Source organism: Priestia sp. USM5, from assembly GCF_058323215.1.
In genome coordinates, this window is sequence record NZ_JBSGKN010000001.1 from 865072 (window position 1) to 920206 (window position 55135).

The window sequence follows — 55135 nt, forward strand, 5'->3', positions numbered from 1 at the left end:
GGAAATGAGGTGAAATAAGTGACAAAGGTCGAAAACTCATTTCAAAAGATTACAACTGTGGAACAAGCAATTGAATACGTGGATCATGCTGCTACGCTGATGATAGGAGGGTTTGGAGGCGTAGGCAGTCCGCCTTCTCTCATTGACGGCCTTATTGAAAGCGAAAAATCAAATTTCACACTGATATGTAATGATTCAGGCTTTCCTCATATTGGTGCGGGAAAATTAGTAAGTCAAGGAAGAATTCAAAAACTGATCGCTTCTCACATTGGATCGAATCCCGTGGCTGGAACGCTGATGACAGAAGAAAAGCTGAAAGTTGAGTTTTCTCCTCAAGGAACGCTTGCTGAACGGATTCGAGCGGGGGGAGTTGGACTTGGAGGAGTACTGATTGATGTAGGAATAGAAAATGACATTATTCAATTTGGAAAAGAAAAAGTGGAAGTAGACGGCAAGACATTTTTAGTTGAAAAACCGCTCACAGCCGACGTGGCTTTTGTATATGCAAAAAAAGCAGATCCATTCGGCAACTTGCTCTATGATAAAAGCGCTCGAAACACTAATCCATTAATGGCTATGGCAGGTCGTATAACTATTGCTGAAGTGGAGGAAATCGTTCCTCTTGGCGACATTGACCCAGAGAATGTGATGACGTCAGGCGTATTTGTGGATTATATTGTGCCTTCAAAAGGAGTGAATTGGAAATGGGTTTGGGAATAGATATTCGTCATCGTATTGCAAGACGTGCTGCGGCTGAAATCAAAAACGGCATGATTGTTAACTTAGGGATTGGCATTCCTTCTCTTATTCCTAATTATGTACCAAGCGCTGTTCATGTGATGTTTCATGCTGAAAACGGAATTTTAGGGTTAGGATCTTCGCCTCCTTTAGGTGAAGAAGATGAGAATGTCTGCAATGCAGCAGGCTATCCAACAACTACTGTTCAAGGGGCTTCATACTGTGATAGTGCTACAGCCTTCGCGATGATTCGAAAAGGATACGTCGATATGACCATTCTTGGTGCGTTAGAAGTGAGTGAAAAAGGGGATTTAGCTAATTGGATTGTGCCAGGTAAGCGAGTTCCTGGGATGGGAGGAGCGATGGAATTAGCTCAAAAAGCGAAAAAAGTCATTGTGCTAATGAATCATACGAGCAAGACAGGAGAACCAAAACTGGTCAAGACATGCTCTTTACCTCTTACTGCTTCGGGCTGCGTGGGATTAGTTATTACGGATCGGGCGGTTTTTAAAGTAGAAAAAGATGCGCTTCTTCTAACCGAGTTAATGTCTCCTTATACCGTAGAGGATATTTTGAGTTCAACAGAAGCGACAGTTCGCCTGAGTGATCAATTGATTACGATACGATAAGGAGGACCATTACATGAACATACAGCAATCTATTCATAACTGGATGACAGAGCATCGTCAAAGTGCAGTGCGTTTACTCAAGCGTTTCGTAGAAGAAGCAAGCGTACAGGGTTCTGAAAAGCATGCGCAGGCAATTGTCATTGAACGCCTTCGACAGCTGCAGTTAGATATTGATATATGGGAACCAGACGAAAAAACACTTCGTACCCATGAAGCTTTTGCCTCCAACCGTTCTAGTTTCCGAGATAGCCCGAATGTGGTAGGCGTGTTAAAAGGAAAAGGTGGGGGAAAATCCATCATTTTAAACGGACATATTGATGTTGTGCCTCCCGGCGATCTTTCACAGTGGAAGGAAGACCCTTATACGGCCGTTGTAAAAGATGGAAACTTATATGGGCGCGGTGCAACGGATATGAAAGGAGGAAATGTGTCGTTACTTTTAGCGATTCAAGCATTAAAAGAGCTAGGTATTTCATTAAAAGGAGATGTTATTTTTCAAAGCGTAGTAGAAGAGGAAAGCGGAGGGGCAGGAACACTTTCCTGCGTGCTTAGAGGGTATAAAGCAGATGGTGCCATTATTCCAGAACCAACCAACATGAAGATCTTTCCTAAACAACAAGGCTCGATGTGGTTTCGCGTGACCGTACATGGAGTAGCAGCACATGGAGGGACTCGGTATGAAGGCGTGAGTGCCATTGAAAAAGCAGCTGTTGTGCTTAAACATATTGAGGGTCTTGAAAAAGAGAGAAACAGCCGAATTACAGACCCGCTCTATAATAAAATTCCCATTCCCGTGCCCATTAATATCGGAAATATACAAGGAGGAACGTGGCCTTCTTCAGTTGCTGATCAAGTAGTATTAGAAGGCAGGATAGGAGTTGCTCCGCATGAAAAAATGAAAAATGTCAGAGCGGAAATGAAATCGTGGCTTGAACTTTTGCCTCAGTGTGATGAGTGGTTTGCTGAGCATCCTGTCGACTTGGAATGGTTTGGGGCCCACTGGCTTCCTGGTGAAATTGAATTAGAGCATCCGCTTATGACCTCTCTTTCGTCCTCTTTTTATCATGTGAAACAGAAACAGCCGATCATTGAAGCATCTCCTTGGGGAACGGACGGAGGGATATTGTCACAAGTTGGAGATATTCCAACAGTTGTGTTTGGACCAGGAGTAACAGAAGTAGCCCACTTTCCAAATGAGTATATTTGTATTCAAACGATGCTTGATGCAGCAGAAATTATTGCGCTCACCGTAGCAGACTGGTGCAGTATTGCGGACTAAGCTAAAAAGGGAGAGGATACAAACAAATGGCGAAACAAGAAACTATTTGTCAACCAACCTTTGCTATGACTCTTTTTTTAGATGAATGTAACAAGCGTCTGAGAATGGATGATTACCGGGGAAATGTGAACGATATTTACAGCTATATATATAAAGAAATGGATAAGGCAACGTACGAAAAGTGGATTATAAAAGCACGTGCCGAACATCTGTTGGACTGGATGAGCTTGGGATTTTCTTTAGAAGCAACTGTTCCCTACTATTTTAACGGAAGCGACGCGTATCTTTTATGCTACTATACGTCTCAATCCCGCCGAGACAGCGGGGAGACGTTAAAAGAAACAGAGCTGCTTCAAGATGTTTTGAATTTGCCGACATCTGATTATTCTCCTTTATCGAATCAACTGATCATGCGCCGAGCCATTTCATCTGACGCCAAACAACTTTCTCAGCTCTACCGTCAAATCTTCACAGTGTATCCGACTCCCCTCTATGAAGAAGAGTATCTCTTTAGTTTGCTTCAAGAAGATAATTTGTTTTATATCATCGTTGACAAGAACGATATCGTTAGCGCTGCTTCTGCTGAAATTGACTATGTCTATCACAATGCTGAACTAACGGATTGTGCGACTCTCCCTGCTTACCGAAAGTATGGATTCATGAAGCATTTATTAAGCGCACTAGAGGCGGAGCTAAAACAGAGGCATATTTTTTGTGCATACACAATAGCGAGAGCGCTTTCATTTGGGATGAATGCCGCTTTTCATCAGCTTGGGTATACCTATACGGGACGGTTAACGAATAATTGTTACATTTATAAATCGTTAGAAGATATGAACGTATGGGTGAAGGATCTATCAAAAAGTAAAGGATGAGAAATAATTAACCAATTTATGGGCTGTAACATATAACAATAGTAAATCTTCATAAAGGAGCGATTGTATGTTATATGATTTATATAAGCCGTCCCGACATTGGAAAGATATCGAATTATGGAAAGATGTGCCCGAGGAAAAGTGGAACGATTGGATTTGGCAATTAACAAACACAATTCGAACGCTAGATGATTTAAAAAAAGTCATTAATTTAACTCCTGAAGAAGAAGAAGGAGTGCGCATTTCAACCAAAACCATTCCGCTTAATATTACGCCTTACTATGCATCTTTAATGAATCCAGATGATCCTCGCTGCCCCGTCCGTATGCAGTCTGTTCCGGTTGGCCAAGAACTTCATAAAACAAAATACGATCTAGAAGATCCGCTAGATGAAGACGAAGATTCTCCAGTGCCAGGATTGACTCATCGCTATCCGGATCGCGTTTTGTTCTTAGTTACCAATCAATGCTCCATGTACTGCAGATACTGCACTCGAAGAAGGTTTTCAGGACAAATTGGAATGGGCGTTCCAAAAAAGCAGTTAGATGCTGCGATTGCTTATATCGCCAAAACACCTGAAGTGCGAGATGTACTCATTTCAGGCGGTGATGGCTTGCTGATTAATGACAACATTTTAGAATATATTTTGAAAAATTTAAGAGCTATTCCCCACGTGGAAATTATTCGAATTGGCACCAGAGCACCCGTTGTGTTTCCCCAGCGAATAACGGAAAATTTATGTGCCATTTTAAGAAAATATCATCCAGTGTGGTTAAATACTCACTTTAATACATCCATTGAAATTACGGAAGAGACAAAAAAAGCATGTGAAATGCTTGTCGATGCAGGCGTTCCAGTTGGCAATCAAGCGGTTATTTTAGCTGGGATTAATGACAGCGTAGCTATCATGAAAAAGCTTATGCACGATTTAGTAAAAATACGCGTTCGTCCTTACTATATTTATCAATGTGATTTATCAGAAGGAATTGGGCATTTCCGCGCACCTGTTTCCAAAGGGCTTGAAATTATGGAAGGGCTGCGAGGTCATACGTCTGGCTATGCTGTTCCAACGTTTGTTATTGATGCGCCAGGAGGTGGAGGAAAGATTGCCGTTCAACCAAACTATATTATTAGTCAAAGCGCAAGTAAAGTTGTTCTGCGAAACTTTGAAGGCGTGATTACGACGTATCCGGAGCCAGAAAGCTATGTGCCTGGGCGTGCAGATGATTATTTTCGAGCTGTTTATCCAGAATCGGATGCTAAAGATTCTTCCATCGGCATCTCGGGTCTTATGAATGATGCTCAATTCAACCTTGTACCGGAAGGGTTAGGGAGAGTAAAAAGACGTAAAACATATGAAAGTGACAGTGCTCACGAAAGCCTAAAAGACAAACGTGAAAAAAGAGATGAATTAAAAGATAAAAAGTTTAAAGCTCAATTGAAAAAAGACGGTAAAAGCGACGATGCTCCATCATCTTAAGGAGGTCCTGTAATATGACTGTTCAATGCGCATGGTGCGAAGAAGAAAAAGCGGTAGAAACAACCAATACCGCATACTGGGAATTGCCAGATGGAACGAGAAGTATCGAAATTACTCATATGCCATGTATCAGCTGTTCAGGTTGCGGGATGTCATATCAAGAAGAAGAGATCATAGAAGAAGTGGAAACACAGCTGCTTCTTGTCGATACAAAAAAACTTGATGAATCCATTCGGTATGATGAGCTATTAAAAGTGCCAAGATTATTAAAGCGCGACTACTTTAAATTCTAAAAATCCGCCCCTTATTTTGTAAGGGGCGGATTTTCTTATTGATAAGCCTTTGTTCCAGCAGTACGTAGGCTGTATGCGTGCTTTAAAGCTACTGTAACAGGACGAACAGTTGGAAGTTCGACTTCGTCTATTTTCGAAACGGGCAAAAGACCAACGGACGTGCTCGTAATAAAAACTTCATCAGCGTCTTTTAAAAAGGAAGGAGTCATATTTTGTTCTCGGATTTGAATGGCTTGTTCCTGCGCACATTCCAGTACGTTAGCGCGCGTAATACCGGATAGAATTTTTCTTGTGGCAGGAGTCGTGAACAAGACGTTGTCTTTTATCGCAAATACATTGCTGCTCGACCCTTCGGTTATGTATCCGTCTTTTACTAAAATAGCTTCTTTGCACCCTTTAGAAGCCGCAGCTTGTTTGGCCAGAAGGTTAGGAAGTAGGTTCAATGATTTGATATAGCAATTAGCCCATCGTTCGTCTTCCAATAGAAGAGTGGAAATGCCTTTTTCATAGGCTTCTTCAGGTGTTTGGCGAGGATGGCGTATTGTGAGTGCTAATTGTGCAGGTACATCAGGAAATAAATGATTTCGAGGAGCAATCCCGCGCGTAACTTGAATATAAATATCAGCGTCTTTTAACGTTGATTTTTCCATTCCTTGACGAATGATGTCCTTTAGTTCCTGTCTTGAAACCGGCAGTTCAATAAAGATTGCCTTTGCACTTCTTTCTAAGCGGTCTAAGTGACGTTCAATCGAAAACGGAACTCCTTTGTATACACGAATAAATTCATAAACACCGTCTCCAAACTGGTGACCGCGTTCATCAATTGGAATAACAGCCTCGTTAATATCTCTAAACTCTCCAGCATAATATGCTAATTCCATCTTGAAAAACTCCCTTCCTTTAGATATTAAAACGTTAACATAAAATTCAGCAAAATGAAATTATTTACTTGGTTTCTCTAAAGAAAATGAAAAAAGTCATACTCCTTTAGGAGTATGACTTTTATGAAAACGTACGTTTGAATGCTAATGAAAATTTCTGAATGGCTTTTTTAGGTGTAACAAACTGAACGATGAGCTTGGTACCGGTGATGAACCAATCGACAATACGGCTGCCAAGAAGCATCGTTACTAAAATGGACAGTGCGATTAAGACGATAATACCCCATGACGTTGGCTCTAAACTTTTTGAGAAGTCAGTTGTAAAGAACCATTTTAAAATGAAGCCGTGCAATAAATACACGTATAGTGATCGCTGTCCAATGCTTGTTAAAGCAAAACCGCGCGTTGGAATTAAAGCCATAAAGGCAAAAGATACAAGAAAAGCAATTCCATAGTGAGAAACGCGCATTAAAAATTCGGCCACATTGTCGTACGTGTTCGTTCCATACAGCATATCTGTGTAAGCCGTGTCGTCTAAGAAAGAATAGCTTCCAATTAATGTAACTAGTAATACGATGGATGCAATGATTCGATTTCGCGCTGTCAAAAGATTTGTAAAAGGCTCTTGTCGCTGTGACAAATAGTAGCCTAAAAGGAAAAACGGGAAGAAGACAAACATTCTGCTAATGCTTAGAATTTTATCAAATCCGTCAATATCAATGAAGCCCATTGCAAGTCCAAGCGAAATAGAGACAGTTAAGCTAATCCACATTGGGAATTTTGCAAAGAAAGGAAGCATTAATTTCCAAAAAATTAAGCTCAGTAGAAACCACATTGCCCATCTAGGAACCAAATATTGAAGCGTGTACGTTTCATCTGTATAAAGCACACTATAATAAAGAGTATAGATCGTTTGGAAAGCTAAGTATGGAAGAGCCACCTTTGTAAATATTTTTTTGTAATATCCTTTTTTATGGAAATTTTTCGAGAAATAACCTGCTAGTAAAATAAAGACAGGCATATGGAAAATAAAGATAAAGTGATAAATGGACAGCATTCCGCTGCTATCTGTTCGGTACGGAGAAATCATGTGCCCAAATACAACTAAAAAAATTAATACGAATTTAGCATTATCAAAGTAAGCATTTCGAGTATTCATAGTATTATTTTTCCTCAACATATGCTGATGTAAACCTCCCACCAACAAGATTTATTTAAATGGCGATTATTGTTAGAATAACCTTTCACTACGGAATTAAAACATGAATTCTTCTTTTTTGCAATTACATAAAGGCTTGAGAAACCTGTCGAATCAACGCTTTTGTTATAAAAACGATGTGTTTTTGTTACAAATGTCTTTTTGAAAAAAGAAAAATATTGATATAACAATATTTATTCGTTACGCTAATAGTGAAATTTGTTTTGCAACTGTAACATGAATTTAATATTTTTTGTCCAGTAAAACACTCATATTGCAGTGTTCGACATCTACATATCACAGAAGAAAGTTGTAGATTTCTTGAAAAAATGATAGAAAAGATACACATACCGCTGGAGGGGGAGTACGATGAAATCCTTTTATCACTATATAATGAAATTCCGATCAAATAAAAAACATGATCGAATGGGAGAGTTTGCGCGAAGTGCTTATGATGATCACAGCTTCCCGAAATCTTCAACAGACTATGACGAACTGAGTTCTTATTTAGAGCTCAACGGACATTATTTATCAAGTATGACCGTATTTGATGAAGCATGGGAGCTTTATCAAAATAATGCGTGAGAAAATAAAAAGATCCGAACGATGAATCGTTCGGATCTTTTTATTTTCCTTAGCCTGTACAATAAGCAGAAAAAAATGATAGAGGGCAATAGATAATAAAGGCTTGGTTCTAAAGATGTTATACTTCCCCTTTTTTAGTTACTGCATATAATATTGTAACTTTTCAGTAGGTGTATGTTTACTAAGGAGGTGCGACGATGGCAGGGAAGAAAAAACCTAAATACGGAATTGGTGAAACAGTCGTTGTAACAATATACGGGACCGTTGGCACTATTACCGATATAAAAGTGATGGATGGGATTTTTGTATACGAAATCAACCATAGTGAAGGTCTTTTTTTAGAAGATACAATTGAGCTTCTAGAAGAATATGAAGGTCAAATATTAGTACAGGAAAGAGTAGAGCTTGAATATAAATTTTTCTTCGGCGATATCGTCCAGGTTTTTAATTATGGAAAAGAGTTATTTAAAATCATTGGTATTCGAACAGAAATATGGCGTTATAAAGAGGATTCATGGGAAGATATTGTCTATGAATTGTCACGTGTAACAGATGGAGAATGGCTTGAGGCTAGTGAAGAAGAACTCATTCTCGTAACTCCTCATGAGGAAACAGAAAATTACGCTCAAAGTGTTGATATGTTGTATTTAGGTAAAGAAATTAAAAAGACGGAGTTGCTACCAAAGATGAAAAAACAAAACGGTTCTGAAAAAGAAGAAGTGAGGTTAACTAAAGAAAAGCATGAGATTATAAACGGTCTTTTAGATGTGTACAATGATTATAAATTTTTGTATGAGCTTTTTGAAGATGAAGAATACGCTGAAGTCATGAACTTAGTGCTGAAACATTTAAAAAAGATAGCAAAATCCGAACAAGGAAAATAGCAGGTAGATGCCTAATAAATAAAAGATAGCCGAGATAGATCATCACATCTCTCTTAGCTATCTTTTATTGTGTATACGGCGATGGTAATGAAAAAAGAATGGGTATAATTACCTTTCTATTTAAACTGCTGAAATTTTAGACATACTATTGCCAAATTGTTCATAAATGTGTATAAGGTAAAACTTCAAGCAGAAGATGGAGTGAACCTATTTTTAAGAAAAATAAGGTACGCTAATCCGTTCAAACGGGATAAGGAGTGATATTGTGAAAGAAATCGAAGTGGTCATTGATACGGAAGAAATTGCGGAGTTCTTTTACAATGAACTAGTCAAGCGAGGCTATGTTCCCGCTGAAGAAGAGCTAGGCGAATTAGCGGATATAACTTTTGATTATCTCATTGATAAATGTATTATTGATGAGCAAGATGAAGAATAAAAAGATAGATACATCTGTAACGACGGGGAAACTCGTCGTTTTGTTTATGAGACAGCGGTTATGAAAAAGGATTAGCAGCTTTTATAGCGGATTGCACTTTTATATGATGCTGAAGGGGAATTTTTTTAACTGAAGAAGCGGGAATAGAGTCAAGAAGAGAAAATATGCTTTCGTCTTCAAACCAATCTTCTTTTCTTAAAAAAAGATGTACGCGGTCTCCCCAGCTCATAGTTAAAGTCGGGCTATAGAGCTTTTTGGAATGAGTTCTGTCATTTGTAAATATATCTGAATTATAATCGCTTCGAGACCCTGTATGAGGGTGTTTAAGGCTAAAGGTATAAATAGCATCATGCAAGTTTGAATAAAAAAGAAGAACGTATAGGGTTTTTCCCACTTCAATCCGTCTTATCACAGACTCAAAATGGTAGACTTTCGTTCCACATAAATCAATTTTATTACCTGAATAATAGGGAAAGACGATTTGAGTCATACCGAGAAAATTTTGAGTGTGAAACTGCCAAGAGTTAAGAACATCACGCTGAAACTCTTTTTTAAAGAGAACATTTTTTTCGATATGATACTGTTCGTTCACAATCAGGGCTATTGATAAGAGCGTTTTGTTTCTGTGCTGCCAAAAGTCATTCCAAACAGCTTTCATAAAAGAAGATATGTGAAAGGCGGGGAGTAAATGAAACAGATTGCTGTTTTGCTCTTTGCTTTTTTCATAGAGTAACAGCTGAGCGTAAGCATCATGAAATATCGCTGAGTTGGAATGTTCTAAAAACAAGAAGTATGCGTGCTGTTTCTCTGATGAAAGCAGGGATTTTATTAAGGTAGTGGAGAGATCTGTCATATAATAGCCGCCGTTTCGTGAAACTAAGTGTGCTAAAAGAGCCCAGTGAATTTCAGGGTGTTTTTGATAATAGTCCAAATAAGCTTGTGTACGTGTAACATTGTTTTGATTAGCTTTTTTTACTTTTCTTCGAATTTCTTTAATCCATTTTACATCTTCTCCAATAAAAGAGAGCGGGAGAATAGCAGGAGGTTTGTGCTGCATCATCTGCTGCAGACGAAGAACATCCTCCAATCTAATGAGGGGATTTGTGTCAGTAGAAGTCATGTTAAGCCTCCTTTGAAACGTTTAACTATTTTAAAAAAGGGTAAGGGACTTTTTGAAACCTTTATAACATTTCGTACGTATAAAGGGTAACAAATGTTAAGAAAAGAGGTTTTCTTTATGTTCAGAAAAATATTTGAATCATTAACTGGATCTAAACATCGCCGCTACAGCAGCAGTGATCGACACTACCGAGGTCCACGCCACTACAGCAGCAGTGATCATCATCACAGACGTCCGCGTCACCATAGCAGCAGTAGCGATTATAAACGAAGCAAATATTATGACAGCCACAGTCATTCAAAATATGGTCATCACCATTACAAGCGTAAACGCAAAAGCGGAAGCTTCTTCTCAAGCTTTTTCTCAAGTTGATTTGGAATGAAAAATCGAATGTTCAAACACTTTCATCGCTGGCTAGTTGACCGTCCTTTTAAAAAAGGAACAGTCATTTGTGAGCGCTATGAAATCATAAATGTACTGGGAATGGGGAGCTATGGTATAACATATGTTGCTAGTGACATTGTGCAACAAAAAGAGGTAGTAATAAAGCAGCTCCGCAAAACGAAGCAGCGCACGCCTCAGGGGCTGAAGTCTTTTCATTATGAAGCAAAACTGCTGTCTCAACTAGATCATCCTCAAATTCCTTCGCTGTATGAAGCTGTTGAAATAGATGAAGGGTGTTTTCTAGTGATGGAGTTGATTCAAGGAAAAACGTTTGAAGATTTAATTTTTGAAGAGAAGCGCGTATATACAGAAGAAAAAGCGCTTGACATTTTACTTGATATTCTAAAAGTAGTTTCCGTTATTCATGAGCAAGGAATCGTTCACCGTGATCTTCGTATTCCAAACATTATTGATGTTAACGGGACCATCTATGTTATTGACTTTGGTCTTGCAAGATTTTTGGGAGCTCATGAAGAAACAAGCAGCCTTATAGAAGAACAGCAGTTTATGAGACAAACATCGGTTGCAAGCGATATCTATGCGCTTGGTCATTTTCTTTTATTTTTATTGTATTCTGGTTATGAGCCGACGGATAAACAAGAAAAAAGCTGGGAACAAGAGCTAAGCTTGTCGGCGCCCATTAAAACCATCATTCAAAAAATGCTGAGAGCAGATGAAGCGTATGAAAGTATTAAAAGTTTACAAAAAGACATTTATGACTATATAAATAGTAAGAACTCGGGGAGGGAAAAGCATGGCGCTATTTAATAAAGCGTTAGCCCGCATTGGAATTGGTGCAGCGCGAGTGGATGCTAAGCTTGTCAATGATGAATTTCGTGCTGGTGAAACGATTGAAGGGATTGTTGAAGTGTACGGCGGAAATGTTGAGCAGAAAATTGACAGCATCTATCTGCGTCTATTCACAACCTATGTAAAAGAAAGAGACGATAAAAAATACAAGCAGGACATTGAACTTAATACGTTTAAGATTAACGACCCGTTTACGATCCAACCATCTGAAACCAAGTCTATTCCTTTTACCTTTCAGCTGCCTGATGATACGCCTGTTACATTAGGGAGAACCCGAGTGTGGGTGGCGACGAGCCTCGATATTAAAGATGCGGTTGATCCGTCGGATATTGATCATGTAAAAGTGCTCCCTAACCTTATGGTAACAAGCACAATTGAAGCGATGGAACAGCTTGGCTTTCGCTTGCGCCAAGTCGAGTGCGAAGAAGCTCCTCGCAGGATGAGAAAAAGACTTCCTTTTGTTCAAGAATTTGAATTTGTTCCAAGCGGTGGAGTGTACGCTGGGAAAGTAGATGAAATTGAAATCATCGTGCAGCCGAGCGGCTTACATGACTACGATTTATTTATAGAAGTAGATCGACGAGCCAGAGGGTTTGGGGGGTTTTTATCTGAAATGCTGGATGCAGATGAGTCGCTCGTTCATGTTCATGTTTCTGAAAAAGAAATTCCTCAGTTAAAAAATAGATTAACCAATATTATTTCACGCTATAGCTAACGTGCATAGCTCTCCTTTATTTTTCGTATATTAAAGACAGTAAAAAGAAAGGAGAGAGGTATATGCCGCAATCAAAACAAACGAAAAAAATAAATGCAAAAGAGGAATTTTCGGCTGAATTTGTCGTTCATCAAGCTCCCAAGCCGGAAGACTATATTCAGCCAAAACGTGTGAATAAGTAAAGCATGTAGCACGCTACATGCTTTTTCTTTTAATAGGTTGGAGGAAATAAAAAATGGTAAATCGCACTACAAAATATTCTCTATTTATTGTATCGCTTTTAGCTTTCTTTTTACTCATTTTATTTACGTTTAATACACCTTGGGTGAAACAGCTTGACTTTAATGTACTTCATACCATTGAAGGATGGAGGACGGATACGTTAACACCCATCATCATATTTATAACAACTGTAGGATCTTGGTATGTCACTGCGCCAATATGGTTTGCCATTATAGTATTTCTTCTTTATAAACGAAAAGGATTGCTCGCTTTATATATCACGCTTGTTTTTTGGGGAGTTCGCGCTTTAAATTGGGGATTGAAGGAGATTTTTGCAAGACCAAGACCTGATTGGAGTCAAGTCGTTCCCGCCTCTCACTATAGTTTTCCGAGCGGACATGCCATGAACTCAATGGCGTTTTACAGCGGAGTGCTTTTGTTAATATGGATGTATACAAGAAGCAGGGCTATTAAAACGGCAGCTGCATGCGTAATTGCTATTATTATTTTATTAATTGGATTTAGCCGTTTGTATTTAGGCGTACACTTTTTAACGGATATACTAGCAGGATATTGTGTAGGACTTGCTTGGTCATTAGGAGTCTACCTCCTTTCTAAGCGCCTATATAACCAAAAATAGGAGCAATGGTTACATTTTTTTCGTTAATATTTCATTTTGTTTAAGTAGGTCTATTGATTCATCCATTCAAAAACAACTAATGATAAAATGGGAAACAAATATTTTATGTACATGTTTAATAAGGAGAAACTAGTAATTTCGACAAAAAACGTTTTGATTCGATAAAGGATTTTCGGATTTTATCACTAATTATATAAGAATACATGACGTAAAAGAGTAAATACTTGCTTTTGGGTGGAGGGAAGAATGTTGAGTGTGTGGACCACAATAAAAAAACAATTTAATATTAGCACAGAATATGATGTAACCATTATGCAAACAGAAGAAAAAGGCGAAAAGCGCGGATATAAGCCTGTCCATCGTCTAACGATTACAGCATTCGATCATCAAGACGCTGCAACACAAGTATTTCAGATGTTTAATATTGCTGATAATTTGCCAAAAGATTGTGATGCGAGATTTATTAGCACAGGCGATATTTTGTTAATTGATGAAGGTACTCGAGGGAAGTATTACTACAAGCTATGGACAGACGGATGGCAAAAAGTGAATCGCCTGCATGTACGTTAAACATAAGGTAAAAGCGACCTATCTGGCCGCTTTTTATTTATATGTTGACTCTTAGTAATCACGAGTATGATGACCAGGGCCATTTTTTCGGTTTGTTGCTGAATATTCATCTCCATGGGCTTCATGTTCTGCTATAATTGCTTCTTTTGGAATGTGATTATTCTTTTTAGGCGAATTAATTCGGTTGCGATGTTTTTTCCCCATACATATCACCTCAGCTAAAGTTAGTAAATCCCTTGCGCTATTAGCGTACCCTTATATAAAAAGACATACTACGCCATTTTTTGGGCAGTATGTCTTTTTATTTTTGACGCATAATGTTAGAAGTAAATAGACATGCAAGGGATACAATATGGTATAGTGAAAGCGTAAGATTTTTTACATATAGGAGGTACGAAATGAGCGTACATATTGGGGCAAAACAAGGTGATATTGCAGAAACAATTTTACTTCCAGGTGATCCACTTCGTGCAAAATACATTGCAGAAACGTTTTTAGAAGATGTAACTTGCTATAACGAAGTGCGCGGTATGCTTGGATTTACAGGAACATATAAAGGAAAGCGCGTTTCTGTTCAAGGAACGGGAATGGGTGTACCATCGATTGCTATTTATGTAAATGAACTAATGAATGAATATGGTGTTCAAAACCTAATTCGCGTGGGTACATGCGGAGCAATCCAAAAAGATGTAAAAGTACGTGACGTTATTTTAGCCATGTCTTCGTCAAGTGATTCACAAATGAACCGCGTTAAATTTGGTCCTATTGACTACGCACCGACAGCTAACTTTGATTTATTAAAGCGCGCTTACGATGCAGGTGTTGAAAAAGGCCTTCAGTTAAAAGTAGGAAGTGTATTTACATCTGATCAATTTTACAATGAAGACGGCCAGCTAGAAAAATTAGCAGCTCACGGCGTATTGGCAGTTGAAATGGAAACGACGGCTCTGTATACGCTAGCCGCTAAATACGGCCGTAATGCTTTGTCGGTTTTAACAGTAAGTGATCACATCTTCACTGGTGAAGAAACAACGTCAGAAGAACGTCAAACGACGTTCAACGATATGATTGTTGTTGCGCTTGAAGCAGCAATTAATGAATGAACATAATTTCATTTATTTGCTGAATGGAAGCGAAATGCTGCCGCGTAACAAATAAAAAGACGAGAAGCAATCAAGCTTCTCGTCTTTTTATTTGTGAAAATTAATTGTTTCCAAATAGGAAATTGTATGGTACGATTTGATACGTTAAAAACGGCCTTGATTTTCGTGAAAGTCGAAAATCGTATAAAAAATTCATAAGAGGTGATAAACCATCATGATGGCAAGTATTAAACAGCAGTGGTTTTCAAATGTTCGAGCAGACATTTTGTCAGGGATGACAGTTGCTCTTGCGCTTATTCCAGAAGCCCTTGCTTTTTCCATTATCGCCGGTGTCAATCCTATGGTGGGTCTGTATGCATCTTTTTGTATGGCAATTGTGATTGCTTTTACAGGTGGAAGACCAGCTATGATTTCAGCTGCAACAGGAGCAATGTCTTTATTGATGATTAACTTAGTCAAAGATCACGGCATTGAGTATTTATTTGCAGCTACTGTTTTAACCGGAATTATTCAAATTTTACTTGGTGTTTTGAAAGTAGGAAGGTTTTTATCATTTCTTCCTCAAACAGTGATGATTGGCTTTGTAAATGCGCTCGGTATTTTGATTTTTACCGCACAGCTTCCGCATTTTGAAGGAGCAAATTGGATGATGTACGCAATGGTAGCCGGAACGCTGCTCATCGTCTACTTATTTCCGCTCATGACCAAGGCAATACCATCTCCGCTTGTTGCCATTGTCTTGATGACGATTGTAGCGATTGTCTTTCATTTAGATTTAAAAACGGTAGGAGATATGGGGAATATTACGCGTTCGCTGCCGGTTCTTCACTTTCCAAAGGTTGATTTATCAGTGGAGACACTGGTCATCATTTTACCTTATTCGCTTCCTTTAGCGATTGTAGGTCTACTTGAATCTATGCTAACGGCAACGGTGCTGGACGAAATTACAGATACGCCTTCGAATAAAAATAAAGAAGCGCGCGGTCAAGGCATCGCTAATATTGTAACAGGTTTCTTTGGAGGAATGGCTGGCTGTGCCATGATTGGACAATCTATGATTAATGTAAAATCAGGGGGACGTGGAAGGTTATCTACCTTAGTCGCCGGAGTCTTTTTATTGTTCTTAATTATGGTGCTTGGCGATGTTGTTAAACAAATTCCAATGGCTGCTCTTGTAGGCGTTATGTTTATGGTAGCTGCCGGTACATTTGATTGGCAGTCCCTTAAAGACTTAACGAAATATCCGCTATCGGATGCCATTGTAATGGTTGTTACGGTGGTTATCGTATTGTTTACACATAACTTAGCATTAGGAGTAATGGTAGGTATTGTTTTAAGTACGATTGTATTTGGCTGGAAGATGGCTAAAATCAAAACAACTTCACAAACAGAAGGTAATACGAAGCAATACAGAGTTTCAGGACAATTATTTTTTGCTACCATCAGTTTCTTTATGGATGAATTTCAGTATGAAACAGACCCAGATACCATCATTATTGATTTTAGTTCTTCTCATATATGGGATCAATCGGCCGTGATTGGCATCTCGAAAATTATCGATAAGTACGAGCGATTGAATAAAAAGGTTATTGTAAAAGGATTAAATGAAGAGAGTAAAAAAATCGTTAGGCAGATTGGCTTAACGTCGCTGTCGAACAAGTAAAAAAGGTGTGCAGTAGCACACCTTTTTTACTTGTTTCGTTTTAGTAGCTGTATGAGCCAGGTGGAAAAAGAAGTTGTAGATGAGGGTGCGGATGTCTGTTTTAACAAAATAGCATAGGCTTTGCGCCGATATTGGTAATCAAGCATGCATATCTACTCCTTTCAAAACAGTTTTTGAAAGCGTTTTCTTTATTGTAGCATGCTTAATAGGGAGATAAAAGAAAAAAGAGAGACCATTGTCTCTCTTTAATCATTTCCAAACATATAGCGTTTGTGATGCCATGAGATTCCAAACATCAGACCCATTGCAAACATGTTCCCCATCAGTGAACTACCTCCATATGAAATAAAAGGAAGTGGAATTCCGGTAATAGGCAAGACTTGAATGGTCATACCGATATTTTGAAATACGTGGAACGTAAGCATTGAAATAACGCCTACACATAAGTAAGAATTGAATTCATTTTTTGTTTCAAGCCCTAGCTTGATCAAGTAATAAACGAGTACGAAGAAAAGACTAATAACAATGCTGGCGCCTATAAAGCCAAACTCTTCTCCAATAACCGCAAAAATAAAGTCGGTCTGTCCTTCTGGCAAATAGACAACTCCATTTCCGATCCCTTTACCGTTTACCATTCCTGACCCAATCGCATCTAACGATTTCTTTAAATGATAGCCCTCTCCCGAACTATACGACTCAGGATCAAGCCAAGAATAAATACGTCCAAATTGGTATTGCTTAACCCCTAGATACTTTTCTAATAAGTTAGGTGCATAAACAACAAGTCCCAAAATAACAGAACCAACCGCTGTAATACCTAAAAACGCAGGCGCGATGATTTTCCAGCTTACGCCTGAAACAAATACAAGTCCAACTGTGATTGCTAAGAACACAAGAGCGGTACCTAAGTCAGGCTGCTGCATGATTAACAATAAAGGTAAAGCAAGTACAGCGCCTAGTTTACCAAGCAGTAAAAAGTCTTCTCTTACTGTTCGGATACGATATTTTTCATTGTGTTTAACAATGACCGTACTCAGTGTGATAATCAAAAACACTTTCATAAACTCTGATGGCTGCAACGAGAAGCCGGGAAGTGTGAACCAACTTTTTGCCCCGTTAATTTCTCTGGCAATACTTGAAGGAGCCACTAGTAAAAGAAGCAATAAAAAGTTCCCAAATCCATAAAAAACCCACGTTAGCTTTTGAAGCTGATCGGAGTCAAAACGCATGACAAATCCTATAATCACCATTCCAATAATATAAAAAACAACTTGTTGCGCTACGAAGTTCTTATCATACTGCCCAATTTTTTCAGCACTATGGATTGCCACAACGCTTACGCAAAACAATAGGAAGATTAGGAAAGCCAAGTTCCAGTCAAATCTACTAACATTTCTTTGATTTTCACCCATATTATTCACCTGTCACTATTAAATCTCATTCTTTCTTTATGATAAAAGAAAAATGCTGGTTTTTAATGCAAAGTCGATTAATGAAGAGTCGCACTAACCCCGCTTTGCAGTTTTTGCTTTGAATATAGACTTGCTAAAAGTAAGAAAAGATATGTCGCAAGCTGCGTTACCATACAGCCTTTTATTATACATGAATTATTCTATAACATAAATAGGAGAAATGATAACAATTTCTTTTTTCTAAAAACTCTATTTGTAAGGATTTATTCAATTCATCTTCTTTATCTCCTTAAAGGTTAATATGAAAACATATTATAGGAATTTATCTTTTTTTGCACGTGAAAAGATAAAGAAACATGTATATATATAACGAAAGAAAGGGGCAAATAGTTTCATATGAACGACTGAAAAATTCTAAACTGCAAGGACTAAATCTAGCAAGCTATACATATGAATAATAGTAAAGGTAAGAGAAAGTGTTCTACACTATCTTTTTCTACATGCAGACATTCAACTTCTTAGCTCCCTACAAGTAAACAGTCATAGTCTACTTTCTTACTGATGAACGTATGGAAGGCATAGGGTAGATTACCGAATAAGAGACACAGGATATTAGGAAAATAATAGATAGAGATTAATAGAATCATAACGTAGAGAGGTGTGTTTATGATTATAGGGGCAAGTTTGACAGCATTTTTATTATTATGGTGGACAATTTTTTATAGCGGGCGCTACCATCATTATGTTTCAGAGCCTGTTGGCAAAAGAATTTCCCTTCACGTAGGAATACATGTTACCTTAGTGGTTGGAGTGAATGCATGTCTCTGGCTTGAGCAGCCGCTGCTTTTTTCTAGCATTTTAGCAGGGTGTGCAGGACTAGGAGCCGGATGGTTTGTGGGGATTCCTTTTTCGGTAAAAAGTATTTTAAGCGGAATAATGGGGGGCATAGGAACCGGTGTTAGTTTTTATATCTCTATGAGTATGTGGATAGATCAATTTAACTCGCTGTCTTTTTTATTGATAGGAACGAGCGTTATTTTTAGCGGAAGCTCGTTATTTCAAGTGTTAAAATCGATTCCGTCATTTGAAAAGGTACTGGTGAAAAGGTGGGTTCAACATCCTTTTCTGATAGCGCCTATTTTGATTACCGTATTTTGGCTGTATAATTTTATTGAAAAATATTTTCCGCAAGCAGATCCAACACGCAAGTAGTTTCCGTGTTGGATTTATTATTTCTTCGGGTAAGCCTCCTTTAAGCTCACCAAGTTTGACATCGTTCCATTAGTCTATAGAAGGTAAAAGTAGACATTCACCTATCTTCATTATGATGCATATTGTAACGTAGCAAGCATTATAAAGGGGGAGTGCGTATGTATCCATATCAATACGATCCACGTTTTCAAAATTTGTTTCCACCTGGAGGAGGCCAAGGCTTTCCACCGCCACCACCTGAAGGAGGGGGCCAAGGGTTTCCGCCGCAGGGAGGGGCGCAGCCACCTTCAAGTCCGCCGCCAGCTTTTACACCTACACCAAAGCTAGGTTCAGGAGGTCCATCGCTTTATGCTGTTGATCCAGGCGCTATTTCAGGATGCTTATACCGATACACCTATATATGGCCGAGAAATGGTCGACCTTACTGGTTTTACCCAACCTTTGTAGGCAGACGCTCAGTTGCAGGATATCGCTGGACAGGATCTTTCTGGGTGTATGCAGGGGTAGATGTAAATCAAATTCGAGAATTTCAATGTATATAAAACTCCGCTTGCGGAGTTTTTTTGTGCGAAAAGGTTGACGCATAAAAAATGGCGTTATATAATAAATCTCGAATTAAAGATAATTTGTTTAGTAATATCTCGAACTGATGATAATAGACACTTTTTAGGAGATGACATTTATGGCAAATGTATTATATGTAAAAGTAAATCCGCAGGTTGATGAAGCATCATTTTCAACTCGTTTAGCACAGGTTTTCTTAGATGAGTATAAAACAGCAAACCCGACTGATACAGTGACAACGCTTGATCTGTATAAAGAAACAGTTCCATTCATCGATGGAGATGTTTTAGCAGCATGGGGAAAAGCTGGAGCTGGTGAAGAATTATCAGCTGTTGAGTTAGAAAAAGTAACGCGTATGGGTGAATTAGTAGAGCAGTTTTTACAAGCTGACAAAGTTATTTTCTCAGCTCCAATGTGGAACTTAAGTTTCCCTCCACTAATGAAAGCATATATTGATAACATTTTAATTGCAGGAAAAACGTTTAAATATACTGAAAATGGTCCAGTAGGATTAGCTTCAGATAAAAAGGTAGTATTACTAGAAGCTCGTGGAGGCGTGTATTCAGAAGGCCCTGCGGCAGAGCTAGAATTTACTCAAAGCTATTTACGTACAGTAATGGGATTCATTGGTGTTCAAGATTTCCAACTGGTTGTTGCAGAAGGCATGGCTTACACGCCAGCAGAAGCAGACAATATTCTAGCAAAAGCATCTGAAAAAGCAAAAGAAGTTGCGTCAACGTTCTAATCTCAAGAGGCTGGGACAAAAGGATTTTAGACGAAGTGAAAAACGAACCACTGATCAAGATGTTTGATTAGTGGTTCGTTTTTTTTTGTTACGGTGAACGTAGGTTTCATGTTTGTAAGTCTTTCTAGCAGTTGATGGGAGGGCAAGCCGAAGACTCCTGCGGGAAAAGCGGAATAGGTGAGACCCCACAGGAGCGTATGCGACGAGGAGGCTCAGCATCCGCCCGCGGAAAGCGAAGTCTTGCACGGAAATCAACTGCGGTGTCAAAAGCGGTTCGGCTCATGTATACGAGTTATTCGTCTTTAGATTGGATTCATTTGTTTATGTCTTAACCTCTTTTTTAGGGTTAAAATTCAATATCCACCCTTCAGAAGATGTAGAAAGGGTTACATAAAGTGCAGCATAGGGAACGTGCTTCTTATAAAAGCGCTTATACATTTTTATTTACAAGATAAAAAAAGCATGGTTAAATAATGACCATGTTAATGTACCATCAGGATAGGGGAAGTTTTTCTGCAGAATCATTGGGGTATGCTACAAGTACAATCTAAAAAAGGGTGATTGAGATGTTTAAAAAATTATTTGGTAATAAGACAAAATCAAAAGAAACAACCGTTCTAGCTCCGCTTTCAGGTAATATCCTGCCAATCAGCGAAGTGCCAGATCCAGTGTTCGCACAGAAGATGATGGGAGACGGTTTTGCAATCGAACCTTCAGAAGGACAAGTTGTTTCACCCGTTGCTGGGGAAGTCGTTCAGCTTTTTCATACAAAACATGCGGTAGGCTTAAAAACAGAAGCCGGTACAGAAGTATTAATACATATCGGCCTTGAAACAGTGGCAATGGAAGGCGAAGGATTCGAAGCTCACGTAACACAAGGTGACAAAGTAAGTGTAGGAACACCTCTTATTACATTTGATTTAGCGCTTATTCAAGAAAAAGCGAAAAGCATTATCACACCAATTGTTGTTACAAATAGTGATGCAAGTGAAAGTTTCGAAATTTTGGCTCAAGGGACGGTTCAAAAAGGCGAAACTGCTTGTGCAAAAGTAACGATGAAGTAATAAGCAAGGCCTTTTCCTTTAAGAAAGGAGAGCGCATTTGAAGATTTTAAAAGTGTTAAATAACAACGCCGTTGTCTTTAAGGAAGGCGGAGTTGAAAAGATTGCGATGGGTCCCGGCATCGCTTTTCAAAAAGGTAAAAATGATCTTATTAATGCTGCAAAAGTGGAGAAAGTCTTTGTCATGAAAGAAGAACAGGAAAAGTTTCAAGAACTATTAAAAAATCTTCCTGAAGAGCATATTCAAGTGGCGGAAGAAATCATTTCGTATGCTGAGCAGCAGCTTTCTGCTACGCTAAGTCATCATGTGCATATTGCTTTGAGCGATCATTTATCCTTTGCTGTCGAAAGAATAGCCCGCGGAATTTCCATCCAAAATAAATTGCTTAATGAAATTAAATCACTCTATCAGCCTGAGTATGCAATAGGAGTGTGGGCTCTTCAGCATATCAAAAAGAGGTTAGACATCACGATGCCGATTGATGAAGCGGGATATATTGCGCTTCATATTCATACGGCGAAACTGAATTCACCAGGAATGCAGCAGCTCATGATGAATACAACGATTATTAATGAAATGGTTACGATTATAAAAAAAGAGCTGAATATGGAGATTGATGAAAACAGCATGTCCTATCAGCGTCTGCTGACTCACTTGCGCTTTGCGTTAAATCGTTTAGCGCAAAATGAACCTTTTCATGAGATGGATGAAGAGATGCTCGACGTATTAAAAGTCAAATATAAAAAATCGTATCAGTGTGCTGAAACGATAAAGCAATTTGTCAAAGAGGAGTACGACATTAATTTTCCAGAAGCGGAGTTAGGCTACATCACGCTTCACATTTGCCGAATAGAGCAAAGAATATAGAAAAAAGCATTGACGAATATTGTTGCATTGAGTACAATGAAAGCGTATTAATTGAATAATCGGGATTGTGACTGGTAAAGCAGGCAAGACCTAGAATGCGCATAAAGGACAAGTGTGTCTTTTATAAGCGTGTTTTAGGTCTTGCTTTTTTTATGACATACAACAAGGAGGAAGTAAGATGGACGTAAAAGAAATTGCTAAAAAGCTTGTTCCGCTTTTGGGAGGAAAAGAAAATATTGCTAGTGCCCAGCACTGTGCTACGCGTTTGCGCCTCGTTATTCGAGATGAAAGCAAAATCGATCAAAAAGGTTTGGATGAAATAGAGGATGTAAAAGGGGCTTTTTCAAATTCAGGACAGTTTCAAATCATTTTTGGAACCGGTCTCGTTAATAAAATCCACGCTGCTTTTGTTAAAGAATTAGGCGCTGAAGAGGCTGCTGCCCCAGTAGATCACCAAGAAGAAATGAAGAAGAAGATGAACCCATTTGCCCGTTTTGCCCGCATGCTTTCCAATATTTTTGTTCCGATTATTCCAGCCATTGTAGCAAGCGGTTTATTAATGGGATTGCTCGGTATGATGAAAGCGTTCCACTGGGTCTCAGAAGATAGTGCGTTATTTGTTTTATTGGACATGTTCTCAGGCGCAGCATTTATCATTTTACCGATTTTAATCGGGTTTTCAGCTGCAAAAGAATTTGGTTCAAACCCTTATCTTGGAGCGGTTATCGGAGGGATTTTGACGCATCCGATGTTATTAAATCCATGGACATTAGCAGATGCTAAGCCAGAATATATGGATTTGTTTGGCTTAAGTATTCCGCTGATTGGCTATCAAGGTACGGTCGTTCCAATTTTATTAGCTATTTACGTGATGAGTAAAATTGAAAAGGGCCTGCGGAAAATTGTGCCGAATTCGGTTGATTTACTTGTTACGCCTTTTTTAACTGTTATTATCACGGGCTTTGTGTCACTTGTGTTTATTGGTCCTTTCGGCCGCTATATTGGAGATTTAATTTCCATTAGCCTTCAGTCTCTATACGATGTAGCCGGAGTGTTTGCAGGAATTTTGTTTGGTGGCTTATATTCAACCATTGTATTAACAGGCCTGCAGCATAGTTTTCATGCTATTGAAGCAGGGCTGCTTGCTAACCCGAAGATTGGTGTTAACTTCTTACTTCCTATTTGGGCCTGCGCGAATGTAGCGCAGGGAGGAGCAGGGCTGGCTGTTTACTTTAAGACGAAAAATGCCAAAACGAAAAAAATTGCGATTCCGGCGGCTATTTCTTCTTTCTTAGGAATTACAGAACCGATTATCTTTGGCGTCAATTTACGGCTTCGCAAGCCATTTATTGCTGCGGCTATAGGCGGGGCAGCCGGGGGAGGCTACGTTGTACTTATGCACGTAGTAGCCAATGCATACGGACTCACAGGTATTCCAATGATGGCAATCGCCGCACCGCTTGGTATGAGCAATTTAATTCACTATATCATCGGTATGATTATTTCTGTGGGTGTAGCATTCGGCGTTACGTGGTTCATGAAACTAAAAGAAGACTGAGAACCAGCGCTAAGCATACGAGAATAGAGAATGGTATTAGATTTGCTCATCATATTTTATGGTGAGCAAATTTTGTGTCGTAAATATGAAACTTTTTAAAAAGTAATACGTAGAACAGTCAAAGAGATAAGTTGATGTTGTGTAACAGGAACGTAAATGCTACACTACATATATTGGATTGTACTATTATAGTCAGAAAGAGAGCTGGCACATGGAATTTTATCACGATCTTTTTCTATATGCGCCGTATTTATCTGCTTTCGTTTTATACATCCTTTGTTATTATATGCTTCGTGAAGCTAGGTTTACGGCTTTTCATGCGGAACCTGTCACTGACCATGTGAATGCAGGGATCGATCCTTCAGTATTAACGATATGGAAAAGACGAAATGTATTTATACATGTGTATAGAAAAACACCAGTTAAAGAGAAGAATAATGATGAAGAAGATCCTTTCCTTCTGAAAAACACTTCATACATTTAGTCATTATTAGGAGGAAAGAATATGAAAAGAAATAAAAAATTATTATTGCTTGGTTTAATGGGAGCGCTTCTTTTAGCTCTAGCCGGCTGTAGCAGTACAAAAACACCGGTTACGGCTACAAGTGGCGGATTCTGGGATCATTATTTTGTTTACCCTTTATCTATGGCATTAACGAAAATTGCTGAGTGGGCAGGCGGAAGCTATGGTCTGTCTATTATTATTGCGACGGTTATCATTCGTTTAGTTCTATTGCCACTTATTTTAAAACAGCAAAAGAGCACGATGGCTATGCAAGCACTTCGTCCAGAGATGGAAAAGATTCAAAAGAAATATGCTGGTAAAAAAGATCCGGAAACACAGCAAAAGCAGCAAAAAGAAATGATGCAGCTTTACCAAACGCATAAAATTAATCCGGTTGGCGGATGTTTGCCAATCTTTATTCAAATGCCTATTATTATCGCATTTTATAATGCCATTGCACGAACGCATGAAATTGCGCAGCATTCATTCTTATGGGTAAGTTTAGGAAAGCCAGATCCTTACTTCATTTTACCGGTAGTTGCAGCGATTACGACATTCTTACAAATTCGTGTAAGTATGACGGATGAAATTCAACCTCCAATGAAAATGATGATGAACATTATGCCAATCTTCATCTTAGTAGCGGGAATTTCACTTCCATCTGCTCTTGCACTATATTGGGTAATTGGTAACTTATTCGGAATTGGACAAGGTTACTACTTGAAAAAACGTATGAGTTTATTAAAAGAAAAAGATGCGGCCAATAATGCAGCACAAGCTAAAACAAAGCCATCACCAAAATCTAAGTCAAAATCATAATATACAAAAAGCGCAGCTATCCGCTGCGCTTTTTTATTTTTTCAAAAATGTGATGAGATGAGGAGATTTGTGTAACGCTATAAAAAAAGACAGGAGTGAACATGGTGAAAAAAATAGCGTTATGTCTGCTTTTTCTTATGTTGTTCCCTATGCAAATAAATGCTGCCAATACAGTGAAGGTCAGTTTTATACGGCAAGGAAACCTATGGGTATATGATAACGGTACCGAAAGGCAGTTATCCTATGCCCGTCATGCCTCTATGCCTCAATGGTCATCACATGGAGATATAGTTGCGTATGCAGAAAATGATTCTTTAATGATTGCACCGTTAAAAGGAAAACCGCTGCTTGTTGAACATGATGTGACTCATTATCAATGGTCACCGGTTGCCGAGGAGCTTGCGTATATTTCGAATGGAATCTTAGTATATTACAACGTTAAAACGCATGAAAAGAAGCGTGTAGCCATAGGAGTTGATCAGTTTTCATGGTTTCCGGAAGGAGATCGATTTTTAATTACGTCAGCTGCTGCGCTGGCGCCCACGGGATGGGGACCGGTAAAGCTATATACAGTGAGCAAATATGCAGGGTTAGATGTGAAAAAAGTAGAGGCTTTTACGACGCTGCCAGCAGAAAATGATTCATTTTTTGCGTATACAACAAGCAGCTTTAAATGGTCTCCTAACGGTCAATGGATTAGTTTTATCGCTATTCCAACGGCTTCGATGTCTGCAGATGCAAATAAGCTGTGCATCATTACAAAAGAAGGAAAAGCTTTTCAAGTGGTGGGAGATATGCTTAATGTACCCAATTGGTTTAAGTGGAGTAATGAAGAGCAAGTACTGGCATTTATTAATGGAGAAGGAAGATTTGCCACCGAAAATAAAAAGTTCACTTTAAAAGAGATGCCCGTTTTTAAAGAACATGTGTTTACGCCAAAAGGCTTCGCAGATTGGGATTTCACTTGGACAGAAAAAGATAACATCATCATTTCACGTGTGCCCGAAGCAGGGTGGTCGAATGATGAAAAAAAGAGGCCGCTGCCTTTTTTATATAGCATGAATGTAAAGACAAATAAGCAAAGTCAGTTCACATTTCCGCAAAAAGGCTTAGGCGATTACGCGCCTGTTTATCATAAAGCAACGAATCAAACGATGTGGATTCGTACAAATCGAAAACAAGCAAATCTTTTAACGCGCATAAAAGATACGAAAAATGACAAGGTACTTATTTCAGATTTAGACCTGCCGGGAAATTATTATGAGCTGTATCGGTGGAATGAAGTATTTAGCGTGTACAGTCCTTAATAGCTAATTAAAACATAAGAAACTAAGGTGAAAAGATGAATATACGATTGTTGGCAAAAGAAGACGCTGACGTGTACTTTGAACTCCGTCTTCGTGCTTTAAAAGATCATCCCGAAAGTTTTATTTTAAGTTATGAAGAAGAATATGAAAAAGAAATTGCTGATATCAGAAATTATTTCCCAAGCAGCCAATCAGAATTTGTAGTAGGAGCTTTTATGGAAAGCCAGCTTGTAGGGATTGTAGGGTTTCAGCAGCAAAAGCCTTTAAAAGTTCAGCATAAAGGAGATATTTGGGGCATGTACGTAGCCCCTGAAGCAAGGGGGAAAGGTCTTGGGAAGAAGCTGTTAAAAGCCGCTGTTGAACAAGCTTTTTCCAAAGCGAATGTTTTGCAAATCTACCTAGCTGTCGCTGCTAAAAATGAAGGGGCAAAAGCCCTATACAAAAGCCTCGGTTTTACTTCTTATGCGTATGAAAAAAGAGCTCTTCAAGTAGATGGTGAATTTATTGATGAAGAGCATATGGTATTGTCTATAAAAAGCCTTTGATCATATCAAAGGCTTTTTTGTACGGGAAAAATTTAGCTGAAACGTATAGAGATGGAAGCACATTCCCCATAAATATGCTATGATTTAACATATAGGATTATGGAGAGGCGAGGCAGCGGATGGAAAAACTGATTGAATTAAAAAATGTTGCAAAAGTATACAAAAAACATACCGTATTAGAAAACATTCATACGACCCTTTATAAAGGAGAGACTGTTGCGATTGTTGGAAAAAATGGGGCGGGAAAAAGTACGTTTTTAAAGCTAATTGGCGGATTATCTAAACCGACTAAAGGAACAATTCACCTTGATAAAGAAACCGGTACGCCTGGATTTGTGGTAGAGCAATTTCCTCAGGAGCTGCGTTTTACCCTAGCAGGTTATTTGCAGCACATGGGACGAATTCAAGGATTGTCTAAGAAAAAGCGCAGCTCTAGAATTGAAGAGCTGCTCGAAACTTTCGAAATGGTAGAGTTTAGACATGAAGAAATCGTTTCTTTTTCAAAAGGAATGAAGCAAAAAGTCAACATGATGCAAGCACTGCTGAGTTCTTCTAAGCTGCTATTGCTTGATGAACCTCTATCAGGATTAGATGCGCGTGCTCAGCTAGAAGTAGAACGAATTTTTACAAAGCTAAAAGAACGAGGGATGACCATTGTATTTACGTGTCATGAAGAAAGGCTCATACATGCTGTAGCGGATCGTGTTATCACCATTGGGTCACAGCGCATTTTAAAAAATGAGCGCGTTCAACTCATTGAGCATTTAACGGTTATTGAGGCAAATGTGATTCTTAATAAGCCACTTCGTTTATTAAAAGAAAAGTGCACGAAAATTGAACAGCACGGAAACTACTGGATTTTTTATATAGATAAAAAATATGTAAACGAGTTTCTTGCAGAATTACTTGCTGTTCAAGGTGAAGTTGTAAAGCTATATCATATGGAAAGGGAAGAAATTTAAGATGGGTGCATTGATTCGCTATCATTTTATTACATATATTAAATCGTATCGATATATTCCGCCGCTTGCACTTTATATTATTTCGCTGTGTATGAACTATACATATAGACCGAACCCGGTGCTTGATAGCTTTTTTAATACGGCGCTTTTCCTCTTTTTTCTAACCACTTGGTTTACAATGTCGCTGTTTCACGCGGAAGATTCCAGTCAAGAAGTTATTACAAAACTTCACGTAGGGAAAAAGAATAAGTACTTTACGAGCAAACTTATTAGCTGTGTTCTGCTGTTTACATTTTTATCAGCGGTTTCAATTGCCTATCCCGTGCTGCTTGATATGTTTGAAGTGGATATATCCACTAAGCAAATGGTGTTTGGGTTTATTATTCACTGGACGTTTAGTTTGCTTGGTATGAGCATAGGTCTTGTTTTTACAAGAGATGTTGTAAGAGAAGGCAGCTTATCGTGGTTTGGACCTCTGTTTATTTTAATCATTACGCTTGCAGCGGCAGGCGTTTCATTTCCGTATCAAGGAGGCGGACTGCTGCTGTATGTACTGCCGCCCGTATCTGCAATCATTCAATTTATTAACGAAGGATTAAATAAATTTTTGGTGTTTGGCTGGGCTTTGCTTTATGCCATAGCATTAATTAGCCTGTACTTGTGGCGAGCGAATAGAAGAGATGTATAAAGAATAAACACTTGCCGCGGCAAGTGTTTATTTTTTATGAAGCACGTTATAAAGACGATCCGGGTAATTAGTAAACATGCCGGTTACGCCCCACTCGATAAGTGTTCTCATTTGTTTTTCATCATTTACTGTATACGGGTGGACGTCTAAATCATACGAGCGAGCTTTTTGTACATATGGTTTTGTCAGCGTGCTTGCGTTAGGACCGATGCCGTTCGCGTATGTTTTAATTTGTCTGAACTGCTGATCTGTTAACATATTGGTTTGCTTGGAACGAATCAGTTGAATTAGTTTCATAGTAGGTCGGTATCGATGGACGGTTTTTAAGCTTTCAGGACTAAATGATTGTACAATGACGTGATTGGTATGAATGTTGTACTTAGCCATCAGCGTTAACAATTCTTTTTCCATACCTGGATATTCATGAGGAGATTTTGTTTCAATATAATAGTTTGTTCGATTGCCAAACTTACGGAATATTTCTTCTAAAGTTGGAATGACGGCTTTTTTAGGACCTTTTCCTGCGTTCAAACGCTGAAGCTGCTTCACTGTATACTGTTTTACATATCCTGTTCCATTTGTCGTGCGGTCAACTTTGTAGTCATGAATGGCTACAAGCTGCTGATCTTTAGACATGTGAAGATCAAGTTCAATGTAATCCGCTTTTTGCTGGACGGCCGTGAGATAAGATTGCATCGTATGCTCTGGCTCATATCCTGATGCGCCTCGATGAGCAATAATGGCTACTTTTTCTGCTTGAGTAGAAGCTGCCTGCGTATGTATAAACATAAAAATACCGCATAAACAAAAAGTGAGTGAGCTTACAAACCACCATTTTCGTCTCATATCAAAACTCCTTTTTATTGAGGGGTCGTGCATTAGTTTACCAGCGAGATGTTGTGTTCATATTAAGGCTGTGTAAATATTTAAATAAAACGAACCAGTGTGTAATTAAAAGTAATAAAGGCCGATGTTTAGTGAGAAACATCGGCTGTTTTTTCCGGGCGGAGGCTTGTATAAATAACGAGTCTGCGCTCATGAGTTTTCTGTTTATGATCAAATGTTCCCGTACAGGTGATTAAATTAAGCTGGTGTTGAAAAGTTGGACCGAAAATCTCTCTGATAGGAGCAGACTCTCGGGGGTAAGAAGCTTTATTGGTAACAACAAAGGCCAGCTGCTGACCTTGCTGATCGGTTACAAAAATTTCATCTCCTTTTGTGAGCTTGTCGAGATGATAGAAGATAGCGGGTCCTTTTTGGTCATCAACATGTCCTGCAATGACCGCATTTCCTTCCTCTCCGGGTCTTGCTCCAAGCTTAAACCATGCTACATCATGACCATTATCAGGAACGCTCATTTCACCTTGATTAGTAAGGCCCATTCCTTTTATAAAAGCCTTGATATGAAGCTTCGGAATAATAAGCTGAGATGGAAGAGGTGTAGAAGCGGTCCCTGAAGATTTCAAGGATTGAGCCGATTTTGTTTCAGCCATCTTCACAACAAAATCCGTCGAGCTATTTGCAAATGCTGATTGGGCAAACCAGCTGCTCATGAATAGTATAAAAGAAAAGGTGAAAACCCCTCCTATCCATTTCATTCGCTTTCGTATCCTCTGTGACGACGAACAACAAATATAGCGACCGCTCCAATTCCCAATAAAGTAAGAACAGGCACAATTGAATTATAATTATCCTCTGAAGCACCGCCCATACCGGTTTTTGGCATTTCGGAAGGCATAGCGGTATTATCTTTTAATAACAGCGTTTCAAGGCTGTCGGCTTTGTTAATAGCGAGCACCGTGTAGACCGTGTTGGCTTCTAAATTAAGATTTGGAATTTCCAGTATTTTTTTATTGTCTTGACTAGTTGCGATGGTTAAATCATAAGTTCCGGCATCTACTTCAGAATAATTTGTCATTTGTTTAAAAGCAGTGTCTTTAAACAAAGTAGGGCCGTGATTAATACCTACATTAACAGCGGGAGCATCTGGAGAAAAGTGAGCAATTCGGATTTTACTCTTTCCTTTAGCTACGTTCATATCATCTTGAGCTACTTTTAATTCTAAGTGTGCAACTTGGTTAATAGCAGCAAGGGTATAGGCTTTGTTTGCTTCGACGGTTACATTAGTTGAAATGACAGGTTTTTCTTTTCCTTTTGTACCTATAGCATATACCTCTACTTTATGAGACCCCGCAGGTACCTTAAGGTAATCTGTCACATCTTTAAACGATGCGCCGACTACGATGCTTTGATTGTCCACATATATATCTACTTCAGGTGCATCAGGTGATGCATGCACAACTCGTATCATTGCCTCCTGCACAGCTGCAGAAGTGAAATTATCTGAAAAAGCTAGCAATAAAACTGCGAGTAAAGAAGCAGCAATAATCTTTACACGGTTCATAACGTTTTACTCTCCTTTTAATCTAAGTTTGTCCTGTTAATCCCGTATGAAAAGTGGTCGGGGTGCATTCACTTTTGAACGTACTCGGGCATTTATTCACTTGTTATCATCTACAATTTTATCCAATATATGCATAATTTATTTCATTAGATGAAATTTTTGTAAAAGAGCAGATAAATAGTTTGAATTTTGTGATAATATTAAAATAGAGCGTTTAGTTAGTAATTGATGTCTCTATCACAAAAAGGAGGGGAAGTTATGTGCTGCAAACGAATCATGAAATAAAAAAGGTTGTTCATCGTTCGCTATCAGCTAAAATGATTGTAAAGCGTATGCTATTTATTTTAGTGGGGGCCCTTTTAATGGCCGTCGGGCTAGAATTTTTTCTTGTCCCTAATGAGGTTATTGACGGTGGAATTGTAGGTATATCTATTATTTTATCCCACTTAACGGATGTTCAAATCGGCTTTTATATCTTCGTATTAAATCTTCCATTCTTTTTTATTGGATACAAGCAAATTGGAAAAACATTTGCGCTATCTACGCTATTAGGTGTTATCATTCTATCCATTGCTACCTCTATTTTTCACGACTTGCCGGTCTTAACAGGCGACCCTCTTTTAGCAACTGTGTTTGGCGGAATTGTTCTCGGTGTGGGAGTAGGAATTGTTATTCGATACGGAGGTTCTTTAGACGGCACCGAGATATTAGCTATTTTATTTAATAAGCGTACGCCGTTCTCCGTAGGTGAGACGATTATGTTTTTTAATTTATTTATTTTGGGAAGTGCCGGTTTTGTATTTGGCTGGGACCGCGCTATGTATTCTTTAATGGCTTACTTCATTGCTTTTAAAACGATTGACATTGTGATTCAAGGTTTAGATGAGTCCAAGTCAGCTTGGATTATTAGCGAACAATATGAACAAATTGGTGAAGCAATCCTTGCTCGTTTAGGGAGAGGCGTCACGTATTTAAACGGGGAAGGTGCGTATACGGGAGATGATAAAAAAGTGATTTTTTGTGTTATTACCAGGCTTGAAGAAGCAAAGTTAAAAGCGATTATCGATGAGATAGATCCATCTGCTTTTTTTGCTGTAGCAGCTATTGCTGAAGTCAGGGGAGGAAGGTTTAAGAAACGAGATATTCATTAATGAAGGTTGTCTGCTAATGAGACTGCCCCTTATTATAGCTTACAGCCGAATTTTTAGCTTTCTCTGCTTGATTGTTTGTAATGGTTTACGTTACTTTTGCTGCTTCATGCATATTGAGCCCCTCTTTTTTCTTGTATGTCTTTGAAACAAACATGTAAAATGTCTAAAAGATATAAAAAGAGTACATAGTAAAAAAACAGAAAGAGGGAGTGACATGAAAAAAACGTTAAAAATACTAGGAGTCAGTCTTGCCGTTCTTGTTGCAGTAACCGCGGCTTTTTTTGTTATATGGTCGGGTTTTGATTATGAACCTTCAAAACAGCTTCACTCACTGGTAGATGAGAAAAAAGTAGTGAAAAAAGACGATTATTACGTATTTAAGCCTCAAACGAACAAAGAGATAAAGGCCGGCTATATTATTTATCAAGGTGCTAAAGTAGAGCCGTTAGCATATGGCTATTATGCTCAGCAAATTGCAAATGAAGGATATCTTGTTGCTGTTGTAGATTCTCCGTTTAATATGAGCTTCTTTAGTCAAAATAAAGCGACGGATATTGTGAAGAGCTACCCGAAGATTGCCGCATGGTTTATCGGAGGGCATTCCCTTGGAGGAGTGAGTGCAGCGTCTTATGCGTATGATCATCAAAACTCAATAAAAGGCTTAGTTCTTTTAGCATCGTATCCGATGAATAAAAATGATTTTTCAACCTCCACTTACCCTATTTTGTCTTTAACCGGTGAGAAAGATGGTTTGTCGACGCCTGAAAAAATTAAAGAAACCAAGCATTTACTTTCAAAAAATACGGAGCTGGTCCAAGTAAAAGGAGCTAATCACGCACAGTTTGGAATGTACGGGAAACAAAAAGGCGACAACAAAGCCAGTATTTCTCCTAAAGAGCAGCAGGATGAGCTAGTAAAAAGAACGGTAAAGTGGTTCAACAGTCAAATGAAAAAGTCCGTCAGTAACTAACTGACGGACTTTTTTTCTTTTTTTGGAAATAACACTTGAAAAAATAACCAGTTAGTTATATAGTTAGTTACATGAGTAATGAACCACTTAAGTGAGGTAGTCAAAATGAAACAATCATTAGATCATCAGCGACCAATTTTTCAACAAATCAAAGAAACCATCGAAGAGAATATTTTAAATGATGCTTTTCCAGAAGAAGAAAGAGTACCGTCTACGAATGAATTTGCCAAAATGTATCGCATTAACCCTGCAACGGCAGCTAAAGGAATTAATCAGCTAGTTGACCACGGAATATTGTATAAAAAGAGAGGGATCGGGATGTTTGTATGTGCGGGTGCCAAAGAAGTGTTGCTTACACAAAGAAAAGAAGAATTTTATAACCGTTTTATCGTTCCGCTGAAAAAAGAAGCACAGCATTTAGGAATTACGGTAACCGAGTTAAAAGAGCTGTTAGACAAGGGGGAAATAGAATGAATATAGAAGCGCAGCTGTTAAATAAATGCTACGGATCTAAGCAAGTGTTAAAGGATATTTCACTTACGCTAGCACAAAATAAAATATACGGACTGCTAGGTAGAAACGGAGCAGGTAAAACGACTCTGATGCAAATTGTAGCCGGACATATTCCAGTTACAACAGGAGAGGTAAAAGTGGGAAATCAATCTCCGTTTGAAAACCGCTCTGTTCTACAAAACATCTGCTTAATTAACGAAAGCGGAAATTTCAAAAAAACATTAAAAGTCAAAGACGTGCTAAAAATTGCCTCCTTTTTTTATCCTTATTGGAGCCAGGAAGCTGCTGAGAGGCTTATGGAAGAGTTCGATTTAGATTGTAATAGGAAAGTGAAGGCATTGTCTAAAGGTATGGAATCAGCGTTAGGAATTATTGTTGGGTTATCTTCTCGCACAAGCATCACAATTTTTGATGAACCTTATATTGGACTTGATGCTGCGATGCGAGCGCGCTTTTATGAGCTTTTATTGGATGAATATGAAGAATATCCACGCACGTTCATTATTTCAACGCACTTAATTGATGAAGTAAGTAATTTGTTTGAAGAAGTACTTATTATGCAAAAAGGAAAGCTGATTCTTCAGGATACAGCAGAAAATTTGCAGCAGCGCTGTGTAAGTGTGAAAGGACCTAAAAGTCAAATTGAAGAGTATGAAAAAGGAAAGCAAGTCATCCATGAACAAGTATTCGGGGGAGAGAAAAAAATAGTGCTGTTTAATGAAGATATTTATGCTGAAGAACTTGTCGACAGTTCGTTTCATGTAGAAGCCGTTCACATACAGGATATTATGATTTATCTTACAGCCAATCGTGGAGGTGTAGCGTAATGAAAGGACAGTTTGCAGCCATTAGTTATTCGCTCTACGTTGAACTAAAGTATTTAATGATTCGCTTTTGGACGATTCTGCTAGCTTTTGTTGCAGTAGATATTTTAGTGTTCAGTCAGGTGAATGAGCATCTTCTGTTAGTAACAAGTATGCCGCAGTATATCTTTTCAGGTATTGTAAGTTTTATTATCATTCGAAAAAGTTTTTCCTTTTGCTTAAAGTTAGGAGCTACTCGTAAAGCATATCTTTCAACGATGACCTGTGTTTTTGCTCTATTTGCAATTGTAATGTCTTTTATCAATGTTGTCATCATGAGCATTTCAATGAAGGTGATTAATAGTTTGAATTTAATGAATGTTCAGCTTTATTATGCAAGTGATTTTATCTTCCATGATCCTACTCTCGCTGTTCACTTTTTAACGGACGCTGTCTTTATCTTTTTTATTACAGCAGCCGCGTGTTTGCTTGGTAGCATTGTTTACAAATTCGGGCAAACAGGAGGGATGATCAGCGGTGCTGTTCTGGTGTTACTGTTCACAATTCCAGTAACAAAAGAACCGATTATTCATTTTATAAAAAGCTTTTCGAGCGGGTCGTTATTGCTTACATTCGGAACAATGGTTATCGTAAGCTTCCTACTCTTTCTTATCAACTGGCTGTTTTTAAAAAAAGCGTCTCCTGTCCATCAAGCCTAATAAAAAAGCAATCATTCCTTTACTGAATGATTGCTTTTTTACTGTACTTTTTTTGAACAAGCTGCATCAATATCTAGAATCCAGTCGTGAAACTTTTGCTGAAGCAGTTGAAGAGAAGACTGATTGTTTGATACGATGTCCAGGCCGCGCTCGTCGTATAGGTGGAAGATGGTTTCTTTATTCAAATTCACAATGTAACACTCTTCTTCAATAGCCGGATGAATATGAAGATCACGGTTGGCAATTGATTGCAAAAGAAGCTTTTCTTTCACATCATTTGTTTTACAGGCAATAATATACTCAGCGTTATTTAATAATGCTACGGATTGAACTTCTTGTTTCTTCAGGCGAGAGCGGATGAATTTTTTAATAGCTGTTTCTTTTTTCTTTTTTAAAAGTAAATCATCCTGTGCAGCATTCGCTTTGAAAACAAGCAGCAGCTCATCATTTTTTTCATGGAGTGTTTCAAAAATTTCGTAAGCGCGTGCGTACACATTTTTCATGTATTCTCGTTCCCATACGCCTTTTTGATTGGTAAGCGTAAAGCGAATACCCGCAGGCGCGTTATAAAAAAGAGGTCTTTTCATTTGAACATTTGGAAACATTGTTGTTAAGTATGATTGAAGCCGCATTGTGGTCATACGCAACACCTCATTTAGTTTAGTCCTGACTTAATATGTTGAATTTAGTCTATCACGTGATTAGCTAAATTTGTAAAGAAGTAATGTTATTTAATCAAAAGGTAACCAAACTGTTATATTTTGTTGATTTTGCATTATTTCTTTACACAACCTTTGCGGATGAACAGGTTTTTTCATACGCCTGTCGTATTACTTAACGTAGTAACGACGTGAAGAAAGGGTGATAGACGGTGAAAAAACAGCTTGTTCTTATTTCAATTGTTACAGCTGCTTTCTTTGTGCTTATTTTTCACAAAACGATCTTTCAAGAAGGTAATCCTCTTCCCATTGCATGGAGTATTGTAAAATTAAAGTCTTCAGGTGAAGATGTTGTTCAAATATCTGATAAGCCTAAGAGGTACCTCATTCATTCAAATGACTATTTAACGTTTATTAAACAAATGAAAAAGAAAAAAGTGAATTTTCAATATCAGGACGATAAAAAGTTTTATTTTAATAACGATGATGAACGCCAGCTGTTCATCAGCAAAAACTATACCGATAAGTTCACGATTATGGAACTAAAGAAAAAAGAGCTGACTGAAGCTGGCGTTGAGTAATAAGACTAATCTCTGCCCTGTGTACCAAAATCTTTAATTTGAACATCGACATGATAGTCGATGGTCGACTGGCTAAATATTTCATCCCATTCATGCTGATGTTTTTTCCAAAAATGAGGATGATGAATTCGTACGTAATTATGCAGGTCAAGCACATCAGCTTTGTAATTATTTTGTAATAAGCGAAGTGTTTTTTCTGCGTCTTTTCGAATAATTTTTTCTATTTTTTTCTCGGTGTTCTTTACATTAGAGGCGGCAAGAGCCTGTTTTGAAGTCTCCCAATCTTCTGATAGCCTGCCGCTTGTTTGAACGTCGATGTCAAAATGAAGGGAGTGATTTGAATCAATGCGGGCCTTCACATCTTGCTGAACATCTCCAATTTCATAGGAAAAGGGGTATGGACCGTGTTTGCCGTAAATAATTCCGCCTTTAATATTCCCCGTTAACCACGTTAAAGCCTCCACTTGGTGCTGAGTTAAGGTGAATTTTGCTTTTTTATCTTTTATGATTGCCGCGCCGTCTATTTCAACGCTGTTTTTTATTTTAGAAAGCCGCTGTATTAAAAAGCTTTGATCTGTTTTTAACTTAGCCGATAGCTCTCCCATGGTTAAGGGATTTAGAATTTTATTCGTTTTGAATTTATTGTAAACAAGCTCGTAAATTAAGTTGACTGGAGGCACAGACATTCCTTGAATCGTTAAAACGTTTTTAGCGTCTCCTTTTGTAACAAACGCAAGGCTGCTGCGCCGTATTTCATTATCACGTACAAACTGATTGATAAGCGCATCAAGAGGGATTGTCTTGCTCGCTTTTTCTCCTATTAAAAGTGCTCGCTGATGCTGGCTGTATATAGGGTCAGATTTCAGCGAAATATTTCGTGTGATTTCATGAATGGTAGGGCCGGCTGTTGTAATGTTTTTGTATGGAATGGAAGAAGACATATTTCCGGATTCCGTTTCGGTTAACGTTTGATGAGTCAGCACAAGCTGATTTTTTCCTGTTTTTGGTTCGATTTTTGGTGTAATATCCATTGCCACTCCTATAACAAGAGCAAGTTGTTCAATATTCCGATGGCTCATACAGCCGCATAATAAAAAAACGGTCATCATGACAGGAAGACATTTTTTCGTCATTTGAACACAACCTTTTTTATTTTCATTAACGTGCTGAAAAAAAGAGGGATAACTAAAAATGTCACTAAAAATGCCCAGCCTAATACCGTTGAAAAATGGGACACGTCGCTTGCTGTTTTGGGGGCTAACGAGCTCATAAATAAAATGGGCACAAGAAAGATAATATTGGTAGTTGACCGGTTTTTGAAAATCTTTTTAAATCCTGAAACAGCCAAAAAGAAATACATTACAAAAGTTAAAAAAAACTGAAGAAGCCAGACAATAAGTAAAAATAATTCAAGCCTCTCAAAGAAAATTCCTTTTACTTCATGCGTCTGAACAAATTCAATCGTAGGCCAAACGGTTGTTTTTACCTCCGGAACGGATAAAGCGCCTACAACTAATACGTAAGTGATAATATACAAAAGTAAAGGAATAGAAAATCCGATGATCGAAACTTTTCGTAAGTGATTTTTATTTTTCATATGCTTCGGAAGAAAGACAATGGTTTCAATCCCTAAAAAAGAAACAGAGACGGTTGTAAAGGCAGCAAGAAGCGGGCTGAATCCGTCAGCTAATACAGGCTGCAAGTTTTTTAAATCCACCATACCGATGCTAAGAGCGTATAAGGTAAGAAGAATGATGACCGTTACAGGAAAACATAGTGCCATTACTTTTCCAATAGAATCAATACCTCCCGTGATTAAATAAACGCCTGTCAAAATAAACGAAAGAATAATTAATTCAATGGGCATCGTTTCCAGTAAATAAAAATGAATCATTTCTGCCATAGCTCTTACTTCAAAGCTTGCTACAGATGTAAAATAAACGACCATAGCAAAGTTGAAGATATTTCCAATTATCTTGCCGGTTACTTCCTGTGTAAAATCAAACATACAGCTAATTGTAAAATACTTAACCATCCAGACTAAAAAAAGAACAATTCCAATAAACAAAAGACCGTCCATAATCAGTACAATCCATCCGTCTGCATTATTTGTCTGGTTTGTAATACTGCTTGGCAGTGTTAATAAACCGACGCCAAGCATAGTTGAAGAAATAATTGAAATGGCGTAAAAATCTGAAAGAAGCTTGCTTGATTGTGATTGTTGCATATGGTCCTCCTTTTGTTAGTTTTGTTTTGATTTATTTTTAGACTGTTTTAGGCTTTTGTTTGGAAGACGAACATAAGAGTCTTTCCACGCTTTTTTATTTAACGCAAAAAACGGTTTAAAGTAGGCTATACCAAAACTTTCGAGCTTAGTTAGATGAATGACAAGAACAAGGAAAAACATGGTAACTCCGTATAATCCAAAGATTGCTGCAATCATCATAGATACGAAACGCAAAATTCGAAACGAAAGGCCAATTCCATACTGAGGAACGGTAAAGGACGCAATTGCCGATACGGATACAACAATAATCATAACGGAGCTAACGATATGGGCTTCCACCGCTGCTTGACCAATCACAACCCCTCCTACAAGTCCAACTGTTTGTCCGACAGGAGTAGGGAGACGCAGCCCGGCTTCGCGCAATAATTCAAGCGTCACTTCCATGACCACTGCTTCGATAAAAGGAGAAAAAGGAACGTTTTCTCGTGTAGCCGCAATAGTGATAGCTAGCTCCGTCGGAAGCAGACCTTGGTTAAACGAAACGAGTGAAATATAAATAGCTGAAAAGAATAGGGTAATAAAAATAGACAAGTACCTTAGTAATCTCAGCAACGAACCCGCTATCCATCTTTCGTAATAATCATCGGGTGATTTCATAATCATATCGAAAGTTGTAGGTACTAAAAGAGCAAAAGGAGAGCCATCTACTAAAATGGCTACTCGCCCTTCATTCACCGCAGCGAGAACGCGATCCGGTCTTTCTGTATTTTGCACTTGAGGGAACGGTGAGTAGGGTGCTTCTTCTAAAAATTCTTCAATCATTCCTGAGTCTTGAATGTTATCTAAAGGAATGTCTAATAATTTCTCTCGGACTTGATTCACGATGTGAGTTTGACAGTGTTTATTATGAAAAACGATACTTGTTCGATGTTCCTTTGTATTTCCAATGTAAATGTCTTCAATAACCATTTCTTCTTCGGTAGAACGCTGCCTTAAAAGACCAAGGTTTTCATCTAAGTTTTCGATAAGCGCAATTTTAGGGCCACGCACTACTTTTTCTGTTGTAGGTTCACTTAAAGAGCGCTGTTTGGTCATAGACATATTCAGCGAATATGCCGTGGTGCTTTCGCTAATGAACAGCAAGGGCTGACCTTTAAAAAAACACGAGATCGCTTGCTTGTATGTATAAACTTCTTTGTCTTTAATGACAGAAATAAACGAATCGATGTCATCGAGTGTTTGCGTTTCACTTTTTGCTTTGGTCTCAACAATATGCTGAGTGAGATTATCAAGTTTTTCTCCGTCGACTAATCCTTGGAGATAAATAATGCATATATATTTTGTGGGGGACAGCCATAATTTTTTGGAACCAACATCTGTATTTTGACCCACCAAATCTAGAAACGTTTGAACGGTGTAGTCTGCATTGGGCTGAAATTTTGAATCAAGCATAAATAAACTCACCGCCTGTTGTATTAATGAGCTTAGTGTTTACGATGTAAAAACGAGTTATGCGAAAAATGTGGAAGAATAGAAAAGATATGTTATGGTAAAGAAAAGAGGTGATGGTATGCTACATTCATTTACGTTAAAAACGAATAAGCGTGACGAAATGATCGACGTTACGAGTCATGTACAAGCAGTAATAAGAACAGAAGGATTAAAAGAAGGGGCTGTAGTTGTTTACTGTCCTCATACAACCGCTGGTATAACAATTAATGAAAATGCGGATCCCGATGTAAAAACGGATATGATCCGACGCTTCGATGAAGTATATCCTTGGGAACATAAGTTAGATCTTCATATGGAAGGAAATACGGCGGCACATCTCAAAGCGAGCACGGTCGGCCCCTCTCAGCATATAATCATTCACGATGGGCAGCTGCTGCTAGGAACGTGGCAAGGAATTTATTTTTGTGAGTTTGATGGACCGAGGAACCGTACGTATTATGTGAAAATTTTATCCCTGCAATAACTTTTTTTCATACTCATTGTCCAACTTTCTTTTTAAAGTTGTTATAAAACAAAGTTTAGTTAATATAAATGTTATATAACAGTTAAAGGGAGAGATTGAATAATGGAAAAGATCGGTGCAGAACAAGAAACAGTAAAAAAAGAAAACGAAAAAACAAACTTTACATGGGTGGAAGAATACCCAACTATTTTAGACATTGTTAATGAGTATTACAGTACGTGTCGATAATGTGAAGAATCTGGGGCAAAATTATTTTAGTTGAAGGAAGATCCGAACGCGTTTGATTCTTGCTGGAGAATCCAACGCATTCGGATTTTTTCATTGATATAGTGAACGTAGATTTTATGTATGTAGACGAGGAGGCTCATCAGCCGCCTGGGGAAAGCGAAGTCTTACAAGGAAATCAACAGCAACGTAACAAGCAGTTGAGATTATTTATCTCGTTTGTTCGTCTTTGGATTGGAATAATTTAGTTAGGTCTTAATATCTTTTTTATAAAAAAGATATTATAGTAGCAATTTTTCTAAAAGGTTTAATATAATAAATATTAGGGTACTGAATTGTATGAAGTAAAGATAAAACGCATCGTTTCATACTATTTCCTTTTTTACCGCTAGTATAGCCTTGAAGAAAAAGTTTCATTTGATATACTAACTATACGCTTAGTCTTTAAGAGAAAGATGAAGATTCATTGTCATTGTTACACGCAGTGAATGAGCTGCCTTTGCTTGGCGAAAACGTCGTACAAACAAAGACAGATAGCGAATTGTTTTGGGTGCGTTCATTTAGTTCAAAACAGGGAGGCGATTAGTCTATGTTACTTGTACGTATGGCCATGATTGGTTTCTTTTCATTAACAGCCATATCATTGTTTTCTTTTCAGTCCGTTGAAATTATCCATGCCATTATGGACTTTTTTTCATCAGCTGATAAGTACTAAAAACGATATCTTTTTTAAATAAAAAGCGGATAACCCTTAGGGGGCTATCCGTCAAAAACCGCCCAAAAGGCGGTTTTTTTATGCTTATAGCTGTGCTCACAAACGCACTGCATTCATTCTCTGATGACAAAGTCTACGTGTTTTTTTGATTAACATTCGTTGAAATAAGTATTTACGTACTGTTCAAACTGAAGCCAATCGTCCACGCGAGGGACATTTACTTCTTCGTTGTATGGGTAGCTCATGGCAACAGCATGGCGACCTGTAGCTTGAAAAGCCTTCAAATTATGCGGTGCATCATCAAATAGCAAGTCTCCGTATATTTTATCTTTTTGGTGTGTAAACACGATATTGTACTTTCCGATAAACGGAAGGTGTTTTTCAACCCACTGCTCTTTTTCTGTATAAGCATAGGTACGGCTGCTTGTGACAATTAAAATGGAAAACCTTTCATAAAGTCGTTTAAGAACCTCAACAGCATGAGGCAGAGGTTGTAAATGTAAAAAAAGCCCCGGCTGATCGAGGTAGTCATAAATCTTTGTGCCGCATTCCGGCTTTACATACTTTTCTGATTCCCAGCATTTTAACTTTTCAACCGATAAGCTGTCGCAATAATCTTTGTTATATTGGTTATGCCAATCCGTCATAAGATCACAAATGACAGAATCCATGTCAATTAAAAGGGTGTGCATTTATTCAACTTCCTTTACAGTATTCATCTACACGCTTGGTTTTGTAATGCGCTGCTTCTACTATACCAAATCTTTTACATGCAGAAAAAGAGCAAGCCGCATCAAAATCGCACAGCTTGCCCTTTTTATCGAAACTACATTCTTTTAGCACCTAAATAGCGTTTGCTCCAATAGCTCTCTTTTAGAGAAGAGATGCTCACACCTTTAGATGAAGAACAGTGAAGAAACTGGTTGTTTCCTAAATAAATTCCTGCATGGGAAGGCCCTTTTGTATAGGTTTGGAAGAACACAATATCTCCAGCTTTTGGACTTGAGACGCGCGTTCCTTTTTGGTAAATTTGAGCTACTGTTCGAGGAAGCTGAACCCCGCCGCCATGTTTGAACGCATAGCCAATAAAACCGCTGCAGTCAAAGCCGCTTGGCGTTGTTCCGCCCCAGCGATAGCGAACGCCCATGTACTGTTTTCCTTTGTTAATCACTGCGTTAGGGTTATAGCGCGCTGAGCTAGAAGACGATTTGCCCTTTGCTGAAACGCCTAGTTTAGCGTACGTTCCTTTTCCGACAATACCATCTGCTGCTAGTCCATTTTTGCGCTGAAATGATTTTACAGCAGAAGTTGTAACAGTCCCAAAGTATGTAGTCGTATTCCCTTTAAAATAACCTTTATTTTTCAACGTTTGTTGTAGTTGTTTAACATCTTGGTGATTCATGCCTTGGCGAAGCGTTTGGTCGCCTAGAGCCGCTTGGCTGACAATCGGGCTAGTAGAAACAATAACGCCAGCAAGCGTAAGAGCTGCTATTACTTTTTTCATAAAACTAGTACCCCCTGAAAATTTTTCCTGATTTGAGTAAATTCATCATATCATCTTTCGACAGTGTTCTACGTTACAATTTCATTACATATATGAAAAAAATGAAATATAAAGGTGAATATAGTCTTATAAAAGCTGTAATTAAAAGGGTTCTTTAGATGTGTAATATTGCTAGAAAAACTTTGAATATTTGACGGTAAATAACTAAAAGATATGAAAAAGTATGTACATTTAAAATTTAACAAAGAAATATGTTGTGAATTACTACACAAAAAGTTCGAACTCGGGTAAAATGTAGAACTATAATATAGTAGTCATATATGTGACTTTGATGAGGTGAAAGTAATGAAAAGAATAGGTGTATTAACAAGCGGCGGAGATTCTCCAGGTATGAATCCTGCGGTTCGTGCTGTTGTGCGTAAAGCAATTCATGAAGGTATGGAAGTTTATGGTATCTTCCAAGGATATCAAGGATTAATAGAAGGAAATATTAAAAAGCTAGAAGTTGGAGATGTTGGTGACATCATTCAACGCGGCGGAACGATGCTTTATTCTGCAAGATGTCCAGAATTCAAAACAGAAGAAGGGCGTTTAAAAGGTATTGAAAACCTTAAGAAGCACGGTATTGAAGGCTTAGTAGTTATCGGTGGAGACGGATCATATATGGGAGCTGTAAAACTAACAGAGCTTGGTTTCCCTTGTATCGGTATTCCAGGAACAATTGATAACGACATTCCAGGAACAGATTTTACACTAGGATTTGATACGGCTCTTCATACGGTTATCGATGCAATTGATAAAATCCGTGATACGGCGACTTCTCATGAGCGTACGTTTATTATTGAAGTTATGGGTCGTAATGCAGGAGACATTGCTCTTTGGTCAGGTCTTGCTGGCGGTGCGGAAACAATCCTTATCCCAGAAGCAAAAGATGAGTTCCAAGAAATGGTTGATCGTTTGAGAAAAGGACAAGAGCGCGGTAAAAAGCACAGCATTATCGTGGTAGCTGAAGGTGTAGCTAATGGTAATGAAGTAGCGAAACAGCTTCATGAAGCTGCAGGTATTGAAACGCGTGTAACAGTATTAGGACACATTCAGCGCGGTGGTTCCCCAACTGCTCAAGATCGTGTGCTAGGAAGCCGTTTCGGCGGTCGTGCAGTCGAACTTTTACTAGAAGGTAAAGGCGGCCGTGCAATCGGTATCCGTAAAAATGAAATTGTAGATTATGATATTATGGAAATTTTAGGTGAACCTCACCATATCAATGCTGATATGTACCGTTTATCTAAAGAGCTTTCAATCTAATCACAGTGTTGCTGAGGCGAAACTTCTTATATTGAAGGAGTTTCGTCTTTTTTTGACTGCATCCCTGTCCCTTCACAGTGTTTGCATGTTTTCATGTAACCGATACCAGGAATAACAGCTAGCTTTCCGAGCCCTTTGCAAAAAGTGCAAATTAATTCAAAACCAAACATTGGTTCATCCCCTCTGTACACGTTTTCTTTCAGTTTATCATAAAAGTAGACAAATAATTTTAAAAATTATAGAAATAATCAAAAAAATGATTACATTTGAACAGCGAGTGATATAGTAAAGAGAGAAGACCATTTTATAAAAGAGGAGAGGAAGCGTGATGTTTAAACGAATTTTACTTGCCTCAGATGGCTCAGAGCATGCAGCTAAAGCAACAGAAAAAGCCGTTCAGCTGGCTCAGCTTACGGAAAACAGTTTTATTCAAGTTATTTATGCAGTAGAAGGTGATTCAAGATTAAAATCACTTAGCCGCGACGAGGAACGGGAAAGTCGGATACATACAACGGATGAAATTTTAAAGCAAGGAAACGTGGAGTATGAGATCACCTTTATGCACGGAGACGCGGCTAAAACAGTGATTCAATTTGCTAATCAAAATTCATTTGACCTTGTAGTAATAGGAAGCAGAGGGTTAAATCCTGTAAAAGGCATGCTGCTTGGAAGCGTTAGTTCTAAGATAGCACAGCAAGTAACAATTCCTGTGCTAATTGTTAAATAGGAGAGAAATGCAATGTCAAACCAGTACAAAGAATTAAAACAGCTCATTGATGATGCTAAACACATTTGTTTTTTTACGGGAGCAGGAATGAGCACAGAGTCGGGCATACCTGACTTTCGCTCTCAAAATGGCTTATATCGCCAAAACAAAAGCTTTGTGGACATAGTAGCTGCTGACTTCTATGAACAGTATCCTCATGAATTTTGGCCGCTGTTTAAAGAAATTTTTCATATTAAAATGCTGCATCATTATAAAGCAAATACGGGCCATCGCTTTATTGCTGAACTAGAAGACGCCAAAACCGTGCATGTGATTACGCAAAATATCGATGGGCTGCACCAAGATGCAGGAAGCACGAACGTTTTTGAAATTCATGGGTCCATTAAGAGAGCTCATTGTCCGAGGTGTAAAAAAGAGTATGACTTAGCGTATTTAAATCAGTCAGCTCTCCCACAATGTACAGCGTGTGAGCGCCTTTTAAAGCCAAATGTTGTTCTCTTTGGAGATGCCATTCATCAGTTCGATGAAGCAGTTACAGCAGCGCTGTCATCTGATTTATTCATCGTGCTTGGTTCATCGCTTGAAGTAGCACCGATTAATCAGATTCCGCTGCTTGTGAGCCGGTACAATCGTACAAATATGGTGATCATTAATAAAGAACCTACGCATTACGATTATTTGTTTGATTTGGTTATCTATGATTCCATTGGACAAGTGGTTGCAAATTTATAAGCGTCTATGCATGGACATAGCGCTTTTTTAGCATTTAGTGATAAAGTGTAGGGATGTATCATATGGTGTAGTACATCATCCATTCGCTAATGGATAGAAGGGATGTTTTTGCATATGAGTGGAGGCCTGAGAGTTTGTCTTTTCATTGTTGGTATTGCACTCAAAGTGACAGCTGTTTTGACTTTGATTTTTGAAATGAATCTTGTCCCTATTCACGGAAGGAGTCTCACTTATTATGCTGAAGCGATAGGTATGAAACTCCCCATTATCTGTTTTGTCCTTGGTTTTTTTTGTGTAGCAGCAAGCTTTTATTTGCCTGCTAAAAATCGCCGCACCAGTAAATAGCAAGGGCAGGAGACTAACTAAAACGTTTGACTGCAAAGTTTTTAACATTTAAAATAAAGTCAATAAGTTTAAAAAGAAATAGGATAATTATTCCTAAATCTTTTTAGATATACGGAAATAGAGGTGATTGGATGGGGCAGTGTACCACGTTGGCGAAGTAGCATTATATGCACCAGTGTCAAAGCGTACAATACAGTATTATACAAACCTACATTTGCTTCACGCATATCGCTCTTTATCACATAATCGCTCTTTTAAGGCGTTAACAGACTTTAACTTTATAAAGATTGTAAACTACTAAATTTTTTATAAATGAATTGGGAGAGAGAATCAGCGCTGAAGCAACATCATGAAATGAAGCGATGTGAGCCATTGCTTCACATCTAGAACAGCTGAATAAAGAATGACCTGCTAGATTAACGAGTGAAACGTGAGATAAGGAAGAAAGGCTGGCAGTTTTGCTCCATATAAAAATGTTTATACATTTATCATGTGATTCCTCCTTATATGCACTTTTCCAAGTGATCAGTACAGGGATAGAGTTCTTTATCCAAATTTTTTATTTTTTAGGAGGTGAGTCCTTACTCGTTTTTAAACGAGCTAAGGAACTTGATTGGACATATTTAACTTGATTTTACTAGCGGTACTGATTGCATTAACTGCTTTTTTCGTTGCTACCGAGTTTGCGATTATTCGCGTGAGGAGTTCCAAAGTGGATCAGCTTATAGCAGAAGGGAGCAGCAATGCAAAAGCTGCGAAGCAAGTTATTTCAAATTTAGATGAATACTTATCTGCGTGCCAGCTTGGTATTACGATTACTGCGCTGGGAATTGGTTGGTTAGGAGAGCCTACACTTTCGCATCTCCTGTCACCATTACTTGATCAACTAGGGATAAGCGGAGCGTTAACAAAAGTACTATCTGTTGCGATTTCTTTTGCGGTTGTTACATTTATAAATGTTGTGGTCGGAGAGCTTGCTCCGAAAACATTTGCAATTCAAAAAGCAGAGAAAGTCACTTTATTATTTGTTCGTCCGCTTATACTCTTTTATAAAGTAACCTATCCTTTCATTTGGCTATTAAACAGTTCTTCTCGTTTAATAACAGGGTTATTTGGTCTAAAGCCTGCTTCAGAAAATGAGCTTGCACACAGTGAAGAAGAGCTTCGCATCTTGTTATCAGAAAGCTATAAAAGCGGTGAAATCAATCAATCGGAGTTTAAATATGTAAGTAAAATTTTTGACTTTGATGATCGCGTTGCCAAGGAGATTATGGTGCCGCGTACGGAAGTCGTTTCAATTGACCAGGAAGATACGGTCGAATACATCCTTGAGATGGTCCAAGAAGAACGGTTTACCCGCTATCCGGTCATCGATGGAGATAAAGACCATATTATTGGAATGGTCAATATGAAAGAAATTTTAACCGAGATTGTCATGAACAACAGCAAGGAAAAAATAGATTTAAAACAGTATATCCGTCCTGTTATTGAAGTAATTGAATCGATTCCTATTCATGATTTATTGCTTAAGATGCAGCGTGAACGCATCCATATGGCTATTTTAATTGATGAATACGGTGGAACAGCAGGGATTGTAACAGTAGAGGATATTTTAGAAGAAATTGTCGGTGAAATTCGTGATGAATTTGATGCGGATGAACTTCCATTAATTCAGAAAGTCAAACCCGATCATTATATTGTAGATGGAAAATTATTAGTAAGTGAGCTTAACGAGCTGCTTGGCACGACAATTGATGATACGGATGTTGATACAATTGGAGGCTGGGTCTTAACGGAAAAATATGACGTCAAACAAGGAGAAAGCCTTAGCTTTGATCAGTATGATTTTACCGTTACGAAAATGGAAGGCCATCACATTCAATATATTGATGTGATTAAAAAACGTCAGGTACATCAAAGTACGGATGAAGCGGTTAATGTGTCGGACATGAACCAGTCACAGGCTTTATCTTCATAATAAGAAGGCGCATTGCGAAAGAGCAGTGCGTCTTTTTTTAAAAGAAAGTGTGGAGGGAAGATGACAAAGTCATATGATGGAACTATGGGATAATATTACCGCTATGAATCTTGAAATCAATTTGCTTTAATAAAAGTATGAAAACTCTATCAAAACTTTTATTAGTAACATTGTTGTCTGTCACTCTAGCTTTTGGTCTTAATAACACTGCGCAAGCAGCAACCGTACATACCGTTCAATCGGGAGATACGATGTGGAAAATAGCAGTAAAATATCAGGTGGGCGTTTCCGAGCTGATTGAAGCGAATTCTGCTATTAAAAATCCTAATTCGATCTATCCGGGACAAAAAATTACCATACCAACAGATAAAGCGGGAAGTTCATACGAAGAGCAAGTGGTTCAGCTAGTGAATCAAGAACGTGCTAAAGTAGGGCTTAAGCCTTTAAAGTCTAATTGGGAAGTAGCTCGCGTGGCTCGCTATAAATCGCAGGATATGATTGATAAAAATTATTTCAGTCATACATCGCCTACGTATGGAAGTCCGTTCGACATGATGAAAAAATTTGGCATTACATACAGTACAGCAGGTGAAAATATCGCTGCTGGACAAGCAACTCCAAAAGAAGTGGTTAACGCATGGATGAATAGCGAAGGTCACCGTAAAAACATACTATCAAGTCAATTTACCGAAATCGGAGTAGGTTACGCTAAAGGCGGAAGCTACGGTCATTACTGGACTCAAATGTTCATTTCAAACTAAAGAAGAAAGGAAAAAAAGCTGACTACTAAGTCAGCTTTTTTTAGCTTCGAGCACTTTCTAGAAATTCTTTTGGATTGCCAGAAAGCTTTCCGTCCTGCTCAACGATGAGTGTGCGTGTAGGGAAAGCAAATTCTACGCCTTCTTCTTCAAGAATGTCCATAATTTCGAAGTTTATATTTTCTTTTACATCTAAGTAATCAGCAAAAACGGTTGTATTTGTAAAGAAATACAGATAGATATTTAAACTAGATTCATAGAAACCGTCAAAATTTACAAGAATCGTTTCATTGTGAATTTCTTCGTGCTCAGTCAGCATCTTTTTAATTCTTGCCACTACGGTTTCTAACTTTTCTTTTGGTGTATTATAATTCAAGTTTAAATGAAAGGCAATTTGACGTTTCCCCATTTTAGCCCAGTTAATAATAGGTTCATTAGAAAGAGTAGCATTTGGAACCGTTACGACTGCTTGAGCGAACGTTCGAACTTTGGTGCTTCGAAACGTAATATCTTCTACAACGCCTTCAACACTTGGTGTTTTAATCCAATCTCCAATGGTAAAAGGCTTTTCAGTAATAATTACGATTCCGCCGAATAAATTACTAACGGTGTCTTTTGCGGCTAGGGCAAAAGCAAGACCACCTAAGCCAAGACCTGCTACAAAGCCGTTTACGTTAAAACCCCATTCTTCTGCGATGATGGAGATAGAAAGCATAACAACAACGATGCGGATAAACTTTTCAATAAAAGGAATAATGATTCGATCCACTTGGATATCAAAATTTTTGGCAAACGTTGCAAAAAATAAATTGGTAGAAGCAGCTAAATTATACAAGCCCCATCCTGCAAGGCCAACAGAAGCTGAACGAACTAAATGTCTTTCCGTATCGGCTGTTAAAACATCAAAGGGAAGATAGGGAAGAGCAAGCTTGAAACCAATAATCACAAAAATCCAGCGCAGCGGCTTTTCAAAAGCTTCTAAAACGCTCGTAATTAAATTGATTTTTTTATTTTTGACAAAACCAATAATAAACTTAAACAAATAAGTCGTGAAAAGCTTGCGAAGAATTAAAAAGATCAAAAAGATCCCAATCGCAATCACGATTTTTTTCCAATCATCTAACGATGATAGAGACTTCAAAAAATCCATACAATCCTCCTAGTTACCAAAACTGTGCTACAGTCCATTTATATCCGTCAATTGAAAGCATTCCTATGTAGAGTGTTCTTTACCCTAAATTCATGCTTTTTAAAAGCTTCTTCCCTATTAAAATAGCACAAAAATACCTGTAAATCTATTTAAGTGATAATTATGAATATATCTCTTTTTAGTAAAAGAGACAGACAATAGTCTGAAAATAAGTTGTATAATAAATAGGTGATATTATAAACGTTAATTTATCTTATTATTTATTTAAAACGTTCGTTGGAGGGAGAAAGCTTTGTTAAGTCAATTAAATAGAATGCTAGAAAAATTGATGCCGTTTATTACGCCGCTCAGCTTGCTCATAGGAGTTCTTATCGGTTCATCATTAAGTCAGTATACCTTCTTAATTCCATGGCTTTTTGCATTAATGACGTTTGCCGGAAGTTTGAATTCAAACTTTCACCAATTAAATGCCACGATACATCGTCCATTTCCAATCATTATGGCTCTGTTTGTTTTACATATTTTTATGCCAGCATGGGCTTGGAGCGTTGGCCAAGTGATTTTTCCACATGATGTATTTACAAGCACGGGTCTTTTGCTAGCAGCAATTATTCCAACGGGAGTGACTAGTTTTATATGGGTCTCGATTTACAAAGGAAGCATTCCTCTTGCACTATCCATTATTTTAATTGATACTCTTTTAGCACCGCTTATCGTTCCTTATACGCTTTTATTGGTGGTTGGAGACACCGTACATTTGGAAGCGCTAAAGTTAGTCAAAGATTTATGTTTTATGATTGTCCTTCCATCTTTGTTAGGCATGTGCTTAAATCAATATACAAAAGGAACAATTAAGCAGACCTTAGGACCAAAGCTGGCACCTGTTTCGAAAATAGGGTTAAGTGTGATGGTTATGGTAAACGGGGGAGTGATTGCACCTTATTTAAAACATATTGATAAAAAACTGCTGTTTATTATCGTGATCATCTTTTTAATGAGTTCAGCTGGTTATTTCTTCAGCTGGATGATTGGCAAATGGCTAAGATGGGACCGAGCAAAAGTTGTGACGCTTACGTTTTGCGGAGGCATGAGAAATATTAGCGCCGGAGCCGTATTAGCCGTATCTTATTTTCCAGCTCCCGTTGCTGTACCGGTCGTATTAGGGATGTTATTTCAGCAGGTATTAGCTGCTTTATCAGGGCGTTTAGTTCAAAACTATTACCAGAAAAAAGACGCTGAATTTGCTTCATTAAAATAAATGAAAAAAGCAAGGGACGAACCACAGTAATCATAAAGTAAGCACTCTGGTTTAACGATCAGAGATAAGATACTTTTACACTTGCTGCGTTCAAGATAATGAGATGATTAGAAAAAGGTGCGGTGTGGCATACTAGAAAGAAAAAGGTCGGATATTCTTGCTTATCAATATAGCGCTGGCGTTTGTTTTACCTTGGATTTTTGGCACCCTCTATTTACATCCTAGAAATCGTCGTTTACTGCCTTTAGTAGGAACTGCTTTTTGCATTTTAGCAATCGTTATCAATGAATTAGGGAGCTATTATGGCTTTTGGAAACTCCGGACTTCTTTAGAAAATGAAGCATTAGAAGCGCTGCCTTTTAATTTAGGTGTTTATCCTGTATTGGCCAGCTATATGATTTTTTTAATCCAGCGAATCGGAAAGCCTCATTTTTTTATTTTTCTTATAGCGCTGTTTACAACATTTTTAGAAGGAACGTATATGTATATGGAAAGAGTTATATACGGAAACGGATGGAATCTCGGCTGGACATTTTTTTCCTACTGGATTCCGTACAGCGTAATTTATTTATACTATAGGTATTTGGTTAGTCTTAGACTTCTTCACTAGAAGAAAAAAAGAAGTAAATTTGCGCAATAAAAAAGCCGTGAATATTCACGGCTTTTTTTATTAGATCGCTTCTTTCGAGCTAGATTTATCTTTTGAATGATCCCATGCATCAATATTATCAAGTCCAGAAATGCTGTCTTGATAGAAGACAGGGTCTTTTCCAGCTTTCTTTTGGGCAAGATAATCTTTGAGTGCGGCAAAGGCCACTTTCGAGAGCAGGAGAATTGCGATTAAGTTGACTACTACCATAAAGCCCATAAACAGGTCTGCTAAGTCCCATACAAGCTGAATTTGAGAAATAGAACCGAACACGATCATTGCAAGCACAGCAACACGATAAGTCATCAGCCAAGCTTTATTTGTGTTCAAGAACTCAATATTTGTTTCTCCGTAGTAGTAGTTACCAATTAATGTACTAAACGCAAATAGGAAAATCATAATTGCAAGAGCACCTGTTGCCCAAGAACCAATATGAGTGCTTAAAGCAGCTTGTGTTAATTCAATACCGCTTAAATTTTTATTTGTATAAGCACCTGAAAGTAAAATGATAAAGGCAGTACTACTACAAATAATAAGCGTATCCGTTAATACACCAAAGGCTTGAATTAATCCTTGTTTTACCGGGTGGCTTGTTGTTGCAGCTGCGGCTGCGTTTGGCGCACTACCCATACCCGCTTCGTTTGAGAATAATCCGCGTTTAATTCCTTGCATAAGAGCTGCTCCAAGAGAACCGCCAGCAATTTGCTCGAAACCAAATGCATTTTTAACGATTAACGCAATAAGAGAAGGCATTTCTTGAATGTTCATAATAATAATGAAGAGTGCTACTGCAATGTAGGCAACAGCTAGTACCACAACAATGTATTCTGACATTTTTGCAATACGCTTAACTCCGCCAAAAATAATGGCAGCGAAAGCCACTGTCATAATAATTCCTAACACTAGACGATTCGTTCCGAACGCATTTTCAAACGCAAGGGTAATCGTGTTCGATTGTACAGCATTAAAAATTAAGCCAAAGGATAAAGTGATTAAGACAGCAAACAGTCCGCCCATCCAGCGCTTTTTTAACCCTTTTTCCATATAGTAAGCCGGTCCGCCTCGGAAGCCGCCGTCTTTGTCTTTTACTTTGTATATTTGTGCTAACGTACTCTCGACAAATGCTGAAGCTGAACCAATAACGGCAAGTACCCACATCCAAAATACAGCACCAGGTCCCCCTAAAGCGATCGCAATCGCAATACCTGTAATATTCCCCGTACCAACGCGGGCTGCCATACTGATACAAAACGCTTGGAATGGCGAAATTCCGTCTTTAGAAGAGCTATCCGCACCTTCTTTTAATACACGAATCATTTCTCTTAATAACCGAATTTGTAAAAACTTTGACCTGAATGTAAAAAACAAACCAAATGCAATCAGCATCGCAATCAGTAAGTAGGACCAAAGAAATTCGTTGATTGAACTAACAAAACCTTGAACTACTTCTTGCATAGTTTCACCTCTTCATGAATTATAGTAGAATAATAATAAAAAACGTGAATTTATAGAATTTTCCCTCTATTTAGATAGATCTCCCTATTTCCCCGCTGTTTTTCTTCATTATCCTTGTCGAATCTTGTTGCTAAATCTGAACCTTATATATATATAAAATAATAATTTTGGTCTTTTGTCAACTAACCTCACATGGAAAAATAGGGTGATATGACAAATGAAGCGGGTATGAAAAGGTGATAACAGCAGGGATGAAAGAAATTTCATTTTGTTTTACTTAATTGTTGCTAGAAAATAAAAGTTTTAGGCCAAGTATCCCAAAAACGGTTCCTTTTACATATTTTAATGTGTGCTGAAAGATACGGCTTTTTTTGACTTTTTTCCCAAGGCCAGAAGCAAATAGCGCAATAAGTGAAAAGATGATGAGCGTTTCGGCGATAAAGATGATCCCAAACAAAATCATCTGCAAACTTACATGTCCAAGAGACGAATTAACAAACTGCGGTAAGAACGTAATGAAGAAAATAGCTACTTTTGGATTGGTTAAGTTGCTAACAAATCCTTTTCTAAAGTGATGGTGGTGCTGAACGTTTTCTGTTAATTCCAACGGACCGCTTTTTTCGCGAAACGATTGGTAGGCTAAAAACAGCAGGTACAGAACACCTACAACCTTTAGAATCGTAAAGGCAATAATTGATTTTTGAAAGATAATAGATAGCCCCACTGCGGCTAAAAGAGTATGTACAAATGTTCCCGTAATGGATCCCAGTACGGTTTTGATGCCTGCTTTGACGCCTGAAGCAATACTTTGTGTCATTACAAAAATCATGTCTTGTCCTGGTATTAAGACAATGATAAGTGACACGGCTATGTAAGGTATAAGCCAAGAAAATGTCATGATAATTCCCTCCCAACAGAATTTTAACCATTTCGACAAAAAGTTCTCAAGAGTGTGTGCTAATGAATTAATAGTTTAATGGAGTAAAGCTAAGAAGGTATAAGAGCTTAAAAAGAGGTTATTCTCCTTAATAAAAATCAATAAAAGGTGTAGGAAAAAAATAGGTGATGTTGTATAATAATTCGATATACTTAATTTTTATAGAAAGAAGGTAAAATTTATGAACTACTGTTTAGCACAGCCGGAGGACGCTGCTACAGTTCACGATCTTATGCTGCAAGCCTTCTCCGTCTATCGCGATTCTGTCCCACCTTCCAGTGCTCTTGATGAAACAACGGAATCTATTATGCAATCGTTAAAGCATGGAAAAGAAGCTGTCATTTTATACGTCGAAAATAAGCCCGTAGCGATGGCGCGTTTTACGCTAGAAGAAACGAGCTTATATTTTTACCGTCTGTCTGTTATTCCTGCTTTTCAAGGAAAAGGACTGGCTAAACGGCTTATTCAATGGTTAGAAACATACGCCAAAGAGTGTGGTAAGGAAAGTTTATCATGCAAGGTGAGAATGAGTGTTTCTCGTAATATAGCTTTATATGAATCAATCGGCTTTTACATAGAGGAAA

General features: G+C 38.2%; 66 protein-coding genes (2 of these 66 running past the window's edge). 48 read left to right on the top strand and 18 right to left on the bottom strand.

Annotation, left to right across the window (positions count from 1 at the left end):
• The 7 genes from ACWATA_RS04410 to ACWATA_RS04440 form a co-directional block, all read left to right on the top strand.
• Window positions 1–18: the end of an aspartate aminotransferase family protein gene (locus tag ACWATA_RS04410; protein ID WP_473049596.1), read on the top strand. The gene continues 1332 nt to the left of window position 1, outside the view; 18 of the gene's 1350 nt are visible here — the last part of the coding sequence; the start codon falls outside the window, past its left edge; the stop codon is at window positions 16–18.
• Entirely contained in the window at window positions 19–720 is a 702-nt protein-coding gene (locus tag ACWATA_RS04415) for a CoA transferase subunit A (RefSeq protein ID WP_028415119.1), read from the top strand.
• Window positions 705–1367 carry a 3-oxoacid CoA-transferase subunit B gene (locus tag ACWATA_RS04420; RefSeq protein WP_028415118.1) on the top strand — a complete coding sequence of 221 codons (663 nt, stop codon included), beginning with the start codon at window positions 705–707 and terminating at the stop codon, window positions 1365–1367. Before ACWATA_RS04415 ends, ACWATA_RS04420 begins: the two co-directional genes overlap by 16 nt.
• Window positions 1368–1380: 13 nt before the next feature.
• Window positions 1381–2646 carry a peptidase gene (locus tag ACWATA_RS04425; protein ID WP_028415117.1) on the top strand — a complete coding sequence of 422 codons (1266 nt, stop codon included), beginning with the start codon at window positions 1381–1383 and terminating at the stop codon, window positions 2644–2646.
• A gap of 26 nt (window positions 2647–2672) precedes the next feature.
• Window positions 2673–3521: a putative beta-lysine N-acetyltransferase gene (ablB, locus tag ACWATA_RS04430; protein ID WP_028415116.1), complete on the top strand. Its 849-nt coding sequence runs from the start codon at window positions 2673–2675 to the stop codon at window positions 3519–3521.
• A gap of 67 nt (window positions 3522–3588) precedes the next feature.
• Window positions 3589–5001: a lysine 2,3-aminomutase gene (gene kamA / locus ACWATA_RS04435; RefSeq protein WP_028415115.1), complete on the top strand. Its 1413-nt coding sequence runs from the start codon at window positions 3589–3591 to the stop codon at window positions 4999–5001.
• A 14-nt stretch (window positions 5002–5015) separates the two neighbouring features.
• Window positions 5016–5294, top strand: coding sequence for a YokU family protein (locus ACWATA_RS04440; protein ID WP_473049597.1), 279 nt, complete (start codon window positions 5016–5018; stop codon window positions 5292–5294).
• A gap of 35 nt (window positions 5295–5329) precedes the next feature.
• On the opposite strand, the gene dat is transcribed toward ACWATA_RS04440, so the two are convergent.
• Window positions 5330–6175: a D-amino-acid transaminase gene (gene dat / locus ACWATA_RS04445; RefSeq protein WP_028415114.1), complete on the bottom strand. Its 846-nt coding sequence runs from the start codon at window positions 6173–6175 to the stop codon at window positions 5330–5332.
• Window positions 6176–6296: 121 nt separating this feature from the next.
• Entirely contained in the window at window positions 6297–7334 is a 1038-nt protein-coding gene (locus ACWATA_RS04450; RefSeq protein WP_013058723.1) for an acyltransferase family protein, read from the bottom strand.
• 408 nt (window positions 7335–7742) lie between these two features.
• Here ACWATA_RS04450 and ACWATA_RS04455 point away from each other — a divergent pair, with 408 nt between their 5' ends.
• The 3 genes from ACWATA_RS04455 to ACWATA_RS04465 all read left to right on the top strand — a co-directional run bounded on the left by ACWATA_RS04455 (window position 7743) and on the right by ACWATA_RS04465 (window position 9278).
• Window positions 7743–7958: a YozE family protein gene (locus ACWATA_RS04455; RefSeq protein ID WP_013058722.1), complete on the top strand. Its 216-nt coding sequence runs from the start codon at window positions 7743–7745 to the stop codon at window positions 7956–7958.
• Window positions 7959–8155: 197 nt separating this feature from the next.
• Window positions 8156–8842 carry a germination protein YodN gene (gene yodN / locus ACWATA_RS04460; RefSeq protein ID WP_013058721.1) on the top strand — a complete coding sequence of 229 codons (687 nt, stop codon included), beginning with the start codon at window positions 8156–8158 and terminating at the stop codon, window positions 8840–8842.
• A 265-nt stretch (window positions 8843–9107) separates the two neighbouring features.
• Window positions 9108–9278, top strand: coding sequence for a YozD family protein (locus tag ACWATA_RS04465; protein ID WP_013058720.1), 171 nt, complete (start codon window positions 9108–9110; stop codon window positions 9276–9278).
• Between the two features lie 58 nt (window positions 9279–9336).
• Here the strand turns inward: ACWATA_RS04465 and ACWATA_RS04470 are convergent, their stop codons facing one another.
• The gene (locus ACWATA_RS04470; RefSeq protein ID WP_028415113.1) at window positions 9337–10398 is read right to left on the bottom strand and encodes a DUF2515 family protein; all 1062 of its coding nucleotides are present in this window, start codon (window positions 10396–10398) and stop codon (window positions 9337–9339) included.
• Between the two features lie 117 nt (window positions 10399–10515).
• On the opposite strand from ACWATA_RS04470, the gene ACWATA_RS04475 reads away from it, so the two are divergent.
• From ACWATA_RS04475 to ACWATA_RS04495, 5 genes are all read left to right on the top strand, one after another.
• Window positions 10516–10770 (top strand): hypothetical protein, encoded by a 255-nt coding sequence (locus tag ACWATA_RS04475; RefSeq protein ID WP_323873956.1) that lies wholly within the window; start codon window positions 10516–10518, stop codon window positions 10768–10770.
• A 6-nt stretch (window positions 10771–10776) separates the two neighbouring features.
• Complete coding sequence (locus tag ACWATA_RS04480) at window positions 10777–11610, top strand: serine/threonine protein kinase (RefSeq protein ID WP_047749946.1); 834 nt, start codon at window positions 10777–10779, stop codon at window positions 11608–11610.
• Window positions 11597–12367: a sporulation protein gene (locus ACWATA_RS04485; RefSeq protein WP_028415111.1), complete on the top strand. Its 771-nt coding sequence runs from the start codon at window positions 11597–11599 to the stop codon at window positions 12365–12367. The genes ACWATA_RS04480 and ACWATA_RS04485 overlap by 14 nt, the downstream gene beginning before the upstream one ends.
• Before the next feature lie 235 nt (window positions 12368–12602).
• The gene (locus tag ACWATA_RS04490; protein WP_028415110.1) at window positions 12603–13229 is read left to right on the top strand and encodes a phosphatase PAP2 family protein; all 627 of its coding nucleotides are present in this window, start codon (window positions 12603–12605) and stop codon (window positions 13227–13229) included.
• 246 nt (window positions 13230–13475) lie between these two features.
• Entirely contained in the window at window positions 13476–13799 is a 324-nt protein-coding gene (locus ACWATA_RS04495) for a hypothetical protein (RefSeq protein WP_013058713.1), read from the top strand.
• Window positions 13800–13850: 51 nt separating this feature from the next.
• On the opposite strand, the gene ACWATA_RS04500 is transcribed toward ACWATA_RS04495, so the two are convergent.
• The gene (locus tag ACWATA_RS04500; protein ID WP_013058712.1) at window positions 13851–14003 is read right to left on the bottom strand and encodes a hypothetical protein; all 153 of its coding nucleotides are present in this window, start codon (window positions 14001–14003) and stop codon (window positions 13851–13853) included.
• A gap of 194 nt (window positions 14004–14197) precedes the next feature.
• Here ACWATA_RS04500 and deoD point away from each other — a divergent pair, with 194 nt between their 5' ends.
• Both deoD and ACWATA_RS04510 read left to right on the top strand, forming a co-directional pair.
• Entirely contained in the window at window positions 14198–14902 is a 705-nt protein-coding gene (deoD, locus tag ACWATA_RS04505; protein WP_013058711.1) for a purine-nucleoside phosphorylase, read from the top strand.
• A 214-nt stretch (window positions 14903–15116) separates the two neighbouring features.
• Window positions 15117–16565, top strand: a complete 1449-nt coding sequence (locus ACWATA_RS04510; protein ID WP_323873958.1) for a SulP family inorganic anion transporter — start codon at window positions 15117–15119, stop codon at window positions 16563–16565.
• A gap of 245 nt (window positions 16566–16810) precedes the next feature.
• Here the strand turns inward: ACWATA_RS04510 and ACWATA_RS04515 are convergent, their stop codons facing one another.
• Complete coding sequence (locus tag ACWATA_RS04515; RefSeq protein ID WP_014458560.1) at window positions 16811–17977, bottom strand: FtsW/RodA/SpoVE family cell cycle protein; 1167 nt, start codon at window positions 17975–17977, stop codon at window positions 16811–16813.
• Between the two features lie 666 nt (window positions 17978–18643).
• On the opposite strand from ACWATA_RS04515, the gene ACWATA_RS04520 reads away from it, so the two are divergent.
• The 13 genes from ACWATA_RS04520 (at window position 18644) to ACWATA_RS04580 (ending at window position 28811) form a co-directional block, all read left to right on the top strand.
• Window positions 18644–19189 carry a hypothetical protein gene (locus tag ACWATA_RS04520; RefSeq protein ID WP_047749948.1) on the top strand — a complete coding sequence of 182 codons (546 nt, stop codon included), beginning with the start codon at window positions 18644–18646 and terminating at the stop codon, window positions 19187–19189.
• A gap of 158 nt (window positions 19190–19347) precedes the next feature.
• The gene (locus ACWATA_RS04525) at window positions 19348–19731 is read left to right on the top strand and encodes a transporter (RefSeq protein WP_473049598.1); all 384 of its coding nucleotides are present in this window, start codon (window positions 19348–19350) and stop codon (window positions 19729–19731) included.
• A 140-nt stretch (window positions 19732–19871) separates the two neighbouring features.
• Window positions 19872–20498 carry an FMN-dependent NADH-azoreductase gene (locus ACWATA_RS04530; protein WP_014458563.1) on the top strand — a complete coding sequence of 209 codons (627 nt, stop codon included), beginning with the start codon at window positions 19872–19874 and terminating at the stop codon, window positions 20496–20498.
• A gap of 134 nt (window positions 20499–20632) precedes the next feature.
• Window positions 20633–20830, top strand: coding sequence for a hypothetical protein (locus ACWATA_RS04535; RefSeq protein WP_372452798.1), 198 nt, complete (start codon window positions 20633–20635; stop codon window positions 20828–20830).
• Between the two features lie 234 nt (window positions 20831–21064).
• The gene (locus ACWATA_RS04540; RefSeq protein ID WP_098999610.1) at window positions 21065–21562 is read left to right on the top strand and encodes a PTS sugar transporter subunit IIA; all 498 of its coding nucleotides are present in this window, start codon (window positions 21065–21067) and stop codon (window positions 21560–21562) included.
• Between the two features lie 37 nt (window positions 21563–21599).
• Window positions 21600–22427 (top strand): PRD domain-containing protein, encoded by an 828-nt coding sequence (locus ACWATA_RS04545; protein ID WP_028415104.1) that lies wholly within the window; start codon window positions 21600–21602, stop codon window positions 22425–22427.
• Window positions 22428–22605: 178 nt separating this feature from the next.
• A complete protein-coding gene (locus tag ACWATA_RS04550) occupies window positions 22606–23985 on the top strand; it encodes a sucrose-specific PTS transporter subunit IIBC (RefSeq protein WP_028415103.1) in 1380 nt (459 codons plus the stop codon).
• A gap of 211 nt (window positions 23986–24196) precedes the next feature.
• Window positions 24197–24469: a hypothetical protein gene (locus tag ACWATA_RS04555; RefSeq protein WP_013058702.1), complete on the top strand. Its 273-nt coding sequence runs from the start codon at window positions 24197–24199 to the stop codon at window positions 24467–24469.
• A gap of 21 nt (window positions 24470–24490) precedes the next feature.
• Complete coding sequence (gene yidC, locus ACWATA_RS04560) at window positions 24491–25309, top strand: membrane protein insertase YidC (protein ID WP_014458568.1); 819 nt, start codon at window positions 24491–24493, stop codon at window positions 25307–25309.
• 101 nt (window positions 25310–25410) lie between these two features.
• On the top strand, window positions 25411–26616 hold the full coding sequence (locus ACWATA_RS04565; protein WP_224980521.1) for a TolB family protein: 1206 nt from the start codon (window positions 25411–25413) through the stop codon (window positions 26614–26616).
• Between the two features lie 35 nt (window positions 26617–26651).
• Window positions 26652–27161 (top strand): GNAT family N-acetyltransferase, encoded by a 510-nt coding sequence (locus tag ACWATA_RS04570; RefSeq protein ID WP_098999613.1) that lies wholly within the window; start codon window positions 26652–26654, stop codon window positions 27159–27161.
• A 119-nt stretch (window positions 27162–27280) separates the two neighbouring features.
• Window positions 27281–28123 (top strand): ATP-binding cassette domain-containing protein, encoded by an 843-nt coding sequence (locus ACWATA_RS04575; protein WP_033579865.1) that lies wholly within the window; start codon window positions 27281–27283, stop codon window positions 28121–28123.
• Between the two features lies 1 nt (window position 28124).
• On the top strand, window positions 28125–28811 hold the full coding sequence (locus ACWATA_RS04580; RefSeq protein ID WP_028415100.1) for a hypothetical protein: 687 nt from the start codon (window positions 28125–28127) through the stop codon (window positions 28809–28811).
• Window positions 28812–28838: 27 nt separating this feature from the next.
• Here the strand turns inward: ACWATA_RS04580 and ACWATA_RS04585 are convergent, their stop codons facing one another.
• The 3 genes from ACWATA_RS04585 to ACWATA_RS04595 form a co-directional block, all read right to left on the bottom strand.
• The gene (locus ACWATA_RS04585) at window positions 28839–29657 is read right to left on the bottom strand and encodes a glycerophosphodiester phosphodiesterase family protein (protein ID WP_155010511.1); all 819 of its coding nucleotides are present in this window, start codon (window positions 29655–29657) and stop codon (window positions 28839–28841) included.
• Between the two features lie 128 nt (window positions 29658–29785).
• The gene (locus tag ACWATA_RS04590) at window positions 29786–30409 is read right to left on the bottom strand and encodes a class F sortase (RefSeq protein ID WP_028415098.1); all 624 of its coding nucleotides are present in this window, start codon (window positions 30407–30409) and stop codon (window positions 29786–29788) included.
• Window positions 30406–31215 carry a DUF4397 domain-containing protein gene (locus tag ACWATA_RS04595; RefSeq protein WP_033579867.1) on the bottom strand — a complete coding sequence of 270 codons (810 nt, stop codon included), beginning with the start codon at window positions 31213–31215 and terminating at the stop codon, window positions 30406–30408. The genes ACWATA_RS04590 and ACWATA_RS04595 overlap by 4 nt, the downstream gene beginning before the upstream one ends.
• 260 nt (window positions 31216–31475) lie before the next feature.
• Here ACWATA_RS04595 and ACWATA_RS04600 point away from each other — a divergent pair, with 260 nt between their 5' ends.
• From ACWATA_RS04600 to ACWATA_RS04620, 5 genes are all read left to right on the top strand, one after another.
• A complete protein-coding gene (locus ACWATA_RS04600; protein ID WP_013058693.1) occupies window positions 31476–32366 on the top strand; it encodes a YitT family protein in 891 nt (296 codons plus the stop codon).
• A 214-nt stretch (window positions 32367–32580) separates the two neighbouring features.
• A complete protein-coding gene (locus ACWATA_RS04605) occupies window positions 32581–33336 on the top strand; it encodes an alpha/beta family hydrolase (RefSeq protein WP_049166054.1) in 756 nt (251 codons plus the stop codon).
• A gap of 105 nt (window positions 33337–33441) precedes the next feature.
• Window positions 33442–33810 (top strand): GntR family transcriptional regulator, encoded by a 369-nt coding sequence (locus ACWATA_RS04610; RefSeq protein WP_028415095.1) that lies wholly within the window; start codon window positions 33442–33444, stop codon window positions 33808–33810.
• Window positions 33807–34676 carry an ABC transporter ATP-binding protein gene (locus tag ACWATA_RS04615; RefSeq protein WP_028415094.1) on the top strand — a complete coding sequence of 290 codons (870 nt, stop codon included), beginning with the start codon at window positions 33807–33809 and terminating at the stop codon, window positions 34674–34676. The genes ACWATA_RS04610 and ACWATA_RS04615 overlap by 4 nt, the downstream gene beginning before the upstream one ends.
• Window positions 34676–35371 (top strand): hypothetical protein, encoded by a 696-nt coding sequence (locus ACWATA_RS04620; protein ID WP_033579869.1) that lies wholly within the window; start codon window positions 34676–34678, stop codon window positions 35369–35371. Before ACWATA_RS04615 ends, ACWATA_RS04620 begins: the two co-directional genes overlap by 1 nt.
• 38 nt (window positions 35372–35409) lie before the next feature.
• Here ACWATA_RS04620 and ACWATA_RS04625 read toward each other — a convergent pair whose 3' ends face one another.
• Window positions 35410–36012: a DUF3885 domain-containing protein gene (locus ACWATA_RS04625; RefSeq protein WP_013058688.1), complete on the bottom strand. Its 603-nt coding sequence runs from the start codon at window positions 36010–36012 to the stop codon at window positions 35410–35412.
• 230 nt (window positions 36013–36242) lie between these two features.
• Here ACWATA_RS04625 and ACWATA_RS04630 point away from each other — a divergent pair, with 230 nt between their 5' ends.
• Entirely contained in the window at window positions 36243–36611 is a 369-nt protein-coding gene (locus ACWATA_RS04630) for a hypothetical protein (protein WP_028415092.1), read from the top strand.
• A gap of 5 nt (window positions 36612–36616) precedes the next feature.
• On the opposite strand, the gene ACWATA_RS04635 is transcribed toward ACWATA_RS04630, so the two are convergent.
• The 3 genes from ACWATA_RS04635 to ACWATA_RS04645 are packed head-to-tail and all read right to left on the bottom strand — an operon-like array spanning window position 36617 to window position 40290.
• Window positions 36617–37744, bottom strand: coding sequence for a Ger(x)C family spore germination protein (locus tag ACWATA_RS04635; protein WP_473049599.1), 1128 nt, complete (start codon window positions 37742–37744; stop codon window positions 36617–36619).
• Complete coding sequence (locus ACWATA_RS04640) at window positions 37741–38838, bottom strand: GerAB/ArcD/ProY family transporter (RefSeq protein ID WP_098113576.1); 1098 nt, start codon at window positions 38836–38838, stop codon at window positions 37741–37743. Before ACWATA_RS04640 ends, ACWATA_RS04635 begins: the two co-directional genes overlap by 4 nt.
• A 15-nt stretch (window positions 38839–38853) precedes the next feature.
• The gene (locus tag ACWATA_RS04645; RefSeq protein WP_028415089.1) at window positions 38854–40290 is read right to left on the bottom strand and encodes a spore germination protein; all 1437 of its coding nucleotides are present in this window, start codon (window positions 40288–40290) and stop codon (window positions 38854–38856) included.
• Between the two features lie 118 nt (window positions 40291–40408).
• Between ACWATA_RS04645 and ACWATA_RS04650 the strand changes: the two genes are divergently transcribed.
• From ACWATA_RS04650 to ACWATA_RS04660, 3 genes are all read left to right on the top strand, one after another.
• Window positions 40409–40813 (top strand): secondary thiamine-phosphate synthase enzyme YjbQ, encoded by a 405-nt coding sequence (locus tag ACWATA_RS04650; protein WP_028415088.1) that lies wholly within the window; start codon window positions 40409–40411, stop codon window positions 40811–40813.
• Window positions 40814–40915: 102 nt separating this feature from the next.
• A complete protein-coding gene (locus ACWATA_RS04655) occupies window positions 40916–41041 on the top strand; it encodes a hypothetical protein (protein WP_016765283.1) in 126 nt (41 codons plus the stop codon).
• 586 nt (window positions 41042–41627) lie between these two features.
• Window positions 41628–41753 (top strand): hypothetical protein, encoded by a 126-nt coding sequence (locus ACWATA_RS04660; RefSeq protein WP_013058681.1) that lies wholly within the window; start codon window positions 41628–41630, stop codon window positions 41751–41753.
• A gap of 149 nt (window positions 41754–41902) precedes the next feature.
• Here the strand turns inward: ACWATA_RS04660 and ACWATA_RS04665 are convergent, their stop codons facing one another.
• Both ACWATA_RS04665 and ACWATA_RS04670 read right to left on the bottom strand, forming a co-directional pair.
• Window positions 41903–42445 carry a 5' nucleotidase, NT5C type gene (locus ACWATA_RS04665; RefSeq protein WP_028415087.1) on the bottom strand — a complete coding sequence of 181 codons (543 nt, stop codon included), beginning with the start codon at window positions 42443–42445 and terminating at the stop codon, window positions 41903–41905.
• A gap of 134 nt (window positions 42446–42579) precedes the next feature.
• Window positions 42580–43257, bottom strand: a complete 678-nt coding sequence (locus ACWATA_RS04670) for a C40 family peptidase (protein WP_013058679.1) — start codon at window positions 43255–43257, stop codon at window positions 42580–42582.
• Between the two features lie 345 nt (window positions 43258–43602).
• On the opposite strand from ACWATA_RS04670, the gene pfkA reads away from it, so the two are divergent.
• Window positions 43603–44562 carry a 6-phosphofructokinase gene (gene pfkA, locus ACWATA_RS04675; protein ID WP_028415086.1) on the top strand — a complete coding sequence of 320 codons (960 nt, stop codon included), beginning with the start codon at window positions 43603–43605 and terminating at the stop codon, window positions 44560–44562.
• A 26-nt stretch (window positions 44563–44588) separates the two neighbouring features.
• Here pfkA and ACWATA_RS04680 read toward each other — a convergent pair whose 3' ends face one another.
• On the bottom strand, window positions 44589–44732 hold the full coding sequence (locus ACWATA_RS04680) for a hypothetical protein (RefSeq protein ID WP_013058677.1): 144 nt from the start codon (window positions 44730–44732) through the stop codon (window positions 44589–44591).
• A 158-nt stretch (window positions 44733–44890) separates the two neighbouring features.
• Here ACWATA_RS04680 and ACWATA_RS04685 point away from each other — a divergent pair, with 158 nt between their 5' ends.
• The 5 genes from ACWATA_RS04685 (at window position 44891) to safA (ending at window position 49105) form a co-directional block, all read left to right on the top strand.
• Window positions 44891–45289 carry a universal stress protein gene (locus tag ACWATA_RS04685; protein WP_013058676.1) on the top strand — a complete coding sequence of 133 codons (399 nt, stop codon included), beginning with the start codon at window positions 44891–44893 and terminating at the stop codon, window positions 45287–45289.
• A gap of 12 nt (window positions 45290–45301) precedes the next feature.
• Window positions 45302–46021, top strand: coding sequence for an NAD-dependent protein deacylase (locus ACWATA_RS04690; protein ID WP_028415085.1), 720 nt, complete (start codon window positions 45302–45304; stop codon window positions 46019–46021).
• 114 nt (window positions 46022–46135) lie between these two features.
• A complete protein-coding gene (locus tag ACWATA_RS04695; RefSeq protein ID WP_016765278.1) occupies window positions 46136–46366 on the top strand; it encodes a YuzI family membrane protein in 231 nt (76 codons plus the stop codon).
• Between the two features lie 613 nt (window positions 46367–46979).
• Window positions 46980–48344 (top strand): hemolysin family protein, encoded by a 1365-nt coding sequence (locus ACWATA_RS04700; RefSeq protein WP_028415084.1) that lies wholly within the window; start codon window positions 46980–46982, stop codon window positions 48342–48344.
• A 137-nt stretch (window positions 48345–48481) separates the two neighbouring features.
• Window positions 48482–49105: a SafA/ExsA family spore coat assembly protein gene (gene safA, locus ACWATA_RS04705; protein ID WP_074677042.1), complete on the top strand. Its 624-nt coding sequence runs from the start codon at window positions 48482–48484 to the stop codon at window positions 49103–49105.
• Between the two features lie 40 nt (window positions 49106–49145).
• Here the strand turns inward: safA and ACWATA_RS04710 are convergent, their stop codons facing one another.
• Window positions 49146–50252: a mechanosensitive ion channel family protein gene (locus ACWATA_RS04710; protein ID WP_025750169.1), complete on the bottom strand. Its 1107-nt coding sequence runs from the start codon at window positions 50250–50252 to the stop codon at window positions 49146–49148.
• A 292-nt stretch (window positions 50253–50544) separates the two neighbouring features.
• Here ACWATA_RS04710 and ACWATA_RS04715 point away from each other — a divergent pair, with 292 nt between their 5' ends.
• Together ACWATA_RS04715 and ACWATA_RS04720 are read left to right on the top strand one after the other, a co-directional pair.
• On the top strand, window positions 50545–51510 hold the full coding sequence (locus tag ACWATA_RS04715) for a bile acid:sodium symporter family protein (RefSeq protein ID WP_473049600.1): 966 nt from the start codon (window positions 50545–50547) through the stop codon (window positions 51508–51510).
• 157 nt (window positions 51511–51667) lie between these two features.
• The gene (locus ACWATA_RS04720) at window positions 51668–52120 is read left to right on the top strand and encodes a CBO0543 family protein (protein WP_028415082.1); all 453 of its coding nucleotides are present in this window, start codon (window positions 51668–51670) and stop codon (window positions 52118–52120) included.
• Between the two features lie 60 nt (window positions 52121–52180).
• Here ACWATA_RS04720 and ACWATA_RS04725 read toward each other — a convergent pair whose 3' ends face one another.
• Both ACWATA_RS04725 and ACWATA_RS04730 read right to left on the bottom strand, forming a co-directional pair.
• On the bottom strand, window positions 52181–53614 hold the full coding sequence (locus ACWATA_RS04725) for an alanine/glycine:cation symporter family protein (RefSeq protein WP_028415081.1): 1434 nt from the start codon (window positions 53612–53614) through the stop codon (window positions 52181–52183).
• 277 nt (window positions 53615–53891) lie between these two features.
• On the bottom strand, window positions 53892–54512 hold the full coding sequence (locus ACWATA_RS04730; protein ID WP_224980520.1) for a LysE family translocator: 621 nt from the start codon (window positions 54510–54512) through the stop codon (window positions 53892–53894).
• A gap of 220 nt (window positions 54513–54732) precedes the next feature.
• Between ACWATA_RS04730 and ACWATA_RS04735 the strand changes: the two genes are divergently transcribed.
• On the top strand, window positions 54733–55135 hold the 5' portion of the coding sequence (locus tag ACWATA_RS04735; protein ID WP_033579878.1) for a GNAT family N-acetyltransferase. 80 nt of this gene lie beyond the right edge of the window; 403 of the gene's 483 nt are visible here — the first part of the coding sequence; it begins with the start codon at window positions 54733–54735; its stop codon lies beyond the right edge, outside the window.

Bases quoted from the DNA above. Each gene is read 5' to 3' on its own strand.
- ACWATA_RS04440 (WP_473049597.1), top strand. From the start codon at position 5,016: ATGACTGTTCAATGCGCATGGTGCGAAGAAGAAAAAGCGGTAGAAACA.
- ACWATA_RS04470 (WP_028415113.1), bottom strand. From the start codon at position 10,398: ATGACTTCTACTGACACAAATCCCCTCATTAGATTGGAGGATGTTCTT.
- ACWATA_RS04480 (WP_047749946.1), top strand. From the start codon at position 10,777: ATGAAAAATCGAATGTTCAAACACTTTCATCGCTGGCTAGTTGACCGT.
- ACWATA_RS04575 (WP_033579865.1), top strand. From the start codon at position 27,281: ATGGAAAAACTGATTGAATTAAAAAATGTTGCAAAAGTATACAAAAAA.
- ACWATA_RS04550 (WP_028415103.1), top strand. From the start codon at position 22,606: ATGGACGTAAAAGAAATTGCTAAAAAGCTTGTTCCGCTTTTGGGAGGA.
- ACWATA_RS04420 (WP_028415118.1), top strand. From the start codon at position 705: ATGGGTTTGGGAATAGATATTCGTCATCGTATTGCAAGACGTGCTGCG.
- safA (WP_074677042.1), top strand. From the start codon at position 48,482: ATGAAAACTCTATCAAAACTTTTATTAGTAACATTGTTGTCTGTCACT.
- ACWATA_RS04520 (WP_047749948.1), top strand. From the start codon at position 18,644: ATGATTATAGGGGCAAGTTTGACAGCATTTTTATTATTATGGTGGACA.
- ACWATA_RS04615 (WP_028415094.1), top strand. From the start codon at position 33,807: ATGAATATAGAAGCGCAGCTGTTAAATAAATGCTACGGATCTAAGCAA.
- ACWATA_RS04515 (WP_014458560.1), bottom strand. From the start codon at position 17,977: ATGGGTGAAAATCAAAGAAATGTTAGTAGATTTGACTGGAACTTGGCT.
- ACWATA_RS04625 (WP_013058688.1), bottom strand. From the start codon at position 36,012: ATGACCACAATGCGGCTTCAATCATACTTAACAACAATGTTTCCAAAT.
- ACWATA_RS04565 (WP_224980521.1), top strand. From the start codon at position 25,411: ATGGTGAAAAAAATAGCGTTATGTCTGCTTTTTCTTATGTTGTTCCCT.
- yidC (WP_014458568.1), top strand. From the start codon at position 24,491: ATGAAAAGAAATAAAAAATTATTATTGCTTGGTTTAATGGGAGCGCTT.
- ACWATA_RS04660 (WP_013058681.1), top strand. From the start codon at position 41,628: ATGTTACTTGTACGTATGGCCATGATTGGTTTCTTTTCATTAACAGCC.
- ACWATA_RS04530 (WP_014458563.1), top strand. From the start codon at position 19,872: ATGGCAAATGTATTATATGTAAAAGTAAATCCGCAGGTTGATGAAGCA.
- ACWATA_RS04665 (WP_028415087.1), bottom strand. From the start codon at position 42,445: ATGCACACCCTTTTAATTGACATGGATTCTGTCATTTGTGATCTTATG.
- ACWATA_RS04590 (WP_028415098.1), bottom strand. From the start codon at position 30,409: ATGAAATGGATAGGAGGGGTTTTCACCTTTTCTTTTATACTATTCATG.
- ACWATA_RS04495 (WP_013058713.1), top strand. From the start codon at position 13,476: ATGTTGAGTGTGTGGACCACAATAAAAAAACAATTTAATATTAGCACA.
- ACWATA_RS04595 (WP_033579867.1), bottom strand. From the start codon at position 31,215: ATGAACCGTGTAAAGATTATTGCTGCTTCTTTACTCGCAGTTTTATTG.
- ACWATA_RS04610 (WP_028415095.1), top strand. From the start codon at position 33,442: ATGAAACAATCATTAGATCATCAGCGACCAATTTTTCAACAAATCAAA.
- ACWATA_RS04475 (WP_323873956.1), top strand. From the start codon at position 10,516: ATGTTCAGAAAAATATTTGAATCATTAACTGGATCTAAACATCGCCGC.
- ACWATA_RS04690 (WP_028415085.1), top strand. From the start codon at position 45,302: ATGTCAAACCAGTACAAAGAATTAAAACAGCTCATTGATGATGCTAAA.
- ACWATA_RS04655 (WP_016765283.1), top strand. From the start codon at position 40,916: ATGGAAAAGATCGGTGCAGAACAAGAAACAGTAAAAAAAGAAAACGAA.
- ACWATA_RS04695 (WP_016765278.1), top strand. From the start codon at position 46,136: ATGAGTGGAGGCCTGAGAGTTTGTCTTTTCATTGTTGGTATTGCACTC.
- ACWATA_RS04645 (WP_028415089.1), bottom strand. From the start codon at position 40,290: ATGCTTGATTCAAAATTTCAGCCCAATGCAGACTACACCGTTCAAACG.
- ablB (WP_028415116.1), top strand. From the start codon at position 2,673: ATGGCGAAACAAGAAACTATTTGTCAACCAACCTTTGCTATGACTCTT.
- pfkA (WP_028415086.1), top strand. From the start codon at position 43,603: ATGAAAAGAATAGGTGTATTAACAAGCGGCGGAGATTCTCCAGGTATG.
- ACWATA_RS04670 (WP_013058679.1), bottom strand. From the start codon at position 43,257: ATGAAAAAAGTAATAGCAGCTCTTACGCTTGCTGGCGTTATTGTTTCT.
- ACWATA_RS04570 (WP_098999613.1), top strand. From the start codon at position 26,652: ATGAATATACGATTGTTGGCAAAAGAAGACGCTGACGTGTACTTTGAA.
- ACWATA_RS04650 (WP_028415088.1), top strand. From the start codon at position 40,409: ATGCTACATTCATTTACGTTAAAAACGAATAAGCGTGACGAAATGATC.
- ACWATA_RS04710 (WP_025750169.1), bottom strand. From the start codon at position 50,252: ATGGATTTTTTGAAGTCTCTATCATCGTTAGATGATTGGAAAAAAATC.
- ACWATA_RS04635 (WP_473049599.1), bottom strand. From the start codon at position 37,744: ATGACGAAAAAATGTCTTCCTGTCATGATGACCGTTTTTTTATTATGC.
- kamA (WP_028415115.1), top strand. From the start codon at position 3,589: ATGTTATATGATTTATATAAGCCGTCCCGACATTGGAAAGATATCGAA.
- yodN (WP_013058721.1), top strand. From the start codon at position 8,156: ATGGCAGGGAAGAAAAAACCTAAATACGGAATTGGTGAAACAGTCGTT.
- ACWATA_RS04510 (WP_323873958.1), top strand. From the start codon at position 15,117: ATGATGGCAAGTATTAAACAGCAGTGGTTTTCAAATGTTCGAGCAGAC.
- ACWATA_RS04450 (WP_013058723.1), bottom strand. From the start codon at position 7,334: ATGAATACTCGAAATGCTTACTTTGATAATGCTAAATTCGTATTAATT.
- ACWATA_RS04490 (WP_028415110.1), top strand. From the start codon at position 12,603: ATGGTAAATCGCACTACAAAATATTCTCTATTTATTGTATCGCTTTTA.
- ACWATA_RS04580 (WP_028415100.1), top strand. From the start codon at position 28,125: ATGGGTGCATTGATTCGCTATCATTTTATTACATATATTAAATCGTAT.
- ACWATA_RS04640 (WP_098113576.1), bottom strand. From the start codon at position 38,838: ATGCAACAATCACAATCAAGCAAGCTTCTTTCAGATTTTTACGCCATT.
- ACWATA_RS04725 (WP_028415081.1), bottom strand. From the start codon at position 53,614: ATGCAAGAAGTAGTTCAAGGTTTTGTTAGTTCAATCAACGAATTTCTT.
- ACWATA_RS04425 (WP_028415117.1), top strand. From the start codon at position 1,381: ATGAACATACAGCAATCTATTCATAACTGGATGACAGAGCATCGTCAA.
- ACWATA_RS04585 (WP_155010511.1), bottom strand. From the start codon at position 29,657: ATGAGACGAAAATGGTGGTTTGTAAGCTCACTCACTTTTTGTTTATGC.
- ACWATA_RS04485 (WP_028415111.1), top strand. From the start codon at position 11,597: ATGGCGCTATTTAATAAAGCGTTAGCCCGCATTGGAATTGGTGCAGCG.
- ACWATA_RS04455 (WP_013058722.1), top strand. From the start codon at position 7,743: ATGAAATCCTTTTATCACTATATAATGAAATTCCGATCAAATAAAAAA.
- ACWATA_RS04685 (WP_013058676.1), top strand. From the start codon at position 44,891: ATGTTTAAACGAATTTTACTTGCCTCAGATGGCTCAGAGCATGCAGCT.
- ACWATA_RS04730 (WP_224980520.1), bottom strand. From the start codon at position 54,512: ATGACATTTTCTTGGCTTATACCTTACATAGCCGTGTCACTTATCATT.
- ACWATA_RS04620 (WP_033579869.1), top strand. From the start codon at position 34,676: ATGAAAGGACAGTTTGCAGCCATTAGTTATTCGCTCTACGTTGAACTA.
- ACWATA_RS04605 (WP_049166054.1), top strand. From the start codon at position 32,581: ATGAAAAAAACGTTAAAAATACTAGGAGTCAGTCTTGCCGTTCTTGTT.
- ACWATA_RS04540 (WP_098999610.1), top strand. From the start codon at position 21,065: ATGTTTAAAAAATTATTTGGTAATAAGACAAAATCAAAAGAAACAACC.
- dat (WP_028415114.1), bottom strand. From the start codon at position 6,175: ATGGAATTAGCATATTATGCTGGAGAGTTTAGAGATATTAACGAGGCT.
- ACWATA_RS04680 (WP_013058677.1), bottom strand. From the start codon at position 44,732: ATGTTTGGTTTTGAATTAATTTGCACTTTTTGCAAAGGGCTCGGAAAG.
- deoD (WP_013058711.1), top strand. From the start codon at position 14,198: ATGAGCGTACATATTGGGGCAAAACAAGGTGATATTGCAGAAACAATT.
- ACWATA_RS04525 (WP_473049598.1), top strand. From the start codon at position 19,348: ATGTATCCATATCAATACGATCCACGTTTTCAAAATTTGTTTCCACCT.
- ACWATA_RS04535 (WP_372452798.1), top strand. From the start codon at position 20,633: ATGGGAGGGCAAGCCGAAGACTCCTGCGGGAAAAGCGGAATAGGTGAG.
- ACWATA_RS04555 (WP_013058702.1), top strand. From the start codon at position 24,197: ATGGAATTTTATCACGATCTTTTTCTATATGCGCCGTATTTATCTGCT.
- ACWATA_RS04500 (WP_013058712.1), bottom strand. From the start codon at position 14,003: ATGGGGAAAAAACATCGCAACCGAATTAATTCGCCTAAAAAGAATAAT.